This window comes from Rhodococcus yunnanensis NBRC 103083 (assembly GCF_001895005.1).
GTDB lineage: Bacteria > Actinomycetota > Actinomycetes > Mycobacteriales > Mycobacteriaceae > Rhodococcoides > Rhodococcoides yunnanense.
In genome coordinates, this window is the sequence record NZ_BCXH01000012.1 from 112,788 (window position 1) to 170,458 (window position 57,671).

Annotated in this window: 54 protein-coding genes (2 of these 54 cut by a window edge); 18 read left to right on the top strand and 36 right to left on the bottom strand. The window is 64.5% G+C overall.

What is annotated here, in order from left to right:
* Positions 1–47: the final stretch of an exodeoxyribonuclease VII large subunit gene (gene xseA, locus RY1_RS18910; RefSeq protein ID WP_072805657.1), read on the top strand. Its footprint begins 1,174 nt before the window's first position; only the last 47 of its 1,221 coding nucleotides appear in the window; the start codon falls outside the window, past its left edge; the stop codon is at positions 45–47.
* 10 nt (positions 48–57) lie between these two features.
* A complete protein-coding gene (locus tag RY1_RS18915) occupies positions 58–273 on the top strand; it encodes an exodeoxyribonuclease VII small subunit (RefSeq protein WP_072805571.1) in 216 nt (71 codons plus the stop codon).
* Between the two features lie 96 nt (positions 274–369).
* On the opposite strand, the gene RY1_RS18920 is transcribed toward RY1_RS18915, so the two are convergent.
* Both RY1_RS18920 and RY1_RS18925 read right to left on the bottom strand, forming a co-directional pair.
* The gene (locus RY1_RS18920; protein ID WP_072805572.1) at positions 370–1,665 is read right to left on the bottom strand and encodes a homoserine dehydrogenase; all 1,296 of its coding nucleotides are present in this window, start codon (positions 1,663–1,665) and stop codon (positions 370–372) included.
* 81 nt (positions 1,666–1,746) lie between these two features.
* Positions 1,747–2,316 (bottom strand): DUF4245 domain-containing protein, encoded by a 570-nt coding sequence (locus RY1_RS18925; protein WP_072805573.1) that lies wholly within the window; start codon positions 2,314–2,316, stop codon positions 1,747–1,749.
* Between the two features lie 124 nt (positions 2,317–2,440).
* Here RY1_RS18925 and glpX point away from each other — a divergent pair, with 124 nt between their 5' ends.
* Together glpX and RY1_RS18935 are read left to right on the top strand one after the other, a co-directional pair.
* Positions 2,441–3,481 (top strand): class II fructose-bisphosphatase, encoded by a 1,041-nt coding sequence (gene glpX / locus RY1_RS18930; protein WP_072805574.1) that lies wholly within the window; start codon positions 2,441–2,443, stop codon positions 3,479–3,481.
* Between the two features lie 78 nt (positions 3,482–3,559).
* Positions 3,560–4,963 (top strand): class II fumarate hydratase, encoded by a 1,404-nt coding sequence (locus RY1_RS18935; RefSeq protein WP_072805575.1) that lies wholly within the window; start codon positions 3,560–3,562, stop codon positions 4,961–4,963.
* A 160-nt stretch (positions 4,964–5,123) separates the two neighbouring features.
* On the opposite strand, the gene RY1_RS18940 is transcribed toward RY1_RS18935, so the two are convergent.
* Positions 5,124–5,981: an acyl-ACP desaturase gene (locus RY1_RS18940; protein ID WP_072805576.1), complete on the bottom strand. Its 858-nt coding sequence runs from the start codon at positions 5,979–5,981 to the stop codon at positions 5,124–5,126.
* Positions 5,982–6,098: 117 nt separating this feature from the next.
* Here RY1_RS18940 and RY1_RS18945 point away from each other — a divergent pair, with 117 nt between their 5' ends.
* Both RY1_RS18945 and RY1_RS18950 read left to right on the top strand, forming a co-directional pair.
* The gene (locus tag RY1_RS18945; RefSeq protein ID WP_072805577.1) at positions 6,099–7,697 is read left to right on the top strand and encodes a serine hydrolase; all 1,599 of its coding nucleotides are present in this window, start codon (positions 6,099–6,101) and stop codon (positions 7,695–7,697) included.
* Positions 7,694–8,098 carry a limonene-1,2-epoxide hydrolase family protein gene (locus RY1_RS18950; RefSeq protein WP_084727559.1) on the top strand — a complete coding sequence of 135 codons (405 nt, stop codon included), beginning with the start codon at positions 7,694–7,696 and terminating at the stop codon, positions 8,096–8,098. The genes RY1_RS18945 and RY1_RS18950 overlap by 4 nt, the downstream gene beginning before the upstream one ends.
* A 41-nt stretch (positions 8,099–8,139) precedes the next feature.
* Here the strand turns inward: RY1_RS18950 and phoH2 are convergent, their stop codons facing one another.
* From phoH2 to RY1_RS18965, 3 genes are all read right to left on the bottom strand, one after another.
* Positions 8,140–9,465 (bottom strand): RNA 5'-3' helicase PhoH2, encoded by a 1,326-nt coding sequence (phoH2, locus tag RY1_RS18955; protein WP_174565421.1) that lies wholly within the window; start codon positions 9,463–9,465, stop codon positions 8,140–8,142.
* 365 nt (positions 9,466–9,830) lie between these two features.
* Entirely contained in the window at positions 9,831–11,114 is a 1,284-nt protein-coding gene (glyA, locus tag RY1_RS18960) for a serine hydroxymethyltransferase (RefSeq protein ID WP_072805580.1), read from the bottom strand.
* Between the two features lie 175 nt (positions 11,115–11,289).
* Positions 11,290–12,480: a DUF885 domain-containing protein gene (locus RY1_RS18965; RefSeq protein WP_072805658.1), complete on the bottom strand. Its 1,191-nt coding sequence runs from the start codon at positions 12,478–12,480 to the stop codon at positions 11,290–11,292.
* Positions 12,481–12,635: 155 nt separating this feature from the next.
* Here RY1_RS18965 and coaA point away from each other — a divergent pair, with 155 nt between their 5' ends.
* The gene (coaA, locus tag RY1_RS18970) at positions 12,636–13,568 is read left to right on the top strand and encodes a type I pantothenate kinase (RefSeq protein ID WP_139279921.1); all 933 of its coding nucleotides are present in this window, start codon (positions 12,636–12,638) and stop codon (positions 13,566–13,568) included.
* A gap of 4 nt (positions 13,569–13,572) precedes the next feature.
* On the opposite strand, the gene RY1_RS18975 is transcribed toward coaA, so the two are convergent.
* Positions 13,573–14,355, bottom strand: a complete 783-nt coding sequence (locus RY1_RS18975; protein ID WP_072805581.1) for an isoprenyl transferase — start codon at positions 14,353–14,355, stop codon at positions 13,573–13,575.
* A 115-nt stretch (positions 14,356–14,470) separates the two neighbouring features.
* On the opposite strand from RY1_RS18975, the gene trhA reads away from it, so the two are divergent.
* Positions 14,471–15,136, top strand: a complete 666-nt coding sequence (gene trhA / locus RY1_RS18980) for a PAQR family membrane homeostasis protein TrhA (protein WP_072805582.1) — start codon at positions 14,471–14,473, stop codon at positions 15,134–15,136.
* A gap of 14 nt (positions 15,137–15,150) precedes the next feature.
* On the opposite strand, the gene RY1_RS18985 is transcribed toward trhA, so the two are convergent.
* The 4 genes from RY1_RS18985 to mca all read right to left on the bottom strand — a co-directional run bounded on the left by RY1_RS18985 (position 15,151) and on the right by mca (position 19,303).
* The gene (locus RY1_RS18985; RefSeq protein ID WP_072805583.1) at positions 15,151–16,035 is read right to left on the bottom strand and encodes a sensor domain-containing diguanylate cyclase; all 885 of its coding nucleotides are present in this window, start codon (positions 16,033–16,035) and stop codon (positions 15,151–15,153) included.
* Positions 16,036–16,148: 113 nt separating this feature from the next.
* Positions 16,149–18,173, bottom strand: a complete 2,025-nt coding sequence (locus RY1_RS18990) for a thioredoxin domain-containing protein (RefSeq protein WP_072805584.1) — start codon at positions 18,171–18,173, stop codon at positions 16,149–16,151.
* A complete protein-coding gene (locus RY1_RS18995; RefSeq protein ID WP_072805585.1) occupies positions 18,173–18,427 on the bottom strand; it encodes a hypothetical protein in 255 nt (84 codons plus the stop codon). The genes RY1_RS18990 and RY1_RS18995 overlap by 1 nt, the downstream gene beginning before the upstream one ends.
* Complete coding sequence (mca, locus tag RY1_RS19000) at positions 18,428–19,303, bottom strand: mycothiol conjugate amidase Mca (protein WP_174565422.1); 876 nt, start codon at positions 19,301–19,303, stop codon at positions 18,428–18,430.
* Between the two features lie 120 nt (positions 19,304–19,423).
* Here mca and RY1_RS19005 point away from each other — a divergent pair, with 120 nt between their 5' ends.
* The 3 genes from RY1_RS19005 (at position 19,424) to RY1_RS19015 (ending at position 21,934) form a co-directional block, all read left to right on the top strand.
* On the top strand, positions 19,424–19,846 hold the full coding sequence (locus RY1_RS19005) for a DUF4307 domain-containing protein (protein WP_072805586.1): 423 nt from the start codon (positions 19,424–19,426) through the stop codon (positions 19,844–19,846).
* Between the two features lie 236 nt (positions 19,847–20,082).
* A complete protein-coding gene (gene greA, locus RY1_RS19010) occupies positions 20,083–20,577 on the top strand; it encodes a transcription elongation factor GreA (protein ID WP_072805661.1) in 495 nt (164 codons plus the stop codon).
* Between the two features lie 103 nt (positions 20,578–20,680).
* Positions 20,681–21,934 (top strand): alpha/beta hydrolase, encoded by a 1,254-nt coding sequence (locus tag RY1_RS19015; protein ID WP_072805587.1) that lies wholly within the window; start codon positions 20,681–20,683, stop codon positions 21,932–21,934.
* An 8-nt stretch (positions 21,935–21,942) separates the two neighbouring features.
* Here the strand turns inward: RY1_RS19015 and RY1_RS19020 are convergent, their stop codons facing one another.
* The 5 genes from RY1_RS19020 to RY1_RS19040 form a co-directional block, all read right to left on the bottom strand.
* Positions 21,943–22,734: an ABC transporter permease gene (locus tag RY1_RS19020; RefSeq protein ID WP_072805588.1), complete on the bottom strand. Its 792-nt coding sequence runs from the start codon at positions 22,732–22,734 to the stop codon at positions 21,943–21,945.
* Positions 22,731–23,699 (bottom strand): ATP-binding cassette domain-containing protein, encoded by a 969-nt coding sequence (locus tag RY1_RS19025; RefSeq protein ID WP_072805589.1) that lies wholly within the window; start codon positions 23,697–23,699, stop codon positions 22,731–22,733. Before RY1_RS19025 ends, RY1_RS19020 begins: the two co-directional genes overlap by 4 nt.
* A gap of 99 nt (positions 23,700–23,798) precedes the next feature.
* Positions 23,799–25,100, bottom strand: a complete 1,302-nt coding sequence (locus RY1_RS19030) for an outer membrane protein assembly factor BamB family protein (RefSeq protein ID WP_072805590.1) — start codon at positions 25,098–25,100, stop codon at positions 23,799–23,801.
* 5 nt (positions 25,101–25,105) lie between these two features.
* Positions 25,106–26,263, bottom strand: a complete 1,158-nt coding sequence (gene ilvA, locus RY1_RS19035; protein WP_218019823.1) for a threonine ammonia-lyase — start codon at positions 26,261–26,263, stop codon at positions 25,106–25,108.
* Positions 26,264–26,318: 55 nt separating this feature from the next.
* Entirely contained in the window at positions 26,319–27,464 is a 1,146-nt protein-coding gene (locus RY1_RS19040) for an NAD(P)/FAD-dependent oxidoreductase (protein WP_072805591.1), read from the bottom strand.
* A gap of 74 nt (positions 27,465–27,538) precedes the next feature.
* Between RY1_RS19040 and RY1_RS19045 the strand changes: the two genes are divergently transcribed.
* The 5 genes from RY1_RS19045 to RY1_RS19065 are packed head-to-tail and all read left to right on the top strand — an operon-like array spanning position 27,539 to position 30,005.
* Positions 27,539–27,982 (top strand): Asp23/Gls24 family envelope stress response protein, encoded by a 444-nt coding sequence (locus RY1_RS19045; RefSeq protein WP_072805592.1) that lies wholly within the window; start codon positions 27,539–27,541, stop codon positions 27,980–27,982.
* Positions 27,979–28,272 (top strand): hypothetical protein, encoded by a 294-nt coding sequence (locus RY1_RS19050; protein WP_072805593.1) that lies wholly within the window; start codon positions 27,979–27,981, stop codon positions 28,270–28,272. The genes RY1_RS19045 and RY1_RS19050 overlap by 4 nt, the downstream gene beginning before the upstream one ends.
* Positions 28,269–28,448, top strand: a complete 180-nt coding sequence (locus tag RY1_RS19055; protein WP_072805594.1) for a DUF2273 domain-containing protein — start codon at positions 28,269–28,271, stop codon at positions 28,446–28,448. The genes RY1_RS19050 and RY1_RS19055 overlap by 4 nt, the downstream gene beginning before the upstream one ends.
* Positions 28,441–29,400 (top strand): DUF6286 domain-containing Asp23/Gls24 family envelope stress response protein, encoded by a 960-nt coding sequence (locus RY1_RS19060; protein WP_245819752.1) that lies wholly within the window; start codon positions 28,441–28,443, stop codon positions 29,398–29,400. Before RY1_RS19055 ends, RY1_RS19060 begins: the two co-directional genes overlap by 8 nt.
* Positions 29,397–30,005 carry an Asp23/Gls24 family envelope stress response protein gene (locus tag RY1_RS19065; RefSeq protein WP_245819753.1) on the top strand — a complete coding sequence of 203 codons (609 nt, stop codon included), beginning with the start codon at positions 29,397–29,399 and terminating at the stop codon, positions 30,003–30,005. Before RY1_RS19060 ends, RY1_RS19065 begins: the two co-directional genes overlap by 4 nt.
* 80 nt (positions 30,006–30,085) lie before the next feature.
* Here RY1_RS19065 and tuf read toward each other — a convergent pair whose 3' ends face one another.
* The 16 genes from tuf to RY1_RS19145 all read right to left on the bottom strand — a co-directional run bounded on the left by tuf (position 30,086) and on the right by RY1_RS19145 (position 48,385).
* The gene (gene tuf / locus RY1_RS19070; RefSeq protein ID WP_072805597.1) at positions 30,086–31,276 is read right to left on the bottom strand and encodes an elongation factor Tu; all 1,191 of its coding nucleotides are present in this window, start codon (positions 31,274–31,276) and stop codon (positions 30,086–30,088) included.
* Positions 31,277–31,396: 120 nt separating this feature from the next.
* Positions 31,397–33,499: an elongation factor G gene (fusA, locus tag RY1_RS19075; RefSeq protein ID WP_072805663.1), complete on the bottom strand. Its 2,103-nt coding sequence runs from the start codon at positions 33,497–33,499 to the stop codon at positions 31,397–31,399.
* A gap of 130 nt (positions 33,500–33,629) precedes the next feature.
* Positions 33,630–34,100, bottom strand: a complete 471-nt coding sequence (rpsG, locus tag RY1_RS19080; RefSeq protein ID WP_072805598.1) for a 30S ribosomal protein S7 — start codon at positions 34,098–34,100, stop codon at positions 33,630–33,632.
* Position 34,101: 1 nt separating this feature from the next.
* Positions 34,102–34,476, bottom strand: a complete 375-nt coding sequence (gene rpsL / locus RY1_RS19085; RefSeq protein WP_072805599.1) for a 30S ribosomal protein S12 — start codon at positions 34,474–34,476, stop codon at positions 34,102–34,104.
* Positions 34,477–34,795: 319 nt separating this feature from the next.
* Complete coding sequence (locus RY1_RS19090; protein ID WP_072805600.1) at positions 34,796–35,314, bottom strand: DUF3558 domain-containing protein; 519 nt, start codon at positions 35,312–35,314, stop codon at positions 34,796–34,798.
* A complete protein-coding gene (locus RY1_RS19095) occupies positions 35,311–35,832 on the bottom strand; it encodes a DUF3558 domain-containing protein (protein ID WP_072805601.1) in 522 nt (173 codons plus the stop codon). Before RY1_RS19095 ends, RY1_RS19090 begins: the two co-directional genes overlap by 4 nt.
* A 298-nt stretch (positions 35,833–36,130) precedes the next feature.
* Positions 36,131–37,114, bottom strand: a complete 984-nt coding sequence (locus RY1_RS19100) for a putative antibiotic biosynthesis monooxygenase (protein WP_072805602.1) — start codon at positions 37,112–37,114, stop codon at positions 36,131–36,133.
* Entirely contained in the window at positions 37,114–38,517 is a 1,404-nt protein-coding gene (locus tag RY1_RS19105; RefSeq protein ID WP_072805603.1) for a guanine deaminase, read from the bottom strand. The genes RY1_RS19100 and RY1_RS19105 overlap by 1 nt, the downstream gene beginning before the upstream one ends.
* 51 nt (positions 38,518–38,568) lie before the next feature.
* A complete protein-coding gene (locus tag RY1_RS19110; protein WP_072805664.1) occupies positions 38,569–39,192 on the bottom strand; it encodes a TetR/AcrR family transcriptional regulator in 624 nt (207 codons plus the stop codon).
* An 11-nt stretch (positions 39,193–39,203) separates the two neighbouring features.
* Positions 39,204–39,980 carry an enoyl-CoA hydratase family protein gene (locus RY1_RS19115; protein ID WP_072805604.1) on the bottom strand — a complete coding sequence of 259 codons (777 nt, stop codon included), beginning with the start codon at positions 39,978–39,980 and terminating at the stop codon, positions 39,204–39,206.
* Complete coding sequence (locus RY1_RS19120; RefSeq protein WP_072805605.1) at positions 39,980–41,140, bottom strand: acyl-CoA dehydrogenase family protein; 1,161 nt, start codon at positions 41,138–41,140, stop codon at positions 39,980–39,982. Before RY1_RS19120 ends, RY1_RS19115 begins: the two co-directional genes overlap by 1 nt.
* The gene (locus tag RY1_RS19125) at positions 41,140–43,155 is read right to left on the bottom strand and encodes an acetyl/propionyl/methylcrotonyl-CoA carboxylase subunit alpha (RefSeq protein WP_072805606.1); all 2,016 of its coding nucleotides are present in this window, start codon (positions 43,153–43,155) and stop codon (positions 41,140–41,142) included. The genes RY1_RS19120 and RY1_RS19125 overlap by 1 nt, the downstream gene beginning before the upstream one ends.
* A 4-nt stretch (positions 43,156–43,159) precedes the next feature.
* Positions 43,160–44,758: an acyl-CoA carboxylase subunit beta gene (locus RY1_RS19130; RefSeq protein ID WP_072805607.1), complete on the bottom strand. Its 1,599-nt coding sequence runs from the start codon at positions 44,756–44,758 to the stop codon at positions 43,160–43,162.
* Positions 44,755–45,903, bottom strand: a complete 1,149-nt coding sequence (locus RY1_RS19135; protein WP_072805608.1) for an acyl-CoA dehydrogenase family protein — start codon at positions 45,901–45,903, stop codon at positions 44,755–44,757. The genes RY1_RS19130 and RY1_RS19135 overlap by 4 nt, the downstream gene beginning before the upstream one ends.
* The gene (locus tag RY1_RS19140; RefSeq protein ID WP_072805609.1) at positions 45,900–47,591 is read right to left on the bottom strand and encodes an acyclic terpene utilization AtuA family protein; all 1,692 of its coding nucleotides are present in this window, start codon (positions 47,589–47,591) and stop codon (positions 45,900–45,902) included. The genes RY1_RS19135 and RY1_RS19140 overlap by 4 nt, the downstream gene beginning before the upstream one ends.
* Positions 47,588–48,385 (bottom strand): TIGR03084 family metal-binding protein, encoded by a 798-nt coding sequence (locus RY1_RS19145; protein ID WP_072805610.1) that lies wholly within the window; start codon positions 48,383–48,385, stop codon positions 47,588–47,590. Before RY1_RS19145 ends, RY1_RS19140 begins: the two co-directional genes overlap by 4 nt.
* 98 nt (positions 48,386–48,483) lie before the next feature.
* Here RY1_RS19145 and RY1_RS19150 point away from each other — a divergent pair, with 98 nt between their 5' ends.
* The gene (locus RY1_RS19150) at positions 48,484–50,019 is read left to right on the top strand and encodes an alkaline phosphatase family protein (protein WP_072805611.1); all 1,536 of its coding nucleotides are present in this window, start codon (positions 48,484–48,486) and stop codon (positions 50,017–50,019) included.
* A 353-nt stretch (positions 50,020–50,372) separates the two neighbouring features.
* Positions 50,373–52,562 (top strand): HNH endonuclease signature motif containing protein, encoded by a 2,190-nt coding sequence (locus RY1_RS30670; RefSeq protein WP_072805612.1) that lies wholly within the window; start codon positions 50,373–50,375, stop codon positions 52,560–52,562.
* A 156-nt stretch (positions 52,563–52,718) separates the two neighbouring features.
* On the opposite strand, the gene RY1_RS19160 is transcribed toward RY1_RS30670, so the two are convergent.
* The 4 genes from RY1_RS19160 to RY1_RS19175 all read right to left on the bottom strand — a co-directional run.
* Entirely contained in the window at positions 52,719–54,761 is a 2,043-nt protein-coding gene (locus RY1_RS19160; RefSeq protein ID WP_174565423.1) for an ArnT family glycosyltransferase, read from the bottom strand.
* Positions 54,762–54,852: 91 nt separating this feature from the next.
* Positions 54,853–55,233 carry a DUF6841 family protein gene (locus RY1_RS19165; protein ID WP_072805613.1) on the bottom strand — a complete coding sequence of 127 codons (381 nt, stop codon included), beginning with the start codon at positions 55,231–55,233 and terminating at the stop codon, positions 54,853–54,855.
* Between the two features lie 27 nt (positions 55,234–55,260).
* Positions 55,261–56,964 carry an MDR family MFS transporter gene (locus RY1_RS19170; protein WP_072805614.1) on the bottom strand — a complete coding sequence of 568 codons (1,704 nt, stop codon included), beginning with the start codon at positions 56,962–56,964 and terminating at the stop codon, positions 55,261–55,263.
* Positions 56,965–57,077: 113 nt separating this feature from the next.
* Positions 57,078–57,671, bottom strand: partial view of an MFS transporter gene (locus tag RY1_RS19175; RefSeq protein WP_072805615.1) — the end only. Its footprint extends 693 nt past the window's final position; 594 of the gene's 1,287 nt are visible here — the last part of the coding sequence; its start codon lies off the right edge, out of view; it ends in the stop codon at positions 57,078–57,080.

Genomic DNA, 57,671 nt, shown 5'->3' on the forward strand with positions numbered 1-57,671 from the left:
TTGCCGACGGCGCCATCACCGCCGCGGTCATGGGCAGAGTCAAATGAGAGGACCACGATGAGCGAAACACCCGTCACAGATCTCGGTTACGAAGCCGCCCGCGACGAGTTGGTCGACGTGGTGAAGCTGCTCGAGCAGGGCGGTCTCGACCTCGACGCGTCCCTCGCGCTCTGGGAGCGCGGCGAGTTGCTCGCCACCCGCTGCGAAGAACACCTCGCGGGCGCACGCCAGCGCGTCGAGAACGCCCTCGCGCACGTCGCCGAAGAGGAATAAGACCTGCCGCACTGTCCGACGAGGACCGTCCGGTTCCTGTGTGGGCTCCGGCACCGACACAGTTCGATGGATGTTCGCGTTCCGCTTTCTCACGGACTACGGTGCAATCTCCGCGTCCAGGATCGGATGCACCACTACCGAATGGCCTGGCCCCGCAACGTTCCGCAACAGCGGAAGTACCTGGCCCAATTGCTCAGTGGAGATCGTATGGGTGGCGATGATCAAGTCCGTCACGCCGTCTCTGCTGCGATCCTGGTGCAGCACGCTCACCGAGACACCCGCGCCCGCAAGGACTGCACCGACCTCGGCGAGGCTACCGGTTCGATCGTCCAGCTGCACACGGATGTAGAACGCTCGTGTCCGGTCGAGGGCGGGGACATACTCGGGCAACGTGGTCTTGCCTCGTTGGAATCCCAGATCGGCTGGACCGCCGCCTGATCCGCGGTTCGCCAACTCCAAGACATCGGCGAGAACAGCGCTTGCCGTCTGCACCCCGCCCGCGCCCGAACCGTACAGGAACGCCGATCCTAGAAGATCCCCGTGGAGGGCTATACCGTTCATCGAACCGCGAACCTGAGCCAGCATCGACCTGTTCTCGACCAACGTCGGCTCGACGCCTACATCGAGTCGACCTTCGACAAGGCGCGCGTGCGCAATCAACTTCATCTGATATCCGAACCTTTGTGCGAACTCGATGTCGATCAGCTCGACGTCGCTGATCCCACTGAATTCGACTGCATCGAAGTCGATCGGAAAACCGAATGCCAGTGCCGCAAGAAGACTGATCTTGTGGGCAGCATCTTCGCCGTCGACATCGAGGGTGGGGTCGGCCTCGGCGTAACCCTTGCCCTGAGCATCCCTTACGGCATCGGCGAAATCGACACCCTGCTCGCTCATTTGAGAGAGAACGTAGTTCGACGTGCCGTTCAGGATTCCGACGATGGACGACACCCGATTTGCTGCAGCAGATTCCTTCAAGGTCTTGATGATCGGAATGGATACAGCAACAGCACCCTCGAACAGCACACTACGAGCCGCCTTTTCTGCATGCGCCAGAATCTCGTCCCCATGCCGGGCGAGTAGCGCCTTGTTCGCGGTGATCACGTGTTTACCCGAGGAGAGTGCTCCGAGGATCAATTCTTTTCCGAACGCCACATCGCCCGTCAACTCGATCACGACATCGATCGAGTCGTCGTTCACGACGTCCCAGCAATCGTCCGATATCTCGCATCCGGCAGGAACACGACCTTCGGCGCGCGCTGGAGTGCGGGTTGCAACGCGCACCACGTCGATGTTCGTACTCGTCTTGCTCCGGATGAGATCCCGGTTCGACACGAAACTGTCCACCGTCGCCGAAGCCACAGTGCCGAAGCCCAGAACGCCGATTCTCATTGACAACCCCCCCAGTCGACGACCATCATGCCGCAATTGCTGGCCGACACAATTTCGCTTGAAGGATGGACAAGAGAGAAACTAGGGCGTCAACGGCGCCGCGTTCGTCGTCGCGACGGCGAGCTGGGTGAACTCCTCGCTCGTTCCGCTGCCGGTGATGAGCAGACGGACGTCGCCGAGGTCGGTGACCCACACGGGTTCGGCCCCCTGCTGGTCGTAGACGACCCATTCCTGACCGTCGAGAGACTCGGATCCCGACGCGTAGCGCGTTTCCCCGACGGTGAAGGGAACGAGCACTTCCTCGACCGCACTCGACTGCGTGAGCTTGATGTAGCGCCCGGCACCGGAGATGTAACCGACGTTGCTGACGTCCCCACCCTGATCGCCTGCGATGGACTGACGGCTGCCGGAATTGGGCGTCCAGTCCTCGGGGACCACCGGATTACGCACGGGGAAGCTCAGCTCCGAGGCGTCGTACTGCAATGCGGCGTCGACGTCGAAATTGGGGATCGGCCCCTGCTTGGGTCCACCCGGACTGAGCGTGCACTGGCTGGCGATACCGGCGATCAACAGACACGCGATGACGAGCGGAATGAGTGACCACACGATGTCACGGTTGTTGTTCAAGATCCGGGGTTTGCTGTTCGCCACATCCCCAGTATCCCTGCAATGCCGGATCCCGACGTCGGCGCATGCCCTCTGTCCTATGCCGGAGCCGCAGGGTGAGATAATCGCGCCTGGGTAAGACCCCCATCTACCAGGAGGCTACAAACCGATGACGGCCAGCACCGAGTCCACTCGCGCCATGGCGCCAGATCGCAACCTCGCCCTCGAGCTCGTACGTGTCACGGAGGCCGGTGCGCTCGCTTCGGGTCGCTGGGTGGGACGCGGCGACAAGGAAGGTGGCGACGGAGCAGCCGTGGACGCGATGCGTCAGCTGGTCAGCTCGGTCTCCATGCGCGGCGTCGTCGTCATCGGTGAAGGCGAGAAGGACGAAGCCCCGATGCTCTACAACGGTGAGCAGGTGGGCAACGGCAACGGCCCCGACGTCGACTTCGCCGTCGACCCCGTCGACGGAACGACTCTGATGGCCAAGGGCATGCCCAACGCGATCTCGGTACTCGCTGTCGCCGAGCGCGGCGCGATGTTCGACCCTTCTGCCGTGTTCTACATGGAGAAGATCGCCGTCGGACCCGACTACGCCGACGTCATCGACATCACCGCTCCGGTCAAGGAGAACATCGCACGCATCGCGAAGATCAAGAAGGGGTCCGCGTCCGACGTCACGGTGTGCATCCTGGACCGTCCCCGTCACGCCGAACTGATCCAATCGGTGCGCGACGCCGGATCCCGCATCCGCCTCATCTCCGACGGTGACGTCGCGGGAGCCATCGCCGCAGCGCGTCCCGACTCGGGCACCGACCTGCTCATCGGCATCGGCGGAACCCCCGAGGGCATCATCGCGGCCGCCGCGATGCGCTGTATGGACGGTGCCATCCAGGGTCGTCTCGCTCCGACCGACGACGCCGAGCGCCAGAAAGCCATCGACGCGGGCCACGATCTGGACCGCGTCCTCGACACCAAGGACCTCGTCTCCGGCGAGAACGTCTTCTTCACCGCCACCGGCGTCACCGACGGCGACCTGCTGCGCGGCGTGCGCTACGCAGGGGGCGGTGCGCACACCCAGTCCATCGTCATGCGATCCAAGTCCGGCACCGTGCGCATGATCGACGCCTACCACCGCCTCGAGAAGCTGCGCGAGTACAGCTCCGTCGACTTCGACGGTGACGAATCAGGGCAAGCTCCTTCGTTCTGATCGGGTCGTTCCTGCAGGCTCCACTCCTGCCCTGACCTACCTCCCAATTCCTGAAACCCGACTGGCAAAGTAAGGCTCATGACGCAGACAGACGAACAGCAGTACCGGATCGAGCACGACACCATGGGAGAGGTTCGCGTCCCCATCGACGCACTCTGGCGTGCACAGACGCAGCGTGCGGTGGAGAACTTCCCCATCTCGGGCCGCCCGCTCGAGCGCACCCAGATCCGCGCGATGGGCCTGCTCAAGGCAGCCTGCGCGCAGGTCAACAAGGACCTCGGACTACTCGACGGCGCTCTCGCCGATGCGATCATCTCCGCTGCCACCGAGATCGCCGACGGCAAGCACGACGACCAGTTCCCGATCGACGTCTTCCAGACCGGCTCGGGCACCAGCTCCAACATGAACGCCAACGAGGTGATCGCGTCGATCGCCAAGGCCAACGGCGTCGAGGTTCACCCCAACGACCACGTCAACATGTCGCAGAGCTCCAACGACACCTTCCCGACGGCTACGCACGTCGCCGCCACCGAAGCTGCCGTCACCTCCCTCGTGCCCGCGTTGAAGCACCTGCACGAGGCACTGGCAGCCAAGGCCGTCGAGTGGAAGACCGTCGTCAAGTCCGGTCGCACGCACCTCATGGATGCCGTGCCGGTCACTCTCGGCCAGGAATTCGGCGGGTACGCCCGTCAGATCGAAGCGGGCATCGAACGCGTCGAGGCAACGTTGCCGCGTCTGGGTGAGCTGCCCATCGGCGGCACCGCCGTCGGCACCGGCCTCAACGCACCCGACGGCTTCGGCCCGAAAGTTGTTGCGGAACTGGTCAAGTCGACCGGCATCGACGCACTGACCGCCGCGAAGGATTCCTTCGAGGCACAGGCTGCACGTGACGGACTCGTCGAGGCATCGGGCGCACTGCGCACCATTGCCGTCTCGCTCACCAAGATCGCCAACGACATCCGCTGGATGGGATCGGGACCGCTCACCGGCCTCGGCGAAATCGCGCTCCCCGACCTGCAGCCAGGTAGCTCCATCATGCCCGGCAAGGTCAATCCTGTTCTGCCCGAGGCAGTCACACAGGTCGCCGCGCAGGTCATCGGCAACGACGCAGCCGTCGCATTCGGCGGAGCGTCGGGTGCATTCGAGCTCAACGTCTACATCCCGCTGATGGCACGCAACGTGCTCGAATCGTTCAAGTTGCTCGCCAACGTCTCGGTGCTGTTCGCCGACAAGTGCGTCAGCGGCCTGGTCGCCAACGTCGATCACCTCAAGACCCTCGCCGAGTCCTCGCCGTCGATCGTGACGCCGCTGAACTCCGCAATCGGGTACGAGGAGGCCGCAGCAGTCGCCAAGCAGGCGCTGAAGGAGAAGAAGACCATCCGTCAGACCGTCATCGACCGCGGCCTCATCGGCGACAAGCTGAGCATCGAGGAGCTCGACAAGCGTCTCGACGTCCTGGCCATGGCGAAGGTCAAGGACTAGTTTTCTGCGCTCACCCTCATCGCTTGAATGGTCCATTCATACGAATGGATAGCTACGGAGCGACATTCAAGCGGTGAAGGTACACGGACCGGCATCGCAAGAAGGGTCCATTCATACGATCTGATCGTATGAATGGACCCTTCGAGCGTTCCAGAACCGGTCAGGCCAGATGCGCCAACTCGTCGCGCGCGGCTTTGCCTTCGTCGCCGAGGTCGTCGCGGCCGAATACGTTCCACGTGGCCAGGAGCGGCTTGAACACCTTCTCGCGCTGCTGGTCCTCGTCGTAGATGCCTGCTTCTTTCAACGCCTCGGTGCTATTGGCCTTGCTCGGCAGGTCGACGACGGGAATGGCGAAGCCGTTGATCCGGTCGGCGATCGCTCGGACCGTCTGGTCCGGCACGACCCCGAAGGCCTCGTTGACGATGTTCGCGTAGAACGTCGACTGCAGGGCGTCATCCGCGGCGATCTTCGACAGAATGGTCGCGAGCACTTCGTCGCCGCCGAGCGCGATGGTGTTGGTGTTTCGGAGTGATGCGGCGGCCTCGTCGATCGCGAAGTGCGCCACGATGTCGAGTACGTGCAGGCTCGGGGCGTCGTAGCCCTTGGTCATCTCTTCCATGCGGACGCGTTCGAGTGCAACCGGGTCGACGGCGCGGGTCAGGACCAGGTAGTCGCGCAACACGATGGCCTGGCGATTCTCTTCCGACGTCCACCGGCCGGTCCACTTCCACCACGCGCCGAGTCCGGTGAGGGCCCGGGCGAGCTCGCGGTGGTACGCGGGTAGGTTGTCGGCCACGAGGACACCGACGGTCGCCGACAGGATCTCGACGTCGCTGAGGTGCGACTGCTCGGGAGACCAGTCCTCGCCGCCGAGGAACGCGAAGTTCCTGCCCTCGTCCCACGGCGCGAAATCGTGGGGGTGCCAGTCCTCCGCTTCCTCGATGTGGCGACGCAGGTTCTCTTCCACGGCGGGCTCCAAGCGGAGCAACAGGTCACCGTCCGACATGTTCGTAGGCATCCGAATACCGTAGCGCCTCCCGATGGACGACAGATTGCGCGCCCCTGACCTCTGTGAATTCTCCCAAATCCCTGGCCGCGCGGGTCTACGCTTTGTCTTCATCCGCTGCGGGAGGGGATGAAGATGGGTCGGAATCGGCGAGCTCTGTGCCTGACGCTGATATCGGCGCTTGTCCTGGTGGGATGCTCCGGCGGAGCACCCAACTCCGCTCCCCCGACGACGTCAGCTCCCCCGTCCGCCGATTCCTCCCTCTCACCCGGGCAGGTCGCCGGCGTCGACGTTCCGGACGGCCGGATCGACGACGCCATCGGCAAGCTCGACGGCATCGCCCGGGAGCTGATGGAGTCGTCGCACATTCCCGGTATGGCCGTGGCGGTCGTACACGGAGGAAACGTCGTGTATTCGAAAGGGTTCGGCGTGCGCGAGATCGGCAAGGACGATCCGATCGACGGCGACACCGTCTTCCAGTTGGCGTCGCTGTCCAAACCGGTGGGGGCCACAGTCGTCGCGTCACAGGTCGGCGCCGGTGTTGTCGACTGGACGACGCCGGTGGTGTCGAAGCTGCCGTGGTTCGCGCTGTCGGACCCGTACGTCACCCAGAACGTCACGATCGGCGACTTCTACGCCCACCGAAGCGGACTCCCGGACCACGCAGGCGATCTGCTCGAAGACCTCGGTTACGACCGACGTCAAGTGCTGGAGAGGCTGCGAGAAGTCCCGCTCGACCCTTTCCGTTCCACGTACAACTACACCAACTTCGGCGTCACGGCAGGCGCCGAGGCCGTGGCACAGGCGTCGGGCAAGGATTGGGAAACGCTCAGCCAGGACGCCGTCTACGGCCCGCTGGGGATGACGTCGACGAGTTCGACGTTCTCCGACTACATCTCGCGAGCCGACCGCGCCGTCCCCCACGTGCTCGTCGACGGCGAATACCAGGCCAAGTACCAGCGCGACCCCGATGCACAGACCCCTGCGGGCGGGGTGAGCTCCTCGGTGAACGACATGGCCAAGTGGCTGACGATGCTCAGCGCCGACGGCAAGTACAACGGGCAGCAAGTGGTCGACGCCGATGCGCTCCTACCTGCGGTGACCGCCGAGATCGTGTCGAGCCCATCGCAGACACCCGATGCACGAGCGGGCTTCTACGGCTACGGATTCAACGTCTCCTCCAGCGCCGCGGGCCGCGCGACCGTGAGCCATTCAGGAGCATTCGCGCTCGGTGCGGGCACGAACTTCGTGTGGATACCGTCGCTCGATGTCGCGATCGTCGCGTTGACCAATGCCGCGCCGATCGGCATCGCGGAGACACTGACGGCCGAATTCGCGGACCTCGTCCAGTTCGGCGAGGTCAGGGAAGACTGGCGGACCCTCTACAAGAACGCGTTCGCCGGAATGAGCGAACCCGAAGGCGAACTGGCAGGCACACCGCCTCCCGCGAATCCCGCGCCACCACAGCCGCTGTCGTCGTACGCGGGTGTGTATCAGAATGCATACTGGGGTCCGGCCACGGTCGCCGAGAACAACGGGAAACTGATTCTGACGATCGGCCCCAAAGGCAGTTCGTACGAGCTGACGCACTGGGACGGCGACAGGTTCACCTTCGATGTGACCGGTGAGAACGCACCCGACGGCACCGTGTCCGAGGCTACGTTCAGCGGCAACACCGTCACACTGGAGTACTACGACGAGAACGGATTGGGGCGATTCACGAAGTGACCGAACAACTGCAGGCAACGGCCGTCGTCGAGAAGATGCTGTGGGCGATGCGCGACGGCGACATCGACACCGCGCTCGAGTACATCGACGACGCAATCGTCTGGCACAACGTCGGGATGCCGAAGGTCAGGGGCATCGCACGGTTCACCAAGTTCATGAGGGCGCTCGCCAAGCCGGGCCACGGCTTCGACGTCATGATCCACAACATCGCCGCGGACGGAGACATCGTGCTCACCGAGCGAACGGATGTGCTCGTGTGGCGTCGGTTACGCGTGCAATTCTGGGTCTGCGGCACGTTCGAACTGCGCGATGGCAAGATCCTCGTGTGGCGTGACTACTTCGACAACGTCGACTTCTTCAAAGGTGTTGTCCGCGGAGCGTTCCGCGCGCTGGCACGGTGAGCGAGGCGCTCACCGTGCCAGCGACGAGGCATCTGCGGGGATCAGGCGCCTGCAGGACCGAATTCCTCCAGCATCTCCGTCACCAGAGCGGCAATAGGTGAACGCTCACTGCGCGTGAGCGTGATGTGCGCGAAAAGCGGGTGACCCTTGAGCTTTTCGATGACGGCTGCGACGCCGTCGTGACGACCTACCCGCAGGTTGTCACGCTGCGCGACGTCGTGGGTGAGCACGACGCGTGAGCCGCTGCCCAGCCTGGACAGCACCGTCAGCAGGACATTGCGTTCGAGGGACTGCGCCTCGTCTACGATCACGAACGAATCGTGCAGCGATCGGCCACGAATGTGCGTGAGCGGCAACACCTCCAACATTCCTCGCGCGATGACTTCCTCCATGACCTCCGGGCTGGCCAGGCCGTCGAGCGTGTCGAAGACCGCCTGCGCCCACGGGCCCATCTTCTCGCTCTCACTACCGGGAAGGTAGCCGAGCTCCTGACCGCCGACCGCGTAGAGCGGCCGGAACACAACAACTTTCCGGTGCGTACGGCGCTCGAGCACCGCTTCGAGGCCCGCGGTCAATGCAAGCGCCGACTTGCCGGTACCCGCCTTGCCTCCGAGCGAGACGATGCCGATGCTCTCGTCGAGCAGAAGGTCGAGCGCCACACGCTGTTCCGCTGATCGACCGTGCAGACCGAAGGCCTCGCGTTCACCGCGAACCAGCTGCACCTGCTTGTCCGGCGTGACGCGTCCCAGCGCGCTGGAACGCCCACCGAGAAGCCGAACTCCCGTGTGGCACGGCATCTCCCGCGCGCCGTCGAGGTCGATGACTCCCTCGGCGAACAACTGATCGATGTCGCTGGCCTGCACCTCGAGCTCTGCCATTCCGGTCCATCCCGAGGGCACGACGTCGTGTGCGTGGTACTCGTCGGCGGGGAGTCCGACGGCACCCGCCTTGACGCGGAGCGGGATGTCCTTGCTGACCAGTACGACGTCCTTGCCCTCGGCCGCGAGGTTGAGTGCGCAGGCAAGGATTCGGGAGTCGTTGGAGTCGGTCCGGAAACCGACCGGCAGGACCGAAGGGTCGGTGTGATTCAGCTCGACTTGTAGTGTGCCACCGTCGGTTCCGATGGGAACCGGCTGGTCGAGACGCCCGAACTCGACCCGCAGATCGTCGAGCATGCGCAAGGATTCCCGCGCGAACCATCCCAATTCGTGGTGATGGCGTTTCCCCTCCAACTCGCTGATGACTACCAGCGGGAGAACCACATTGTGCTCGGCGAACCGGATGACTGCCCAGGGATCCGACAACAGAACCGAGGTGTCCAGCACGAATGTCCGAAGGGGGGCGGAAACGGAGCGTGAAGTGGTCACGTGGGGCTCCTATGTCCGACGCGGCACCGCGCAGACTTTTGTCGCTCGGCCGGTCGGTCCTGACGTGTCAGACGACACGAGGGCCGGGTGCCGGCCCTCTCGCGCTCACTAGCTCAGTCACGTATCAGAACCTCCCGCACAGAAAGCTTCCCCGCTTCCTGTTACTGCCGACGGTACAGCCGAAACCGGCAGTTGGCTCACCGAGTGAGGGGTGTGTCGGTGAACAACGCGTTACGCGCTGTGGCCGGTGCACGGAGCGACCGCGTGATGGCCGCCGTCGCCCTCGCTTGAATGGCACTCCGAAGCGATCAGATCGTATGAATGGGCCATTCAAGCGATGAGAGGGGGCAGCCGAGAAAACAGACTCAGCCCAGCAGGCCCCAGTCCTCGAGCCCCTCGTACAGAGGTGTGCTCTGCGCGAGCTTCACGACGCGCTCCTTCAGCGAATCGGTGGCTTCACCGGTTGCCAGTGCGGTGCCGATGATATCGGCGACCTCGGTGAACTCGGCTTCGCCGAAGCCGCGCGTCGCAAGTGCAGCGGTGCCGATGCGCAGGCCGGAGGTGACCATGGGCGGACGCGGGTCGAACGGCACGGCGTTGCGGTTGACGGTGATGCCGACCTCGTGCAGCAGATCCTCTGCCTGCTGGCCGTCGAGCTGGCTGCTGCGCAGGTCGACCAGTGCGAGGTGGACGTCGGTGCCGCCGGTGAGTACCGAGATGCCCTGGTCGGCGACGTCCTTGGCGTTGAGGCGATCAGCCAGCAACGACGCGCCCAGCAGCGTGCGTTCCTGACGTTCCTTGAACTCGGGCGTCGCAGCGATCTTGAATGCCACGGCCTTGGCGGCGATGGCGTGCATCAGTGGCCCACCCTGCTGGCCGGGGAACACGGCGGAGTTGATCTTCTTGGCCCATTCCTTCTTGGCGAGGATCAGACCGGAGCGAGGTCCACCGAGCGTCTTGTGCACGGTCGAGGACACGACGTCCGCGTACGGCACGGGCGAGGGGTGCAGACCGGCGGCGACCAGACCGGCGAAGTGCGCCATGTCGACCCACAGCAGGGCTCCGACCTCGTCGGCGATGGAACGGAACGCTTCGAAATCCTGGTGCCGCGGGTACGCCGACCAGCCGGCGATGACGACCTGAGGCTTGGACTGGATGGCAAGCTTGCGCACCTCGTCCATGTCGACGCGGTCGTCTTCCTTGCTGACGCCGTAGGACTCGACCTCGTACAGCTTGCCGGAGAAGTTGAGCTTCATGCCGTGTGTGAGGTGGCCACCGTGGGCGAGATCGAGGCCGAGGATCTTGTCACCGGGGTTGATGAGCGCCATCAACACTGCGGCGTTGGCCTGCGCGCCTGCGTGCGGCTGGACGTTGGCGAACTCGGCGCCGAACAGCTCCTTGGCGCGGTTGCGGGCGAGGTCCTCGACGACGTCGACGTACTCGCAGCCACCGTAGTACCGGCGACCCGGGTATCCCTCGGCGTACTTGTTGGTGAGCACGCTGCCCTGTGCCTGCAGCACTGCGCGGGGCACGAAGTTCTCCGAAGCGATCATCTCCAGGGTGTCCCGCTGACGACCGAGTTCACCTGCCATGGCTTCGGCGACCTCGGGGTCGAGCTCGGCCAGCGACAGGTTGTTGACGTCCGTCATTTCAAGAATCTCCAAGGGACGAAGCGAAGTGGGCGTATACAGCTTAGGATATCCGCCTTCGGCGCCCGTGCGTGCATGGTGACCGGCCGAGGGAATCAGGCCGGGAGCGGAGCCTGCGGAGTGACCCGGTCAAGCCGAGAGCGGAGCCTGCGGAGTGACCCGACAACCCGGCGCGTCAGCGAAGGGCACTGGGGATCAGCGGTTCGTCGAGCAACCGGCCGAACAACGCCGACCTCTCCGACACCGTTGTTCCCTGGTCCAGCCAGCTCCCGAGCAGTCTGTAGCCCTCGACGTAGGTGCTGATGTATGCCCGCCACAGCGGCGAGGACAGGAACTTGAGCGATTGCCGCGCCCGCTTCGGGGACGCCAGTGACCACTTCTCGAGGTAGGCGGCGACGTCGTCCTGGGATCTGTGCTGATCGTGCAGCAGCAGCGCTGCGTCCTGCCGTACCCCGAGTAGCTGGCCCGATGCCTGCGACAGTCGTTCGGCCTTGACGCCGTCGAACCGAAGACCGAGATCGGCGTAGATCTCCTGCGCCCACAGACCCCAGCCGGGACCGACGATCGAGTTCAGCGCCAGATCGGCGAGGCCCTCGGCCATCAAGCACTGCGGTGTGTTGACGAGGAACAGTGTCTGTTCGAGTTGGCCTGCCGAGACGAGTCCTGCCTCCTTGCGGCAATGCTCGGTGTGGTGGCCCGGGTACGCCTCGTGCGCGATCAGGTGCGGAAGGTGCGACATCTGCTGCTCGAGGTCGGAGTTGATCGCGACCGTCGAGGTGTAGTTGCCGAGGTAGTAGTTGAAGCCCGACCACGGCTTGTCGCCGACGACCTCGTAGTTGACCTGCTCGGTCTCGGGCAACGTGTACTCCGCGCGCACCCGGTCACGGAGCGCGCTGGAGAACGCGTCGACGCAGTCCTGCAACCTATCTGCAGGCACGACGTCGCTCGAGCGGTGCGCGGCAAGGCGTTCGACGAGCGAACCCGGACCGGAGAGAACCTCGTCCATCTTCTGGTGTGCCTGTTGGTACTCGTCCTGGTCGCCGAGCTCGATGTCGACGTCGAAGTACGCGGACACCTCGTCGACGAACCCGATGTCGTCGCCGGCGAACTTACGACCGGAACATTCCAACGCTCGCAGGTGGACGTCGATGAACTCGGCGCGCTGGCGAGGCAGATCGGTGCTCGCGAGTTCGCCGCGTAGTTCCGCGGCCCGCCGCGCCAGGATCCGAGGCTCGGGTGCGGGCGCGTTCTGGATCTGTCGTCGCAACTCGGGATCACCGGTGTACGCGTCGACGAAGCCTTCTTCCAGACGGTCGAAACTCAGACCGAGGAGAAGGTATTCACGGACGAAGGAATCGGCATGCATGACAACGAACACTAGTGCCGGTGTCACGATGATCGCGCAGTGAACCACCCCCGCCCGAGTCGGACATCGTGGCACCGAGCACAATCTGAATTCATGCGACCCGCGCTCCACCGGAGCTCACGCCTGCGAAGTGACTGTGTACTGCGCGCGTGGCGGTGCCGTCGATGAGTGAATCCAGCCCGTACGTCGAGTTCGACCGTAAGCAGTGGCGCACGCTGCGCCAGTCGACACCCCTCGTGCTGACGGAGGAGGAACTCGTCGGGCTGCGCGGTCTCGGTGAGCAGATCGATCTGGAGGAAGTCGCCGAGGTCTATCTGCCGCTGGCGAGGCTCATTCATCTCCAAGTCGCTGCACGCCAACGACTCTTCGCCGCGACGGCCACCTTCCTCGGCGAGAAGCACCCCGACCGTCAGGTGCCGTTCGTCATCGGTGTGGCAGGAAGTGTCGCCGTCGGGAAGTCGACGACGGCTCGTGTCCTGCAGGCACTCCTGGCACGATGGGATCATCATCCGCGCGTCGACCTGGTCACCACCGACGGATTCCTCTATTCGACAGCGGAACTGATGCGTCGCGGAATCCTGCATCGCAAAGGTTTCCCGGAGAGCTACGACCGACGCAAGCTGCTGCGCTTCGTCACCGAGGTCAAGTCCGGCGCCGAAGAGGTTGCCGCTCCGGTCTATTCGCACGTGTCGTACGACATCGTCAAGGGCCAGTTCCACATGGTGCGGCAACCGGACATCCTCATCGTCGAAGGTCTGAACGTGCTGCAGACCGGCCCGCGGCTGATGGTCTCCGACTTGTTCGACTTCTCGATCTACGTCGACGCGCGCATCGAGGACATCGAGGCGTGGTACGTCAAACGCTTTCTCGCACTACGCGAGACGTCCTTCGCCGACCCGAACGCGCACTTCCACCACTACGCCAGCCTGTCCGACGAGCATGCCCGCATCGCAGCCGAGGACCTGTGGCATTCGATCAACCTGCCGAACCTCGTCGACAACATTCTGCCGACACGTCCCCGCGCGACGATGGTGCTCCGCAAGGACAACGACCACACCATCAACAGGCTCAGGTTGCGCAAGCTCTGACGCGCTAGATTCCGAACCTGCGGTGCCGCGCGGCGTAGTCGCGCAGCGCCCGCAGGAAATCGACGCGTCGGAACTCCGGCCAGTAGGCCTCGGTGAACCAGATTTCGGAGTATGCGCTCTGCCACAGCAGGAAGCCGGAGAGCCGCTGCTCCCCCGACGTGCGGATGACGAGGTCCGGATCCGGCTGGCCCGAGGTGTAGAGGTGATTGTCGATGCCGCCGACGTCGATGGAGTGCACCAATTCGTCACCGGAGAGTCCCTCGGAGATCTTCTCGCTGAGCAACGACTGCACGGCGTCGGCGATCTCCTGACGCCCTCCGTAGCCGACGGCCACGTTGACGTGTGTGCCGGTACGCCCGGACGTCAGATCGGCCGCTTCCTTGAGTCTGCGTGCAGTTGCGGCCGGCAGCAGATCGAGAGTGCCGACGATCTTGACGCCCCAGTTCTGTTCGGTTCCGCAGATTTCTTCGACGACGTCGGTGATGATCTCGAGAAGCGAATCGAGCTCGTCGGGATCGCGTCGTAGATTCTCGGTGGACAGCAGGTAGATGGTGGCCATCTCGATGCCTGCTGCGTCACACCAGCCCAGCATCTCGGCGATCTTCAGCGCCCCCATGCGGTGACCGTGTGCGACGTCGGTGAATCCGTTCTCACGCGCCCAGCGCCGGTTCCCGTCGCACATCACAGCGACGTGGCGCGGGTGCGCCACACCGTCGAGCTGCGTCAGCAGACGTCGCTCGTACACGTTGTAGAGGACGCTGCGCACCTTGGTCGGGAGAATCTTCACCGAGACATCACCACGAGGGTTCACCTTACGCCGACCCGCTGGTAACTCTCGCCGGTACAGTGATGCACCGAACCTACGGTTGCGTAGGTTCGGTCTCGTACAGGAGGTAACGCCGATGACGATTTTCGGTATCGACGAACTACCGGTCAAACCGCGATTGCGAGGTTGGATCCACCTCTACGCGTTCGCGTTCGCCGTCGTCTCCGGCATCGTGCTGGTCGCCATGGCGTTCAGCGTGGTCTCGGTGAGCGCGGGTATCGCGACCGTCGTCTACGCCACCACCGTGTGCGGCGTCTTCGGTGTGAGTGCCACCTATCATCGAATCCACTGGCGGACGCCCGAGAGTCGGACATGGATGAAGCGGGCCGATCACTCGATGATCTTCCTGTTCATCGCGGGCAGTTACACACCCTTCGCCGTGCTGGGGTTGCCCACCACCTCCGGTCGCACCTTGCTGATCGTCGTCTGGGCCGGGGCGCTCGCCGGTGTCGCACTGAAGATGCTGTGGCCGCAGGCTCCGCGATGGGTCGGCGTGCCTCTGTACTTACTGCTCGGGTGGGCCATCGTGCCTGCCGCTCCGACGCTCATCGATCAGGTCGGCTACGCACCGTTCGTGCTGTTGCTCGTCGGCGGAATCCTCTACAGCGTCGGCGCGATCCTGTACGCGACCAAATGGCCCGATCCGTGGCCCAGCACGTTCGGCCATCACGAGTTCTTCCACGCCGCGACCGTGCTCGCCGCCATCTGCCATCTGGTCGCGGTCTGGCTGGTGCTGTTCTAGCCGAACGACCCCCTCTAGCCGAACGACTCGATGCGGCGGATGGCCTTGTCGCGGTACATCAACGCGTCGGCCCTCGCGATCAGATCGCGACTCGCTTCCCCCTGCCCGCGTTCGACTGCGCCGATGCTGACCGAGACCACGAGCAACTCCGACGCCCACGGCACCGGTTCGCTGCAGACCGCGCGTCGGAGATCGACGACGAACTGTTCGGCGCCGCCTTCACCGTCCCGTAGCGCGACCACGAACTCGTCGCCCGCGAACCGACCGACCACCGCGGACGGCGACGACCACCGATGAAGCCGCCGCGCTGCGGCCTCTAGTACGACGTCGCCGGCATTGTGTCCGTATGTGTCGTTGATCGACTTCAGCCGGTCGACGTCGACGAACGCGAGGGTGACCGGCCGATCCTGTGCCACCCATTCGTCGACGCGGTCGAGGAAGGGACCGCGCCTGAGCAGTCCGGTCAAGTCGTCGCGTTCGGCGCGCTCACGCCAGCGGACCGAATCGTTGACGGGGTTGACCAGATCCATACACGCGACGATGACCCGCTCGTCGGCGATCGTGGCGAGGCCGACCTGCATCCAACAGGAGAGCACCGAGCCATCGCTGCGCCGGATGCGCCGAAGCGAGCTGATCGGGCGACCCGAGCCGGAGACGTCACCGTACGTCTTGGCGAGTTCGGCGGCCATGGCTCTACCCGATTCGTGGTCCTGAACCGGGACGAACTCGGCCACCTTGCGGCCGATCATCTGCGCCACCTCGCACCCGAGTACGTCCTCGCACAACCGGTTGGCCGCAACAATCGTGTAGTCCATCGTGTGCACCATCACAGCCAGCGGCATTGCATCGACGAACGATTCGAAGGGTGTCCGGCCTGCGTCGGACAGCGAGGTCGTCACTGCACGATCAACCGTTGCTGCTCGTCCCGCACAGACTCTCCCCATCCCCGCAATGTTCTTTTCTCAGGCAGTGACCATGCCACAAGACGAGCGTTCGAGGGTGCCGAACGCGTTCAACTACGTAGCGCGGCGAGCAGATCCTCTGCCGTCGTCACCGGGCGATCGCAGACGAATCCGCGGCAGACGTACGCCGCCTCCCGACCGTCCACTGTCGGTCGGTCGGCGAGCAGCGGACTCGAATCGACAACTCCGCCAACAATGGTAGTGCCGCCAGGTGCATGCGCGCGGGCAACATCGAGCAGTGCTCCGCCTCCCTGCGTCGACACCTCGGTCGAGACCGCTACCTGCAGCGGCCCGCGCACCGACGCCTCTGCCACCGCCAGCCAGTGCCCGCCGGATCGCGGTGCTCGCTCGAACACGAGCGCTGCACCTGCAAGTCCCGCCGCGGCCAACTCGCTGTAGCGGGCCGAATCTCCCGGGGCGACGAGTGCCTCGGCCGTCAGTAGCGCCTCGGTGATCATCGACGCCCCGGACGGGGTCGCGTTGTCGAGCGGATCCCGCGGGCGAGTGACCAAGGACTCGGCGTCGTCGGCAGTGTCGAACCAACTGCCGAGATTCTCCGTGTCGGCGAAGTGCTCGATCGCCGCATCCAGAACGGTCTGCGCCCTGGCGCACCACACCACCTCGCCCGTCGCCTGGAACAGCGACAACGACGCCACCGCGAGCGCCGCGTAGTCCTCGAGAACTCCCGTCGCGTCTCCGACGTGTGTACCGAGCGATGCGCGCCTGAGCCGGCCGTTCTCCTCGTGCGTGGCGAAGATCTGCTCACCGCACTCGACGGCGGCGTCGACCCATTCCGGATGCCCGAGCCCGGCCCCGACCTCGGCGAGCGCAGTGATCGCCAACCCGTTCCACGCGGTGACCACTTTGTCGTCGCGGCCCGGTTGCGGCCGCGACTGCCGCACGGACATCAGAGCGGCGCAGACACGGTGGTAACGCTCTACGTCGTCCGGGTCCTCGGGCAGCTGCAGTACCGACATGCCTGCCTCGAAGGTGCCCGTGCTGTTCACCGCGAACAGTCCCGCGGCCCACACCCCGTCCTCGAAGCCGAGAGTCTCGACGAGCTGTTCCGGTGTCCACGCATACGTCAGGCCTTCGACGCCCTCGGTGTCCGCGTCGAGAGCGGACGCGAAACAGCCGTTGCTCGTTCGTAGCTCACGCAGCAGGAATCCCGCTGTCGCGGTGGTCACCCGGAGGGCCGTCGCGTCGCCGGTGACGCGGGCGAGGTGGCCGTAGAAGCGCAGAAGCAGGGCGTTGTCGTAGAGCATCTTCTCGAAGTGCGGCACGATCCACTCGTCGTCGACCGAATAACGTGCGAAACCGCCACCGATCTGGTCGTACACACCGCCACGCGCCATCGCCGACGCCGTCCGATGCACGGCCGCCAGCGCCGCCGCCGATCCGGTGCGCTCGTGGTGCCGAAGCAACCCTTCGAGCAGCGGCCCCGGTGGGAATTTCGGGGCTCCCCCGAAACCTCCTCGCTCGACGTCCTCGTCGCGCAGCACCGACGCCACCGCATCGGCGAGCAGCGCGGCATCGACCTGGCGATCGGATGTGGGTATCTGTCCCGAGTTCGCCCGCAACTCGCCGACGACGACCGCGGCCGCGTCGAACACTTCGGCGCGACTTCTCGCCCAGGTGTCGGCAATGGCCTCCAGCAACTGAGGGAACGACGGGATGCCACCACGTGGTTTCGGTGGGTAGTACGTGCCGCAGTAGAACGGCTCCGTATCGGGGGTCAGGAAGCACGTCATCGGCCAACCGCCCTGCCCGGTCATCGCGACGGTCGCATTCATGTACACGGCGTCGAGGTCGGGTCGTTCCTCGCGGTCGACCTTGATGCACACGAAGTGCTCGTTCATGAGAGCCGCGGTGGCCTCGTCCTCGAAGGACTCGTGGGCCATCACGTGGCACCAGTGGCACGCCGAGTATCCGATCGACAGCAGAATCGGCACGTCGCGCTCACGAGCCGAATTCAAGGCCTCGTCCGTCCACTGCTGCCAGTGAACCGGGTTGTCGGCATGTTGCCGCAGGTACGGGCTGGTCGACTCGCCGAGCGCGTTGGCTCCGAGCACCATCAGTTCTCGTCGGACTTGGTTCTCGGGGCTTCCGGCTCACGAACGGCTCCACGATCGGTTCCCTCGTCGAGCTCCTGATCGGGCCCCGGATCTTCCTTTTCGAAGGTCTCCGGGAGCTTCTTGATCTGCTTGTTCATCGACCAGATCAACAGAGCGGTGCCCACGAGGAGCGCGACGATGATCACCAGTCCGACCGGAGACGATTTACCGAACTCCGGTCCTGTGGGCTGCTGCGCCAGAATCGAGATGATCACTCAGGCATCCTCGGGCTCGATTCCGGCGAACAGCTCGGTCTCGGGAATCGAGGTCTTGACGCGAGTGCGCGCCAACTCGTACTCCTCGGTCGGCCAGAGCTTGCGCTGCACGTCGACCGGCACGGCGAAGAAGGATCCGTTCGGATCGATCTGCGTCGCATGCGCGCGCAGGGCGTCGTCGCGCTGTTCGAAATAGTCGCCGACGTTCACCTGCGTGGTGATGCGTTCCATGATCTCGTCGCGATCGGTGGTCCACCGCTTCAACCAGTCGACGAACGGGCTTTCCTCGCCTCGATCGATGAACCAGTCGTGGAAGAGCTGCATCCGCTTACGAAGGAATCCGTGGGAGTAGTAGAGCTTGAGCGGCGTCCACGGCTCACCTGCATCCGGGAACTTCTCGGGATCTCCCGCAGCCTCGAACGCTGCGATCGAGACCTCGTGGCACCGGATGTGATCGGGGTGCGGGTAGCCACCCTTTTCGTCGTACGTCGTGATCACGTGCGGCTTGAACTGCCGAATCACCTTCACCAGCGCCTCGGTGGACTCCTCGAGCGGAACCAGCGCGAAGCATCCTTCCGGCAGCGGGGGCAACGGGTCGCCCTCGGGCAATCCCGAGTCGACGTACCCCAGCCACGTCTGGGAGACGCCGAGAATGCGTGCAGCTTCGGCCATCTCCTCGCGGCGAACTTCCTGAATGCGCTCGTGCACACCCGGGATGTCCATCGCCGGATTGAGAATGTCTCCTCGTTCACCCCCGGTGAGAGTCACGACCAGAACGTCGTTTCCCTCCGCGGCGTACCGAGCCGTCGTCGCTGCGCCTTTACTCGACTCGTCGTCGGGATGGGCGTGCACAGCCATGAGCCGTAGTCCGGACACGTTCTTTCCTCACCTCAGCTTCGCCTGTCGTAGGCCTGCCCCTTATAGTTCCACTCGACGCCGACAATGCTTGCACCGGCTGCCGAAGATCCACCGTGTGATCCACCGACGAAAGCTCGTATGACTGCCACGCTCCCCGAAGGCCGGTACCCCGCGTCGACGAACCGCGGCATCGGCCGCAGGTCGAAGAACATCGCACTCGTCGTCGTGCTGCTGGTCGGTCTCGGCGTCGCGTACCTCGGCTACCAGCGATTCTCCGTCAAGGACGTCGAGGGATCAGCCCTGGCGTTCGACATTCTCGACGACTCGACGGTGTCCATCCGCTTCAGCGTGACGCGCGCGGATCCGTCCGAGGACGCCGTCTGCATCATCCGCGCCCGCTCGCGTGACGGATCCGAGACAGGCAGGCGCGAGGTACTGGTTCCGGGCTCCGCCGAGCGCGAGGTCGACGTGGTCTCGGACGTCCGTACCTCCCAGCCGCCGGCCATGGGCGACGTGTACGGCTGCAGCCTGAATGTTCCGGAGTATTTACACGCGGGCTGATCCAGCGCCTGCTCGTGGTAATATTCCGATGTACACGGTTCCGAATTGGAGCCGTGTATTGCTGCATTGACGGCCAGAGCGCCGCACGACGGACGCAGTTCGAGTTCGCGTCCGTATCGGCTCAGGAAACGGGCCTACCAGGGGGATTCCGGAGCGGAAACCTTCCATGCGCTCGCGAGTCCGTCCGCAACAGACCGGGAGTCCACCGCGACTTCGACTACAAGGGAGTGATCGAGATGACCGAGACCCAGGTGACCTGGCTTACCCAGGAATCACATGACAGGCTCAAGAGCGAACTCGACCAACTCATTTCCAATCGCCCGGTCATCGCCGCCGAAATCAACGAGCGACGCGAAGAGGGCGATCTGAAAGAGAACGGTGGTTACCACGCCGCGCGCGAGGAGCAGGGCCAGCAGGAAGCCCGCATCCGCCAGCTGCAGGAGCTGTTGAACTCCGCCAAGGTCGGCGAAGCACCCACGCAGTCCGGCGTAGCACTGCCCGGATCAGTCGTGAAGGTGTACTACGACGGCGACGAGTCCGACACCGAGACATTCCTCATCGCCACCCGCGAAGAGGGCGCACGTGATGCCAAGCTGGAGGTGTACTCCCCCAGCTCACCGCTCGGCGGCGCGCTCATCGACGCCAAGGTCGGCGACACCCGCGAGTACACGTTGCCCAACGGCAAGACCATGAAGGTCACACTGCTCAGTGCCGAGCCGTACCACACCTAGAACAACGGTACTGCTCGCGTAAGCCCCCGTCCGAAGTCATTCGGTCGGGGGCTTTTCCGTTATACAGCCGACACCATCGGCCACCGCAGCGCACACTTGACCGATGGAACCAGTATCCCTGCAGGTGGACCCGGTTTCAGGACCCATCGACAGCCCGACGGTCTTTCGTGTTCACGGCGTTGCGCCCGGCTTGCCGGTGCACCTCGACATTGCGACCGTCGACGCGAACGGGCATCACTGGGTTTCTCACCAGGACTACGACATCGACGCCACCGGGCGGTTGAAGATCGCCGACCCGGACCGGCCGTGGTGGAACATGACCTTCGTCGACGAGTCCGTCGCTCCGGTCACCTTCGCCGGGTCCGAGGCAGGCCTCGACTACCGGGTGTCCGTTCATGCACTCGAAGGCTCCTCGAGCACCACCGTCCGTCGTTCGTGGGGCGAGAACGTCGTCCGCGAGGATCTCATGGGCGAAGGCTGGCACCTGCGGATCTTCGTGCCGGACACCGGCGAGAGCCTGCTGCCGGGAGTGCTGCTGATGCCGGGAACGACCGGGGCTCAGCCTGCCGTGCCGACCGCGGCGCTGCTCGCATCGCACGGCTACGTCACGGCTGTTCTCGCCTACATGGACGAGCCCGGCCTGCCGGACAGCTTCGACAAGATTCCCGTCGAAGCGATCGCGGCCGGGATGGCGTCGTTCGCTGCTCACGAACGGGTCGACGCCGACCGAATAGTGCTCTATGCCGCGTCGGTCGGTGTGTCCGTTGCCCTGACGACTCTGGTCCACACCCCCGAATTCTCGGTGCGAGGGGTCATCACGGTCGCCCCGACCCACGTCGTCCTCCAGGCCCTGTCCGACGGCGGGCCGCCGCCGAAGACGTCGTCTCTGACGGTCGGCGGCGAGCCGTTGCCGTACATGCCCATTCGAGCCGAACGACTGATCGGACAGATGATCTTCGGAGCAGTCGGGCGAATGTTCTCCACGACCCCCAGGTCCCGTGCGCTCTCGCTCAGACCTGCCTACGCAGCAGGCCTTCGCGACACCGACGCAGTCGAAGCGGCGACCATTCCGGTCGAGAAGATCGACGCGCCACTGCTCGCGATCGCGGGCGTCGCCGACGCGTCGTATCCGGCGGACCGGATGGCGCGAGCGCTGATCGCCCGACGCCGACGCGACACCGACCGGCTGCTCGTACTGCCCAACGCCGGCCACTTCCTCCGCCCACCTGCCACACCGACGACGGTGGACCGTAACGACAGCATCGTCTCCGGTGGCACACCCGCGGGGACGGCGAAGGGCCAGCGTCGAGCATGGACCGAGATACTCGACTTTCTCGCAGTCACCCTCGACGCCTAGAACGCCTGCTAGGCGGTGAGCGTTCTCTCGTACTTGCGCACCGACAGCGGCACGAACACCACGAGCAAGATGACCACCCAGATCAGCGTGTAGAGCACCGGATTCTGCAGCGGCCACACATCCGGCGCGGGCGCCGCGGGGTTGGTGTTGCCGAACAACTCGCGCACGGCCTGTGTGACCGCGGAAATCGGGTTCCATTCGGCGATGGTCTTGAGGACCGTCGGGAAGCCGTCGATGGGAACGAACGTGTTGGCGATGAACGTGAGCGGGAAGATCACGATGAACGACGCGTTGTTGAAGATCTCGGGTGAGCGAACCGTCAGTCCGACGAATGCCATGACCCACGAGATCGAATACGCGAACAGCAGAAGCAGAACGTAGCCCGCGACCGCCTCGAAGAACGACGACGTGATGCGCCATCCGACGATGAGTCCGGTGATCGACATGATCGTGATGGTCACGATGTTGTTGCCGACGTCGGCTGCGGTGCGTCCGATGACGACGGCCGAACGCGCCATCGGCAGCGACCGGAACCGGTCCATGACGCCCTTCTGCAGATCCTCCGCGAGCGAGGATCCGGTGATGGACGCACCGAAGATCATGGTCTGCACGAAGATGCCGCCCATGAGGAAGCTCTTGTAGTCCACACCGGGAACGTCGATGGCACTGCCGAAGACGTACGCGAACAGCAGCACGAACATGATCGGCGACAGCGTGGCGAAGAACAGCAGATCGGGAACTCGCTTGAGCTTGATCAGGTTTCGCTTGGTGATGATCAGAGAATCGTGAAAGACACTCATTTGGCTTCCTCCACTGCAGCGTCGGCCTCGGTCGCATGTCCGGTGAGGCTGAGAAACACGTCGTCGAGATTCGGTCGACGCAGTCCGACGTCCACCACACCGATGTTCGCCTGTTTCATCTGAACGAGAGCCTCGGTCAGGTCGTCGGCCCCCTCCCCGACGGACACGGTGATACGACGCGTCTGCGCGTCGTACGCCGGTGCATCGACTCCGATCGGCGTCAGGATCTTCTCGGCCCGCTCGCGATCGGATGCGTCGATCAGCACGAACTCGAGACGTTCGCCGCCGACCTGCGCCTTGAGGTGATCGGCGGTGCCCTCGGCAATGATGGATCCTTTGTCCAGCACGATGATCGAGTCGGCGAGCCGGTCCGCTTCTTCGAGATACTGCGTCGTCAACAGAATGGTCGTTCCGTCCTTGACCAGATCGGAGATGAACTCCCACATACCGATTCGACTGCGCGGATCGAGACCCGTCGTCGGCTCGTCGAGGAACACCACCCTTGGCCGACCGATGAGACTCGCCGCGATGTCGAGTCTGCGCCGCATACCGCCGGAGTACTGCTTGGCCGTCCGATCACGCGCGTACTCGAGATCGAACCGGGCGAGCAGTTCGTCGGCACGCCGACGGGCCTCTGCCTTCTTCAGCCCGAACAGCCTGCCCACCATCTCGAGATTCTCGTAACCCGTCAGATATTCGTCGACGGCGGCGAACTGGCCGGTGAGTCCGATCATGGACCGAACTTCGTTGGCCTTCTTCGCCACATCCAGGCCGAACACTTCGGCTCGCCCCGACGTCGCTTGCAACAGGGTCGCGAGAATGCGAACCGCTGTGGTCTTTCCTGCCCCGTTGGGCCCGAGCACTCCGAGCACCGTGCCCTCGGGTACTCCGAAACTGATTCCGTTCAGCGCGACGTTCTTGCCGTACCGCAGGACCAGGTTCTCGACTTCGATGGCGTTCGCCATTGTGTACTCCCCATTCCATTTCTGTGCACTCTGCGAAAGCAGACTCGGAACGCGTGGAACATTAATCGCTCCCTAGGACACAGCCTGTCCTCGAACAGTTCAGCGTGACGGCGCCCACACCGTCGACCCGAATCGGCTCGACACCGTCAGTACACCCGCGGTCTCGGACACCGACATTTCCCGTGGATCGACGCCCTCGGGCCACAGCACCGACCACATCATCGCACCGTCGGACGCGCGAATCGCGTGCATTCCGGTGTAGTCGCCGAACACGTAGTGTTCACCGTCGATCGCCCCGGCACGCGCCCAATAGGCGTCCTGCCACGGCGTCGTCCATCTCGTGAGACCGGTTCGAAGATCGATACCGGAGAAGGTGCGAGTCTCCGACGACCGGACGATCACCGTATCCCCCACCGCCGCCAGCACTGCCGAGTCGAGTCCGCCGGTGCCTTCGACCGTCGCCGGATTTCGCCACAGCTCGGCTCCCGAGATCGGATCGTATGCACCGTCACCGAGGAACAACGGGACGTCGTCGTCGCCGAGGTTCGCCCACGGCCTCGGCGACAGCCCGAGCGTGGCGACCGGGACGACGGTCACCACCTTTCCCGTCCCGTCGAGGATGACCTCGACGAGTGCGCCGTCACCGGCCCTGCTGACGTTGACGTACAGATCGTTTCGCAGCGGCAGCGGATTCTCGCCGAAGAACGCGAATCGCGGCGCACCGGTGTCGATGTCGATGATGTGGTGGGCACCGGACGAGTAGACGTCGACGATGTTCTTGTCCGGAAAGACTGCGGGTGAGGCGGGTCGGCCGGGCACAGGGGAATCGAAGGTCGCCGACCAGTGAGTGTCGAGTTCGGTGTACGTGCCGGAGCGAATCCTCGACACGAGCATGTCCTCGCTCCTCGTCGATACGTATCCGACCCCGTTCGCAGCTCGCACGTGGTAGACGTTCTCGTCGGTCGAGATGTCACCGAGAATTCGGCCGTCCGTCACGTCGAGATACACCACCCGGTGGTCGCCGTAGCACGCAAGAACGGTGTCGTCGATCTCCTCGGCGCACTGCCGTACCGGGCCGACGTCGCGCAGCCACAACCGCTCTCCGCTGCTGGGATCGAGCGCGAGAACGCGCAGACCCTTCGGATTCTTCGAGTAGTCGCCGTCGGCCAGCCCGGCGAGCATCGGCATGTCCTCGCCGGGAATCTCGGGCAGCGCGAACGCGCGCGAGTGCGTGGCCGTGCCGAGGACGGCGGTATCGAGAGTCCACACCGGAGTGGGCGCAACGGCGAAATCGCCTGCGGCGAAACGCGCGTCGACCTCGGGGTGCGGCGGCGGCACGCTGCACCCGGCGCCCAGCAGCGCCAGCACGACAAGTCCTGCGACACCACGTCCGTTTCTCACCGCGGTCAGCTCTCGACCGTGACGGTGTACCCGCTTGCACCGAGTGCCGCGAGCACGTCCTCGCGATGCGATGGTCCCCGTGTCTCGACGGTCAGCATCACGTCCACTTCCTCGAGCCCCAGTTGCCCACCCGTCCTCGAGTGCACCACATCGACGACGCTCGCCCCGAGCGTCTTGACCACACCCAACAGACTGAGCAGACCGCCCGGTCGATCCGAAACCGTCACGCGCACAGCCAAGTAGCGGCCCGCCGCACGCAGTCCGTGCGTGATGACATGCGTCAGGAGGAGCGGATCGATGTTGCCACCGGAGAGCACCGCGCATACCGAACCCTGCAGGTGCAGGTCGTCGCGGGTCATCAGCGCCGCGACCGCCGCAGCGCCGGCAGGCTCGACGATGAGCTTGGCTCGTTCGATACACAGCAGCAGCGCCCGGGAGAGAGCATCCTCGCTGACGGTGACGACGTCGTCGACCCAGCTCTCGACGTGCTCGAACGGCACACTGCCCGGCAGGCCGACAGCGATACCGTCGGCCATCGTCGACATCGAACTCATCGCAAGCGGGCGTCCCGCAGCCAGCGACGGCGGCCATGCTGCCGCGCCTTCGGCCTGCACACCGATCACGCGCACGTCGGGCTTTTGCAGATGTACCGCAGCAGCGACGCCGGCGAGCAGTCCGCCGCCGCCGGTCGGGACCAGCACGGTACCGACGTCCGGCATCTGACCGAGGAGCTCGGTTCCCAAAGTCGCCTGTCCGGCAACGATATCCGCATGGTCGAACGGATGAATCAGAACGGCGCCGGTACGCTCGGCGAACTCACGCGCATGACCGAGTGCTTCGTCGACGGTCTGACCGACGAGATTCACCGTCGCCCCGTACGCCTTGGTCGCGACGAGCTTCGGCAGCGACACGCCCGTCGGCATGAAGACGGTCGAATTGATTCCCAATTGTGTTGCAGCCCAAGCGACACCTTGGGCATGGTTCCCCGCGCTCGCCGCGACGACACCGCCTGCGCGCTGCTCCTTCGACAACTTCGAAATCCGGTTGTATGCACCACGAGGCTTGAAAGACCCTGTGCGCTGCAAGTTTTCACACTTGAGCCGCACTTCGTGGCCGGTCAGATCCGACAGGATCCGCGACGCGACGACAGGAGTGCGGCGCATGACCGGCTCGAGCGTCACCTCCGCGTCGGCGATATCTCGAGCGGTGAGGAGATTCTCACTCAAGAGGTCGCCCGATCCCGGCACGCATCTTCATCACCGCACCCGCCTTACCAGCGCCGACAACAGCCGTAAGAATTCCGTCACGGACGTAGTATGCCAGGAATTTTCTGCCGTCGTCCTCGACGATCCGAACAGTATCTTCGGGAGAAGGAGCGCCGAGGGCTTGGATCTTCAGGTCGTACTGGTCGCTCCAGAAATACGGAACCTGCGGGCGGGACGGACCCGGCTCGACGCCGAGCAACACGGGCGCCATGACGCGGACCTGGTCACCGACGTTGCTCCAATGTTCGACGCGTCTCCTACCGTCGCCCACCGTCCACGCAGCGACATCCCCGACGGTCCACACGTGCGGATCGCTCGTGCGGCCCGACACGTCCGCATGGATACCGTTGCCGGTCTCGATGCCCGATCCCGCCAGCCATTCGGTGGCAGGCGTCGACCCGATACCGAGCACGACGAGGTCGGCCTCGAGTTGGGTGCCGTCGTCGAGCACGGCATGCGTGACCCGTTCCGTTCCGCGCAGCGTGTCCAGCCCGACCCCGGTGCGAACCTCGACCCCTTCCCCGGTGTGCAGCCTGCCGACGAGGGCGCCGACCTCGCGGCCGAGCACCGATGCGAGCGGCGTCGCCTGCGGCTCGACGACGGTCACCTCGACTCCCAGGTGCCGCAGGCCCGAGGCCGTTTCGCACCCGATGAAGCCCGCCCCGATCACGACCGCTCTCGACGCCGTCGATGCATCCCGGTGCAGCGCCTCGGCGTCGTCGCGGGACCTGAGCACGTGCACACCCTCCAGCTCGGGCAGCGACGACGGCCTGCGCGGCCGAAGACCCGTTGCGACGACGAGGTCCTCGTACTCGAGGGCCGAACCGTCCGCGAGTGTCACGGCGCGTCGACCTGGATCGACCGATACCGCAGCCGAGCCGAGGCGCAGTTCGATGCGATGCTCGGCGAAGTACTCGGCGGGCTCGAACGTCGTGTCCTCGCGCTCGCCTCGAATGACATCCTTCGACAACGGGGGCCTGTCGTACGGCAGATGTGTCTCGTCACCGACGAGAACCACCGGTCCGTCGTACCCCAGTTTGCGCACTTCCTGTGCGGTCCGCAGCCCCGCCAGCCCTGCTCCTACGATCACTATTGCCATGGGAGATCTCTACCAGAAGAGAAACACGTTCCACTGGCCTACCGCTGACGGTGTGCGCGTCTACGATCGACATCATGACTACAGACCCCAGCTACGCAGCCGCAGGCTCGGCAGCGTTGACCACAACGCAGGGGCGCACGATCATCGCGGACGCGGTGGTCGCGAAGATCGCCGGCATCGCCACCCGCGAGATCAACGGCGTGTACGACGTCGGCGGCGGAACAGCGCGTGCGGTCGGCGCACTCCGTGACCGCATCCCCGGTGCCCGCGTTAACCACAGTCAGGGTGTCGCCGTCGAGGTCGGTGAGAAGCAGGCCGCCATCGACATCGGAATCGTCGCGGAATACGGCGTCGCGTTGCACGAGCTGGCGGCAGGAATTCGACGCAACGTCATCACGGCCGTCGAACGAATGACCGGCCTCGAGGTCACCGAAGTGAACATCACCGTCTACGACGTCATGCTGTTCGACGACTCCGAGACGGGCCTCGACAACGACACTCGCCCCCGCGTGCAGTGACCGACGTCGAGATCGCCGATACCGTCGCCGCCATCACGTTGAGCGTGGCCGGGGTCGCAGGGTTGCACGGCGGTGAGTTCGGCGAGGTGGCGACCTATCTTCCCGGCCGAAAGGTCGTCGGAGTTCGCATCGACTCCCAGTACTGCGACATCCATATCAGCGCCGACTATCCGAGCGACGTCAACGGAGTCGCCCGTGGAGTCCTCGCCGCAGTCGCACCCCACGTCCCGGTGCCCGTCTCGGTCACCGTCGAAGACGTGATCGCCCACTCGCGAGGAGCGTCGTCATGACCTACACACTCGCCGGATTGCTCACCGGCCTCCTGCTTGCACTCGCCGGGATCATCGGCGGCTTCAGCGGATTCGTTCTCGCCTTGTTCCTCGGAGCCGTCGGCGTCGCCATCGGAGCCCACTTCGACGGACGGCTCGACCTGACATCGTTGCTGCGCAGCCGTGGCCGTGGTTGATTCCGAAGGACCCGACACTCTCCTGGTCGACGAGACGGCGGTCGACACCGGCGGGCCCGGCACGCTCGTCATCAAGGATCGGGCGATCGAGAAAGTTGCCGTCGCGGCCGCGCTGTCGGTACCGACGGTTGTCCGGCAGATCGGCGGGCTGTCCCGCCTGACCGGGCGAGAACTGCCACGCGCCGACGTATCCGTCGGCGAGCATTCCGTGTCGGTGAACCTCTTCATCGCCGTGGCGTGGCCGTGCCGAATCTCCGAGGTGTCCACTGCCGTACACGACGCAGTCGCGCGCGCCCTGGACAGCATCGTCGGCTTACCGTTGCACCGATCGAACGTCGTCGTCGCCGCTACCTCGTGCACAGACGATGCAGAACAACCTGTTTCGAGCGAACCCGCCGCCGCTGCGCCGAGACCGCGCCCCCCGACGGCGAACCCTGCCGCGTTGCCGGTGGCTCTCGTGTCGGCGGTGGCGTTGCTCGGCCTCGCGTTCGTTGCAGGCCGTGAGTTCCTCATCGTGCACGGCACCATCGACGGCGCACGCTGGGTGCAGAACGCGGTCGACTGGGCCGCGGGGGTTCACTGGGCACCGTGGATGATCACCGCCGCCGTCGCGGCTGCCGTGGCAGGCCTCGTTCTGGTCGTCATCGGACTCGAACCACGGACCAGGACACACACCGGTGCGACCTCGCCGACGTCGGCGTCACCGATGGTGTGGCTTCGCCCCACCGACGTCGCCCGTATGTGCAGCGATCACGCCGGCACCGTGCCGGGATGCGAATCCGCACGCACGACGGTCACGAAGAGGCTGGTCACCATCGACGTCCATCGATCGGGCAGTGTCACCGACGACGACACCCTCACCCGTTCAGTGCGTGACGCGGTCGCTCCGACACTCGCCGTGCTGGCCGACACCAGACGAGTTCGAGTTCGCGTCAAGCAGGGGCACTCGTGAAAAGGGTGACGGCAGCCGTCGATCGCCTACTCGTCGTCGTCGCCGGGTTGGCGCTGATTCTCGGCGGGGCATTCGCGCTCGCGTGGTACTTCGAAGTTCCGTTCGCACGAACCATGCTCGCGCGCTTCGACCGCGACGCCCTCGCGGACTTCCCGAACCAGAGTTGGTGGCAGGGCGTCCTGGCCGCAACCGCCGTCGTCGGGACCGTCGTCGCCATCGCCCTGCTGATCGGCAACCTGTCACCCCGGCGCACAGGAACACTGCAGATCGCCTCCGACGAGTTCCTCGCAGTACGCGTCGACCTGTCCGCACTGGCCCGCGGAGTTGCATCGGAACTCACGACGTTCCCCGAAGTGCTCTCCGCACGCGGTCGGGCCATCGACGACCGAGGAACCGCAACGTTGGCCGTCACCGTCCGGACGACGCCGCACATAGACATCGACACCTTCACCCGCATCGTCGAGCGGAGGGCCGAGTTCGTCGCCCAGACCGTGGAAGGCCACCCCGTCGCCCTGCGCGTGCAGGTCCACGTCGACGGTCAGGGCCGCGGATCGACCGGTTCCGCCTCCGTCGCCAGCGCAGCCGTCACCGCGAACACCGGTTAGTACGCCGCGCCACCCAGACACAGCACAGCGGCACCCACCCGAAGGTGAGTGCCGCTGTGGTGGAGCTGGGTGAAGCTAGATCACTTGATGATCTTCGTGACGCGACCGGCGCCGACGGTACGACCGCCCTCGCGGATTGCGAAACGCAGGCCCTCGTCCATGGCGACCGGCTGGATCAGCGTGACAGTCATCTCGGTGTTGTCACCAGGCATGACCATCTCGGTGCCCTCGGGGAGGGTCACGACGCCCGTAACGTCCGTGGTACGGAAGTAGAACTGCGGGCGGTAGTTGTTGAAGAACGGCGTGTGGCGGCCGCCTTCGTCCTTGGACAGGATGTAAGCGTTGCCCTCGAACTCCGTGTGGGGAGTCGTGGTGCCCGGCTTGATGATGACCTGTCCACGCTCGACGTCTTCGCGCTTGATGCCACGAACGAGGAGGCCGACGTTGTCGCCTGCCTGGCCCGAGTCGAGCAGCTTGCGGAACATCTCGATGCCGGTGACCGTGGTCTTGGTCGAGCCGGGACGGATGCCGACGATCTCGACCTCTTCGTTGACGTTGACCGAGCCGCGCTCGATACGTCCGGTGACGACGGTGCCACGACCGGTGATGGTGAAGACGTCCTCGACGGGCATGAGGAACGGCTTCTCCGTCTCGCGGACCGGGTCCGGGATGGAATCGTCGACGGCCTGCATGAGCTCGACAACGCTCTCGGCCCACTTCTCGTCGCCTTCGAGGGCCTTGAGTGCGGACACCTTGATGACCGGTGCGTCCTCGTCGAAGTCCTGCGCAGCGAGAAGCTCGCGGACCTCCATCTCGACGAGCTCGATGATCTCGTCGTCGTCGACCATGTCGGCCTTGTTGAGTGCTACGAGGATGTACGGCACGCCGACCTGCTTGGCGAGCAGCACGTGCTCACGCGTCTGCGGCATCGGGCCATCGGTTGCTGCAACGACCAGGATCGCGCCGTCCATCTGAGCCGCGCCGGTAATCATGTTCTTGATGTAGTCGGCGTGACCGGGAGCATCGACGTGAGCGTAGTGACGCTTCTCCGTCTGGTACTCGACGTGCGAGATGTTGATCGTGATACCACGAGCCTTCTCTTCGGGAGCCTTGTCGATCTGATCGAACGCAAAGCTCTCGTTGAGGTCCGGGTACTTGTCGTGCAGAACCTTGGTGATAGCTGCCGTCAGCGTCGTCTTGCCGTGGTCAACGTGACCAATGGTCCCGATGTTGACGTGCGGCTTCGTCCGCTCGAACTTCGCCTTCGCCACTGTGTGTCCTCCTGGACTGATAAGTGCTTGCGGTATGCAGCAATACGGTTGTCTTACAGCTCTTTTGAACTGCATGGTCGTGCGGTCTAACAGATACAGCGTGTCCAGCCAGGGAGAAAATTATTCTCCGGTGGCCTTCGCGATGATTTCCTTCGCGACGTTCGCGGGAACCTCGGCGTAGGAATCGAACACCATGGAGTAGTTAGCTCGGCCCTGAGTCTTCGACCGAAGGTCTCCGATGTAGCCGAACATCTCCGACAGCGGAACCAGTGCCTTGACGATACGGGCACCGCTGCGTTCCTCCATGGCCTGTATCTGACCACGGCGGGAGTTCAGGTCGCCGATGACCTCACCCATGTAATCCTCGGGCGTGATGACCTCGACGGCCATGACGGGCTCCAGGATGACAGGGCCGGCCTTCTTTGCGGCTTCCTTGAACGCTTGTGAGCCGGCGACCTTGAAGGCCATTTCCGACGAGTCGACGTCGTGGTACGCACCGTCGAGGAGCGTGAGCTTGACGTTGACGAGCGGGTATCCGGCGAGGACGCCGTACTGCATGGCATCCTGCGCTCCGGCGTCGACCGAAGGGATGTACTCCCTCGGCACACGACCACCACTGACCTTGTTCTCGAACTCGTACGTCGCGCCGTCTTCGCCTTCGAAAGGCTCGAGCTTGATGACGACCTTCGCGAACTGGCCGGAGCCACCGGTCTGCTTCTTGTGGGTGTAGTCGTGCTTCTCGACCGTCTTGCGGATGGTCTCGCGGTAAGCAACCTGCGGCTTGCCGACGTTTGCCTCGACCTTGAACTCGCGACGCATGCGGTCCACGAGGATGTCGAGGTGGAGCTCGCCCATCCCGCCGATGACGGTCTGGCCGGTGTCCTCGTCCAGCTTGACCGAGAAGGTGGGATCCTCTTCGGCGAGCTTCTGGATAGCTGTTCCTAGCTTCTCCTGGTCGGACTTGGTCTTGGGCTCGATCGAGACCTGGATGACCGGGTCCGGGAAGCTCATGGACTCGAGAATGATCTGGTTCTGCGGATCGCAGAGCGTGTCACCCGTCGTCGTGTCCTTGAGACCGATGACGGCGTAGATGTGACCGGCCGAAGCCGTCGCGATTGCGTTCTCCTTGTTGGAGTGCATCTGGAACAGCTTGCCCAGACGCTCCTTCTTGCCCTTGGTCGAGTTGATGACCTGAGCGCCGGAGTCGACCTTGCCCGAGTACACCCGGACGTAGGTCAGCTTGCCGAAGAAGGGGTGCGTCGCAATCTTGAACGCGAGAGCTGCGAACGGCTCGTCAGCAGAAGGCAGACGCTTGATCTCCTTCTCCTCGTCGCCGACGGCGTGTCCGATGGTCTCGGCAACGTCGAGGGGAGACGGGAGGTAGTCGATGACCGCGTCGAGCATGGGCTGAACGCCCTTGTTCTTGAACGCGGATCCACACAGGATCGGGTACAGCTCGCTGTTGACCGTCATCTTGCGGATGGCGCCCTTGATCTCGTCGATCGTGAGCTCTTCGCCGCCGAAGTGCTTCTCCAGAAGCGCCTCGTCGGACTCGGCCACGGTCTCGAGCAGCTGCGTGCGGTACTCGTCTGCGCGCTCCTTGAGGTTTTCCGGGATCTCCTGGATCTCGTACTTCTCACCGAGCTTGGTCTCGCCGCTCCACACGAGAGCCTTCATCTGCACGAGGTCGATAACGCCCTCGAAGTCGTTCTCTGCGCCGATCGGCAGCTGGATGACCAGCGGCTTGGCACCGAGACGATCGATGATGGTCTGCACGGTGTAGTAGAAGTCCGCGCCCAGCTTGTCCATCTTGTTGACGAAGCAGATACGCGGAACGTCGTACTTGTCGGCCTGACGCCACACCTGCTCCGACTGCGGCTCGACACCCTCTTTGCCGTCGAACACCGCGACAGCGCCGTCGAGGACGCGAAGCGAACGCTCGACCTCGACGGTGAAGTCGACGTGGCCGGGGGTATCGATGATGTTGATCTGGTTGTCGTTCCAGAAGCAAGTCGTGGCAGCAGAGGTGATCGTGATGCCACGCTCCTGCTCCTGCTCCATCCAGTCCATGGTGGCTGCGCCGTCGTGGACCTCACCGATCTTGTACGAGATACCGGTGTAGAAGAGGATGCGCTCGGTAGTGGTGGTTTTACCAGCATCGATGTGGGCCATGATGCCGATGTTGCGGACCTTGTTGAGGTCGGTCAGCACGTCCTGTGCCACGGAATTCATCCCGCCTTGTAAGTCGAAGAAGTGGGACTGGTCCAGCGATGAAAAGAATCAGGCCGGTCCAGGTACTAGGTACAACGCCGGAAGGATATGGAAAGTTTCGCCACATCCCTCCGACAGGAAGTCACCAGCGGTAGTGCGCGAACGCCTTGTTGGCTTCTGCCATCTTGTGGGTGTCCTCACGACGCTTCACAGCGGCACCGAGGCCGTTGCTGGCGTCGAGCAACTCATTGGCCAGACGCTCGACCATGGTCTTCTCACGACGAGCGCGAGAGAACGTGACCAACCAGCGCAGTGCCAGTGTGGTGGAGCGGCCGGGGCGAACCTCGACGGGCACCTGGTAGGTGGCGCCACCGACGCGACGGCTGCGAACCTCGAGGGCCGGCTTGACGTTGTCGAGTGCACGCTTGAGCGTGACGACGGGGTCGGTGCCGGTCTTCTCGCGAGCCTGCTCGAGCGCCTGGTAGACGATGCGCTCTGCGGTCGACTTCTTGCCGTCGATCAGGATCTTGTTGACGAGCTGCGTGACCAACGGAGACCCGTAGACCGGGTCGTTGATCAGCGGCCGCTTGGGTGCTGGGCCCTTGCGTGGCATATCAGCTCTTCTCCTTCTTGGCGCCGTAGCGGCTGCGAGCCTGCTTGCGGTTCTTGACACCCTGGGTGTCGAGCGAGCCGCGAATGATCTTGTAGCGCACACCCGGGAGGTCCTTCACACGACCACCGCGAACGAGCACCATGGAGTGCTCCTGCAGGTTGTGGCCTTCACCGGGGATGTAGGCAGTGACCTCTACCGCACTGGTCAAGCGCACGCGCGCGACCTTACGGAGAGCAGAGTTGGGCTTCTTCGGCGTGGTGGTGTAGACGCGAGTGCATACACCGCGACGCTGAGGACTGCCCTTGAGTGCAGCGGTCTTCAGCTTCCGCACCTTGTCGGTGCGACCCTTGCGGACCAGCTGGTTGATAGTTGGCATGAACCGGCTTTCTTCGTGTCGCGAGTCTCATCTGGATCGAGACTCAGGGATCTAGCAGTTGGAGCAAGAGAACACTGCTCCTCACCCGGTAGTACATCCACTGCGGTACTGCAGGTGCTCCAGTACTGCCACCGCGGGTCTCTTGCACCCCGCGGTCGGGTGTGTCGCATACCCCCACACGGCAGCCGCATCGCACGCTCGTAGACGAACGTGAGCACGGCTGTACCTCGCATAGGCACACAGACGGTCCGGTCAGCCCGGACACGACCCATAACGATACCCGGCGGCGCGGCCTCGGGTCAAAACGCCCCCGGTCGTGCTATCTACTCAGGTTGATGGTCAGGTCCATCAGCGTCGATGCCGCCGCGCACGGATCGGGGTATCCGGACCCGGGCAGGTACTGCACCCACCATCCGACGACGCCTGTGTCCGGCGACCCGGCAGTGACGCCGCACGACGCGGGATCGTTGGGTGGTCGGCTGCGAATTGCCTTGCGGCCCTGCACCGTTACGTCTTCCACCGAGTACATCATCTTCTCGTTCGTCGCACGTTCGACATCGAGCGACCCGTTCTCGAACCAGTTGAACGTCACCTTCACGATGCCGTTCGGCCCCGCCACGTCCCACCGGCAGATCGCACCGAAGAAACCGCGCGCGATCGCGTCGCCGCCGACCGTCTCGGCGATCTGATCGTCGGCGACCGCATCGCATTCGGTCAGCAGATTTCGCAGATTCGGATCACCCGAGCCGTCGAAAGTCGCCGCCGTCGGGGTGCCCTGCACGGCGGTGCTGCACCCCGCTACGAGCGCGACGCTCACCGCGGCCAGAACTCGCCTCATTGCGCCCGCTCCACGGTCAGTTCGGCGAGTTGTTTCGCGACGACGCACGGATCCGCCGTCGGAGGTTGATCACCGTATGTGACGGACCAGTGCATGAAATCCTTCCCGAACTCGACGCCGACCTCGCACAGGTAGTTGTCGGTCGCTGCGGCGAATCCCGGGTGGCCGTCGATCTCGATGTCCTCGGCGGGACGTCCGATCAATTCGGAGCCGGCTCGTTCCCGCGCGATCGGACTGCCTCGATACCAGGAGAAGCTGACCGACGGGCCGGTGAAACCGCCGACCTCCCATTCGCATCCCACCGAGTTGCGGGTGATCATCGTGAACGCCGGAACCGCGAAAGCCCCGAGGACTTCCTCGTCCGCGACCGATCCACACTGGCCGAAGAACGGACCGGACGCCCCGGGGTCGGTGGTCGTGGTGGTCGTCTCCTGCGGGCCGGACGCGCCGTCGTCCCCGGATCCACAGCCCGCCACGAGTGCGGCGAGTGCCACCCCGAGAATCACAGTCGCCCGCATGCACAGGGACCTTACCCACGCGGCCCGACATGCTCCTCCCGGTCCGCCCGCCCCCAGCCCACACCCGGACCCCAGCCCACCCGATCCCGCCCATCCCAGCCCACCCGATCCCGCAAACGCACGTGCATTTGCGCCACACCCGGGGATCCGCCCACGTCAGCCCACCCACCCACGCAAACGCACATGCATTTGCGTCACACCCGGGATTCCGCCCACGTCAGCCCACCCACCCACGCAAACGCACGTGCATTTGCGGAAGAGGAGGAGGGAGGGTGGACGGGAGGGGTGGGAGAAGCAGCTAGTCGAAGTAGTCCCAGAACTGCAACCACTTGACGGTCGCGAACAGGGTCAGGGTGACGGCGTAGACGACCACGACGGCGAGGGCCCCGACCATCGAGACCTTTCGGGAGGCGCCGTCGATCGGGTCGAGCCAGCGGCGGAACCAGCCTGTCACCGCGGGCATGAAGAAGTAGGTCATCAGTCCGACGCTGAGGATCTGGCTGAGCCACATCGACAGCCAGGGCGGTGCCCCGACGTCGTCGAGCACGGGTCCGACGAATCGGGACAGCGTCATCACCGTCGGGTACAGGACGAGAAGGACGAGCATTGCCGTCTTCCAGTCCGGGGTCACCTGAGCTTTGCCGTCTTCGATGCGCACGATCGAGCCGAACGGCGTGTTGTGCGTGATGACCGAGAAGTCTCCGGTCAGCTGCTTGCGTAGCTCGGGCAGTGCCGCCGCTCGGGTGCCGGACTGCATCCAGGCCGACAGCTGCCGGTCGGTCCTGAATCGCAGCACGGACATCCATTGCGATGCCGTCCCGTCGAGCACGGGGTCCGCGCTCTTGCCTGGGCCGAGCAGGACTGCGCCCTCGAAACCCGAGAACCCGGAACTCAGTGCGACGAGCTCCTCCTGGGACTTTCGGAACTCGTCCTGACGTCCGTCGACGACGTCGTGCGCGATGATGCCGACGCCGGTGGACGGTGCGCTGCCGTGCACGACCAGAAGGTCGGTGCTGATCCTGGTGTGGCCCTTCGCGTCGCCGTCGTGCAGTACTGCGGCCCGTTGGGGGCTGTCGAGCCAACTGTGCAGGTGATCCTCCGAGTCGAAGGACACTGCGGCGGCCCAGTCGAACCCGTTCGTGTCGGGGGTGGAGACGAGGGCGCTGTCGAAACCGGGCGCCGTGGCGGCGGCAGCGTGCAGCCGTTCGATCCACGCCGTGAACCCCTCGCCTGCACCCTCGCGCCGGAAGATGCTGACCGCCGTCGCAGGAGCAGACAGCATCACGCCACGTCGATCCGGCGGCCCTGGACGTACACCTCGGTGATCGCCGGTTCGCGCATCGCCATCAGCAGCGCGAACAGGGTCTGATCTCGGGCCAGGTCGGGATCCGGCGATCGGACACCCTTCTCGATCAACCCGTGCAGCGGCGGCCAGGCCTGAGGATCGACGACGACGAAATCCGCTTCCTTGCCGTCGTCGAAGTTGCCGATTCGGTTTTCCATGTCGAGTGCGCGAGCGCCGGCCAGCGTGCCGGTGAACAGCAGCTCCGCAGGATGCAGCGAGATGCCGTCGTCCCCCGCCTCCGAGATGTGCACCTTGAAGGCGTCGCCGAGTACGCGCGTCAGCAGGAACTCGTCGCCGCCGCCGTAATCGGAGCCGATCGCGACGGTGACGCCGGACGCGACGGTCCGCTTCCACGGCATCGTTCCCGAGCCGAGGAATTGTTGCGACGTCGGGCAATGGGAGATCGACGTGCCTGTCTCGGCCATGCGGGCCAGTTCGACGTCCTGGCAGTGCACGGCATGAGCGAGGATGCTGCGCTTGCCGAGGAAACTCTTGCCACCGACCTTCGATCCCGGCAGGAACTTGCCGTCGTAGGTGTCGAGGTACGAGTCGACCTGATACATCTCCTTGGTCGTCGCGACCTCGCCGGTTCCCGGCCTGTCGTTCTCGTTCAGGTGACTGTGGAAGTAGACACCGCGGTCGCGGACCGAGTCGTACAGTTCGCCGAGGTTCTTCAGGGTCTCGGTCGTGACGGCCAACGAGAACCGCGGTACGACGGCCACATGCAGGAGCGCGGTGTCGACGTCGCCGGTGTCGGCGCCGTGCCACTTCTCGATCTCCTCCGAGACGAGTCGGACGGCGTCCTCTTCGCTGGTGATCAGTCGCGCCGCCGACTCGGGTCCCGTCGTCTGGACCCCTCGGCCACTGACGACGCGCAATCCCCGCCTGCGGGTTTCCTCGAACAGGGCATCCTGGGCCTGCGGAAACGCCGAACCGAACACCATCGCCTGCGTCGTCCCCGCCGCTATCCGTCGATCGCAGAAGGCGACAGCCGCTGCGGCCGCGAACTCCGGGTCCTCGAACTGGGACTCCGACGGGAAAATGCACGCGTTGAGCCATTCGAGAAGCTGGCCGCCGCCGTAGGCGTCGCCGATGAAGGTCTGCGGAAAATGGACGTGGGTATCGATGAAGCCGGGAAAAATGTACCCCGGTCGGTGGTCGACGACCGTCCAACTCTCGTGATCTTCGGGCAACTCGTCGAATGCACCGCAGAACACGATGCGGCCGCTGCCGTCGACGACCAGTGCGCCGTCGTCGATGGAGACGAGCGCATCGGCGGCCCCGTCCACGGTCGGCGCTCCGGCGATATGAAAAATATGACCTCTGTGGACCTGGTTCACGAGCAGAAGCGAATCACGACCGGAGTCTGCGCGCTCGGCGAATTCTGAATTTCATCCGTTCAGTACAACGATTTCACCCTCGTCGATCTTCAACGACGCATCGAGAACTCCGGCCCACGCGCGCACGATCTCGGCGCGTCGTCGTGAGTCGTCGCTCAGCACGTCGGCAAGACCGAGTCCACGTGCGAGATCGAGAGTGGCCTGGACGAGTCGGTGAGTCTGCGGATCCGAGTCGTCGGCGCCGAGGTGCGCCACGGCGGTCCGGTGCGCGACCCGGCCGAATTTCTCCTCCAAAGGCAGTACCCGCGAACGCATCTCGGGATCGGCAGCCGCCGCCGTCCATACCTGAAGCGCCGCCTTGAACAGGGGTCCGGTGTAGTACTCGACGAGCCGCTCGACGACGGCTTCGGTGCGCGCAGGGCCAGGCGGAACCGCGACGGCCTCGGCGCGCGCGTGCTCCATACGGGTATCGAACATGTACTCGAGCGCCGCCGTGATCAGATCTTCACGAGTGGGGAAATGGTGTTGCGTCGCGCCGCGGGACACACCGGCCCGCTCCGCGACGACTCCCACCGTCGTGGCGCCCCAGCCGTGTTCCGACAGGGACTCGATGGTCGCCTCGAGCAGCCGCTGGCGCGTGGCTCTACTTCGGTCCTGTTTGGGTTCACGCGCCATCACCATCTTTGCTACTTCTCCCCTGGTTGTTCCGCAGGCTTCACTCCTGCCCATTCGGGTGGACGTTTCTGCAGAAAGGACATCATCCCTTCTCGGGCTTGCTCGGATGCAAACAGCCTCGCAGACTGCTCCGACAACTGCCGGCCACGGGCGTCGAACCCGGCGAGCACCGATGCCGTGGTGAGGCCTTTCGACGCCGCCAGACCCTGCGGCGACCCCTGCCGCAGAGAATCGAGAATCTCCACCAGGGTGGCGTCTGGATCCTGCGTGGCCTCGCTGATCAACCCGATCGCCTCGGCCTCGTGCGCACCGAACTTCTCGCCCGTGAGGAAGTAGCGGCTCGCCGCGCGTGAGTCCAGACGCGGCAACACCGTCAGCGAGATGATCGAGGGCGCGAGACCGAGCCGCGCCTCGGTCAGTGCAAAGGTGCTGCCAGGTCCGGCGACGACGATGTCGCATGCGCCGACGAGGCCCACTCCGCCGGCCCGAACGTGGCCGTCGATCTTCCCGACGACGGGTTTCGGGGTCTCGACGATCAGGCGGAGCAGTCCGAGCATCTGGGCGGTGCGACTCTCGACGGATCCTCCTGCTTCGGACAGGTCCGCACCGGCGCAGAACGTCCCGCCGGTATGGGTGAGGACGACGGCGCGGACGTCGGGATTTTCGCTTGCGTGCCGAAGTCCTGCCGTGAGTTCCTCGACGAGGACCGTCGACAGCGCATTTCGGTTGTGCGGGGAATCGAGGGTGAGGGTCGTGATCGCGCCGACGGTCGCGCTGGTGACCGCCATCAGTAGCTCTTCGGCAGGCCGAGACTGTGCTGCGACACGAAGTTGAGGATCATCTCTCGGCTCACCGGTGCGACGCGGGCGATCCGAGCCGCGCCGAGCATCGCGGCGAGTCCGTACTCCTCGGTCAGACCGGCACCGCCGTGCGTCTGGATCGCCTGGTCGAGTGCCTTGATACTCGCCTCGGCGGCAGCGTACTTGGCCATGTTGGCTGCCTCGGCAGCACCGAAGTCGTCGCCGCTGTCATAGAGGACCGCAGCTTTCTGCATCATGAGCCGGGCGAGTTCGAGTTCGATCTTCACCTGAGCCAGAGGATGCGAAATACCCTGGTGCGCCCCGATCGGCGTTTTCCAGACCGTTCGCTCCTTCGCGTACTTCACGGCCGCGTCGATGGCGTACCTACCCATCCCGACGGCCATCGCCGCACCGAGAATGCGCTCGGGATTCAGTCCGGCGAACAACTGCATCAGTGCGGCGTCCGCCTCACCGACGAGCGCCTCGGCAGGGAGCCTGACGTCGTCGAGAAACAGTGTGAACTGGTGATCCGGTTCGATGATGTCCATCTCCATCCGAGTCTTCTCGAAGCCCTCGGAATCGGTCGGAACGATGAACAGCGCAGGCTTCAGCTTCCCTGTCCTGCTGTCTTCCGTTCTCGCGACGATCAGGACGGCATCGGCCTGGTCGACGCCGGAGATGTAGATCTTGCTGCCCTTCAGCACCCACTCGTCGCCGTCTCGACGAGCCGTTGTGGTGATCTGATGCGAATTGGACCCCGCGTCGGGTTCGGTGATACCGAACGCCATGATCTTCGACCCGTCGGCGAGCGCGGTCAGCCATGTCTGCTTCTGGTCCTCGGTGCCGTACTTACCGATGATGGTGCCGCAGATCGCCGGGCTCACGACGACGAGCAGGAGGCCCGCGCCATGGGCGGCCAACTCTTCCTGAACCAGCGCGAGTTCGTAGATGCCCGCGCCCCCGCCGCCGTACTCCTCGGGCAGGTTGACCCCGAGGAAGCCGAGTTTGCCTGCCTCGTTCCACAATTCGGTCAACGGCTCGCCCCGGCGCGCCTTGGGCAGGACGTAGTCGATGTAGTTGTATCGCTTGCCGAGTGCGGACACCGAGGTCCGCAGACCCTTCTGCTCCTCGGTTTCGATGAAGCTCATCATTCTCCTTCGTTCTCGAACACGGTGACAACTGCCAGGACTGCGCCGACCTCGACTTGCTGGCCTTCGGTGACGTTCAGTTCGCTGAGCACCCCCGAGGTCGGCGCGGTGACGGTGTGCTCCATCTTCATCGCCTCTAGCCACAGGATCGGTTGCCCCGCGGTGACACTGTCGCCCTGTGCTGCAGCAACTCTGACGACGCTACCCGGCATCGGCGCGAGCAGCGATCCCGCCGCGATCTCCTCGGTGGGATCGACGAACCTCGGTGTGCGTTCGAGACGGACCGGCCCGAGAGCGGAGTCGACGAACACCTGCGAGCCGTACACGCTGACCTCGAAGCTGCGCCGAATCCCGTTGTCGTCGAGCACTACCCGTTCCGGTGTGTTCGACACGAGCGAAACACCGCCTCGATCGGTGACGAGCCCATACCGCCCCAGGGTGTATTCGACGGTGATGTCGCCGCGGGAATGGATTCCGCGGATCGATCCATCCGAGTACGTCTTCCGTTGGGGCTGAGAAGGCAAGTTCCGCCACCCGCTCGGAAGACCTCTGCCGACCACCGCACTGTCCCGGTTCGCTGCTGCATCGGCAAGGGCGGCCGCAAGAGCAGACAATTCGACGGCCCGCTCATCGGCACTCGGTTGCGACAGTGCCTCCAGACCGTGCGTGTCGAAAAATGCCGTGTCGGTATCGCCAGCGAGGAACGCCGGATGCTGCAGAATGTTCACGAGCAGATCCCTGTTGGTCTTCGGACCGTGAATCTTCGCCTTCTGCAATGACTTCGCCAATACGGTGGCGGCCTGGTCACGAGTCGGTGCGAACGAAATGACCTTGGCGAGCATCGGGTCGTAGTACGTTCCGACGACCGATCCACTGACGACGCCGGAGTCCACCCGGCAGAAACCTCCGGTCGTTCCGCTCCCGTCCGATCTGTTCGGGACTTCGAAAGCCGCCCCGGGGATCTCGAACCGATGCACGGGCCCGCTCTGAGGCTGCCAGTCCCGCGACGGATCCTCCGCATAGAGCCTGACCTCGATGGAATGGCCCCGTGTGTCGGGCTGCTCGGACGGAAGCGGGTCCCCCGCCGCCACGCTGATCTGCAGGGCGACCAGGTCCAGACCCGTCGTACATTCGGTGACGGGATGCTCGACCTGCAGGCGAGTGTTCATCTCCAGGAAGAAGAAGTTGCCCTCCTCGTCCGCGAGAAACTCGACAGTGCCTGCACCCTCGTATCCGATCGCCTCGGTTGCGAGCCTGGCGGCGTCGAACAGCCTCTCGCGCATACCGTCGATGCGCTGCACGAGCGGCGACGGCGCTTCCTCGACCACCTTCTGGTGCCGACGCTGGATGGAACATTCGCGTTCGCCCACCGTCCACACCGTGCCGTGACGGTCGGCCATGACCTGGACTTCGATGTGGCGCCCGGTTTCGACGTACCGCTCGACGAACACCGTGGAATCACCGAAAGCAGAGAGCGACTCGCGCTTGGCAGCCTCGATTTCCGAGTGCAGGTCGGCGAGCTCACGGACGATGCGCATGCCACGGCCACCCCCGCCTGCCGACGCTTTGATCAGCACCGGCAGTTGGCTCTCGGTGATGTCCGCGGGCTCGAGCTGCGTCAGGACGGGCACCCCGGCGTCGGCCATCATCGCCTTGGACTCGACCTTGGAGCCCATCAGTTCGATGGCTTTGACCGGGGGGCCGATCCATGTCAATCCGGCATTCAGTACCTGCTGCGCGAACTCGGCATTCTCCGACAGGAATCCGTAGCCCGGATGAAGTGCGTCGGCGCCCGTTCGGATTGCTGCGGCGATGACACGCTCGCCGCGAAGGTACGTCTCCGCGGAGGTGTTGCCGGGCAGGTGAACTGCGACATCCGCGTCGCGGACGTGCGGAGAGTCCGCGTCGGCATCGGAGAAGACAGCGACGGTGTCGATGCCCTGCTGACGACAGGTGGAGAACACACGTCGGGCGATTTCGCCCCGGTTGGCGACCAGAATCGAAGAGATAGTCATGGCATCACATCCGGAAGACGCCGAAGGTATCGGTGCCTTCGATCGGGGCAGAGGCGATGGCCGACAGGCACATTCCCACTACCGTACGGGAGTCGCGGGGGTCGATGACGCCGTCGTCGTACAGGCGCCCGGAGAGGAACATCGGCAACGACTCGGCTTCGATCTGATTCTCGATCATCGCGCGGAGACCGGCGTCGGCGTCCTCGTCGAAGGCTTGTCCGCGGGCTTCGGCGGCGGCACGGCCGACGATGGAGATGACTCCGGCGAGCTGCGCGCCGCCCATGACTGCGGATTTGCTACTGGGCCAGGCGAACAGGAACCGGGGATCGAAGGCACGTCCGCACATGCCGTAGTGCCCCGCGCCGTAGGACGCTCCGAGCAGGATCGAGATGTGCGGGACCTTCGAATTGGCGACAGCGTTGATCATCATCGATCCGTGCTTGATCATGCCGCCCTCCTCGTACTCCTTGCCCACCATGTAGCCGGTGGTGTTGTGCAGAAACAACAACGGGGTGTTCGAGCGGTTCGCGAGCTGAATGAACTGTGTCGCCTTCTGCGACTCCTCGCTGAAGAGGACACCGCGCGCGTTCGCCAGAATGCCGATCGGATACCCGTGCAGATCCGCCCACCCGGTGACGAGCGAGGAACCGTACATCGGCTTGAACTCGTCGAAATCGGATCCGTCGACGATGCGTGCGATGACCTCGCGCGGATCGAACGGAATCTTCAGATCGGTGGGTACGATGCCGAGTAGATCCTCCGGATCGGCGAGCGGCTCGATGACGTCGGCCCTGGGTTCGGGTCCCTTCTTCTTCCAGTTGAGCCGTTTCACGATGCTGCGGCCGATGCGGATCGCATCCTGCTCGTCGACGGCGAAATAGTCTGCAAGACCTGACTTTCGGGCATGCATCTCGGCGCCACCGAGCGATTCGTCGTCGGAATCCTCACCGGTGGCCATCTTGACCAGCGGCGGACCGGCGAGGAAGACCTTGGATCGCTCCTTGATCATGACGACGTGGTCGGACATCCCTGGGATGTAGGCACCGCCTGCGGTGGAGTTACCGAACACCAGCGCGATAGTCGGAATCCCCTTGGCGGACAGTTGCGTCAGATCGCGGAACATGCGGCCACCGGGGATGAACACTTCCTTCTGCGTCGGCAGATCGGCGCCACCGGACTCGACGAGCGAGATGACCGGTAGACGGTTCTGCGTCGCGATGTCGTTGGCACGGAAGCCCTTCTTCAGGGTCCAGGGGTTGCTGGCCCCACCACGAACGGTCGGATCGTTGGCGACGATCAGACATTCGACGCCGCTGACGATTCCGATGCCCATGACTGTGCTGGCGCCGACGGGAAACTCGCTCCCCCACGCGGCCAGGGGGCACAGCTCGAGGAACGCCGAATCCTCGTCGACGAGAAGCTCGATGCGTTCGCGGGCGAGGAGCTTGCCGCGCTTCTTGTGGCGTTCGACGTATTTCTCACCGCCGCCGAGAAGAGCCTTGGAATGCTCCGCGTCGATCTCGGCAAGTTTGATGTTCATGGCCTCGGTCGCGCCGGTGAACTGCTCCGACGCGGTGTCGAGGGTCGACTTCAGCACGCTCATGCCTGATACCCCAATCGTTTTGCTGCGAGACCGGTCAGAATTTCGGTGGTGCCGCCGCCGATACCGAGGATGCGCATGTCGCGGTACTGCCTTTCGACTTCGCTTTCACGCATGTAGCCGAGTCCGCCGAAGAGCTGGACGGCCTGGTTGGCCACCCATTCCCCGGATTCGACGGCGGTGTTCTTGGCGAAGCAGACTTCGGCGATGAAGTCGTTGTCCTCGTCGAGAGAACGCTCGACGAGGTTTCGGGTGTAGACGCGCGCGATGTCGATCTTCCTGGCCATCTCGGTGACGGTATTCTGCACGGATTGCCGTGCGATGAGCGGTTTTCCGAACGTCTCGCGATCGCGAACCCACCGCAGCGTGAGGTCGAGACAGCGCTGAGCGCTGGAATATGCCTGCGCCGCAAGGGCGATCCGCTCGGTGAGGAAGGCGTGGGCGATCTGCGCGAACCCCGAGTTCTCCGCGCCGACGAGGCCGGTGGCTGGCACGCGGGCGTCGGTGAAGGTCAGCTCCGCGGTGTCCGACGCCCTCCACCCCATTTTGTCGAGCTTGCTCGTCACCTCGAAGCCCGGGGTGCCCGTCTCGACGACGAGGAGCGAGACCCCTGCTGCGCCGTCGCCTCCGGTGCGGACAGCGGTGACGACGAAGTCCGCACGGCAACCGGAGGTGATGTACGTTTTCGCGCCGTTGACGACGTAGTGATCGCCGTCTTTCACGGCCTTGGTACGCAGATGTCCGACGTCGGATCCACCGCCCGGCTCGGTGATGGCGAGAGATCCGATCTTCTCTCCTGCCAGGGTCGGCCTGACCCACTTGTCGATCTGTTCGGTATCACCGGCTGCCACCAGGTGAGGCAACGCGATTCCACTGGTGAAGAGCGATGCAAACACCCCACCGGACGCGCCCGCTTGGTGCATTTCCTCGCAGATGACGACGGCGTCGGCGAGATCTCCCCCGTCGCCGCCCACGTCCTCGGGGAACCCTGCGCCGATGAGTCCGAGAGCTGCTGCCTTCTTGTGCAGATCACGCGGCAGTTCACCGTCGGTCTCCCACTGATTCAAGTTCGGCAGAATCTCCTGTTCTACGAAGCTACGTACGGTCTTTCGCAGTTGCTTACGTTCAGGGGTATTCCAGATGGTCATATCTGTCCTTTGAAAACCAGCGTTTCGGGAATGTCGATGTGACGCGACCGCAGCCACTCGCCGAGCCCCTTGGCCTGTGGATCGAATCGTGCCTGCGAGGCGACGCCGTCGCCGAGGATGCCCTCGATGACGAAATTGACGGCACGTAGGTGTGGCAGGACGTGCCTGGTGACGGCGAGGTTCTCCGCTTCCGGGAGGAGAGTCTTCATGCGCTCGACGGTCAGAGCATGTGCCAACCAGGAGAATTCGTCGTCTGTACGGACCCAGACACCCACGTTGGCGCTTCCGCCCTTGTCGCCGCTGCGGGCGGCGGCGATGGTGCCGAGTGGAACCCTGATAGTGGGTTCCTCGGGTCGTCGCGTCGGGAGTTCAGGCGGGTCGACTGGTTCGAGCGCCTGCGTCTCGGTGGCCTGAGCGATGTCGATTCGGGTTCCATCGGGCAGCACAGCCACGTGAGGGACCTGTTCTGCTGGAACATATCCCGCGGTGAACACACCGTACGGTGCACCGTTGCCGGGAGGGGCAGTCAGCGAGAAACCGGGGTAGCTAGCGAGGGCGAGTTCGACTGCAACCGAGGAGAACTGACGGCCGACGAGGTTCGGATCGCTGTCCCGAGCGACGCACCTGAGCAGTGCACTCGCGGTTTCCTCGGTCTCGGCGTCGGGCTTGTCGGTCCGGACGAGCGTCCACTCGAGTTCTTCGGGCCTCGCCGGCAACCACGCCTCGAACTGTCTCTGTGCAAGTTCGGCTTTGGCAGCGATATCGAGTCCGGTGAGAATCAGCGTGAATTCGTTGCGGAACCCACCGAGCGTGTTGAGCGAGACCTTCAGTGTGGGGGGCGGCGCCTCACCCTTCACCTGGGAGATTCGCACGCGGTCGCTCGACTGCTGCGTCAGGACCGCGGTGTCGATTCGGGCCGTGACATCGGGATTGGCATAGCGACCACCGGTGATCTCGTACAGCAGCTGCGCGGTGACGGTCCCGATGCTGACCGCCCCGCCGGTGCCCGAATGCTTGGTGATGACGGAGGAACCGTCGGCGTCGATCTCGGCGATGGGGAATCCGGGGCGTCCCATGTCGGCGATCTCGGTGAAGAACGAGTAGTTGCCTCCAGTGGCCTGAGTGCCACATTCGATGACGTGACCGGCCACCACGGCCCCGGCCAGGGCGTCGTACTCCGTTGTTGCCCAACCGAAATGGTGAGCGGCAGGCCCGACGATGACGGAGGCGTCGGTGACGCGCCCGGTGACGACGACGTCGGCGCCCTGCTTCAGGCATTCGGCGATGCCCCACGCGCCGAGATAGGCGTTCGCGGTGAGCGGGCTGCCGAGGCCCAGTTCCTCGGCCCGTGGAAGCAGGTCGTCGCCTTCGACGTAGGCGATCTTCGCCCCCGAGTCCAGCTTGGTCAGCGCCTCGGCAAGACCGCGAGGATTCAGACCTCCCGCGTTGGCCACGATCTTGACGCCTGCGTCCAGCGCGAGCCCGAGGCAGTCCTCTGCCTGACGCAGAAAGGTTTTCGCGTATCCGCGGGAGGCGTCCTTCATGCGATCGCGACCGAGAATGAGCATGGTCAGTTCCGCGAGGTAATCGCCGGTGAGGTAGTCGAGGTCGCCGCCTTCGAGCATCTCGCGCATCGCCGACAGTCGATCGCCGTAGAAACCGGAGCAGTTGCCGATCCTGACAGTCATCGTTTTTCTCGTCCGGTTCCAGGAAGGCCCGCGAAGGCTTGGGCGATGGTGAGCCAGTGCTGCGCGTCGTCGCCGACGGCATGGACGTCGAGGTCGTCGCGGTGAGCCCGTTGGGTCACCAGCAGGCAGAAGTCCGCCGCCGACCCGGTGACACGCTGCGACGCGTCACCGGGGCCCCAGATCCAGAGCTCACCCAAGGGGGAGGTCAGCTCAACCCGGAACTGCTCGGTCGGCGGGGCCTGTTGGTGCAGCGAGTACGCGAAATCCCGTGTACGCACCCCGATGTGGGCGACACCTTTGATCCGTTCGGTCGGTTCGCGGGTGATCCCGAGCGCGTCGGCGACGTCCTGACCGTGCGCCCACGTCTCCATCAAACGGGCGGTCGCCATCGACGCTGCGCTCATCGGCGGACCGAACCACGGGATCTTGACGCCCCGGCCGACTCGGCCGAGCGCGTCGGCCATGGTGTGGCGCCGGGTTCGCCACGTGGCGAGGAGGTTCGATCGGCGCGATTCCACCTCGGCGGCCGCATCGACGAATCCCGTCGGATCCGACCACGCCTGCTTCAGGACGACGTCGAATTCGGCGGCCGCGTCGGCGTCCCCTGCTGCACCCGAGGTGGTGCGTTCGGCGACGTTGTCGGTCCAGGAAAGATGTGCAATCTGATGGGCGACGGTCCAGCCCGGTGCGGGAGTAGGCGTCGACCATTGTTGTTCGGTGAGTTCTGCGACCAGTGCGTCGAGGGCATCCCCCTCGGCGCGGAGGTCATCGACGATCGAGTCGAGGTCGGCCATGGGAACAGCCTCACATCACCTCGACAAAAAAGCAAGCATGCCTGCTTGTTAATTCCGTATCCGCCGCACCGCGCGCTGCCGCGTGCGACGATTCCCGCATGGTGCACGGGAACCCGTTCGCGGGATTGACCAGGCGCGAGTTCCTCGCCAAAGCCACCGCGGCAGGCTCGGTAGCGCTGCTCGGCTCGTGGGCGAGTCCCGTCATCGCGCGAGCGCACGCGCTGTCCGACGGCGGAAGCGGGTCACTGAACGACATCGAGCATTTCGTGCTGTTGATGCAGGAGAACCGCTCGTACGACCACTACTTCGGCACCCTGTCCGGTGGGCGCGGTTTCGACGATCCGTCTCAGGCCTGGAATCAGTTCGGCTACTCCCCCGGTGTGGGCGCGACACCCGACGGCTACATCAACCCGTTCCGGCTCGACACCAACCAGGGTGCATCGCTCGACGGCGAATGCATCAACGACCCGGATCACTCGTGGGCAGGCATGCACGAGTCGTGGAACGGCGGCGCCAACGATCGGTGGATGCCGATGTCGATCGAGTCGGTCGGTGTCGGCAACGGCCCCGCGGCGATGGGTTACTACACCCGAGCCGACATCCCAATTCACTACGAACTCGCCGACGCCTTCACACTGTGCGACAACTACCACTGTTCGGTGCTCGGACCGACGGATCCGAATCGTCTGTACTGGATGAGCGCCAACATCGACCCCGACGGAGTCGCCGGAGGCCCGCTCGTCGAAACTCCTACGCTGATCCCCAAGTTCCGATACTCGTGGAAGACCTATCCGGAGAGCCTCGAAGAGGCAGGCGTCAGCTGGAAGATCTACAACAACAAGGACTTCGGCCCAGCATCGTCGGTAGCGCTCGACGGAATGATGGGGTGCTTCGTCCAGGCCCGGGATCCGCTGTCCGCACTCGCGCGCAAGGGAATCGACCCGACCTACCCCAACGACTTCCGCACCGACGTCGCGAACGGGACCCTCCCAGCAGTGTCGTGGGTCGTGCCGTCACTTCTCAACTGCGAACATCCAGCGCTACCACCGGCATTCGGTGCGGCCGGCTTCGTCGAACTGCTCGACATACTCACCTCGAACCCGGACGTGTGGTCGAAAACAGCACTGATCATCTCGTACGACGAGAACGGCGGATTCTTCGACCACGTGACGCCGCCGACGCCACCGCCGGGTACTCCTGGTGAATTCCTCACCGTTCCACTGGATTCGGTGTCCTCAGCCAATGGCATCGCCGGACCCATCGGGCTCGGATACCGCGTCCCGGCGCTCGTCGTGTCGCCCTTCAGCCGCGGCGGCCTGATCGCCTCCGAGGTATTCGACCACACGTCACAACTGCTGCTGCTGCTGGAGAAACGGTTCGGTGCGCCAGTTCCCAATCTCACGCCATGGCGACGTTCGACGGTTGGCGATATGACCTCGGCTTTCGACTTCGCTTCTCCTCCCGACGCCGCCCGACCCCTCCTGTCCGATCCAGCGCCGCGTGTTCAGAACGCGACCGCGCAGTGCGGCCCGAACATCGCGGCCGGCACCCTCGACAACGGCGTGCCCTACCCGGTTCCCCCGAACTCCATGCCCACCCAGGAGCCCGGCACCCGCGGTACGCCTTCGGGCTAGTTCGTGGGGCGGGGCGGCTTTGGGCACAGGGCGGGGCGGCTTTGGGCACGGCGTGCGAAACATGCGATCCACCTTCTTCGATTCTGTCGGTGGCGTGGTGTATGGCGTCACGTGATCTCTAATTTGTTGCAGTGCAGCACTTTTCCGTTGACATTACTCCAGGAGTTCGATAAACTCGAACATACATTCGACTGAGATGTAGCCGGGGGGCACGAATGGCGGAGACCAGCACTATTAGACGCAGCACCACTAAACGCAGCACCACTAAACGCAGCACCAGGAATCGCAGGACCGCGAGGAGCCCATTCGCGATCTATGCCGGTCCGCAGAAGAAGCCTGTCATCGATCAGTCGGTGCTTCAGGAACTTTCCGAGGTCGCGGTTCTCGAGAATCAGGCGTGTGCGCGCAAAGTAGAACTGGCGGCACAGATCTGGGACTCCTGCATTCATCAGAACGTGCAAGTGGGCGACGTCATCATGGACGCTGGAAACTATGCGGCATCGGAGACCGCGAAGGCGCTGTGCTGCTCCAAGAAAGTCGCCGACACGCTTGCCGAGGTGGGGATGGATTTGCGACTCCGACTTCCTGCGGTCAGGTCGGCCTTCGCCGCAGGTGAACTCGACTACGCCCGAGTTCGTGCCATCTACCGGACGACGGGTGCGCTGTCGGTCGACGCCGCCAACCGCGTCGAAACCGAGGTTCTCCATGCTGCTCGGCGGCTGTCTCCCGGCCCACTCGCCACCGAAGTCGCCGCGATAATTCAGCGAACGGCACCAGAGGAGGCAGCTGAGCTCCGCAAAGATCTCGCCAGTCTCACACGGGTTCGGTACCACGACAGAGACATGATTGCGACGATAGAGGCTGACCTGGAGCCCGCTGACGCTGCGGCATCCTGGCAGCTCATCACCGAGATGGCTGCCACCCTGTGCCGTCGAGACCCACGTACACGCGGCCAGCGTCTCGCCGCTGCGTACTCGGCCATCATGAGGCGTGAGGATTACGTGGCGTGCACCTGCGAGGTGGACGAGGACCATCCGTGCACAGCACAGCGCGAATTGCCCGACCGGCGTGCACCACTGACCACGGTGACCCTGGATCTCGCCACTCTTGTGGGCATGTCCGATCTACCCGGTTACCTCGCGGGGCATGGTCTGATCGATGCCGAGTATGCCCGTGAACTCGCAGCCAACGGAGATCTGCAGCTACTTCTCACAGAGGCCAGAAACATTGCGGAGAAACTCGGCATCGTGTTGGTCGACCCTGCGAGTGTGAGCGACGAGCCAGGCGAGGACGCTGAGGACGCTGAGGACGCTGAGACGAGCGAGAGCACTACGAGCAACGAGGGGCCCAACGCGAGGGCCGGTGAGTCAAACGCCGCCAACGAGGGTCGCGGCAGCGAGGCTTCGGAGACCGAGACTTCGGAGACTGAAAGCTCGGCGACAGGGCTTTCGGAGGCCGCAAGCTCAGAGGCCGGAGCTTCGGAGGCCGCAAGCTCAGAGGCCGGAGCTTCGGAGGCCGAAAGCTCGGCGACAGGGGATTCGGAGGCCGAAAGCTCGGAGGCCGGAGCTTCGGGCAGCCAAGGCTCCGCTGCCGGCAGCGGAGCGCATCTGACATTCCATCCGCTGGGCCGGGGACGACGCAGGCGTGGAATGACGCTTCCGAGGCGCACTGAGACGAAAAAGCCAACGCAGCAGACACATACAGCGGGTGCTCAGGCGAACGAGGGCCAGTATCGGGGGTCGTACACGTTGATCGCTGCGCTCGAGCAGGCAATCAGCGCCAATCCCGGACTGGGCGTCGCACTGTATCCCGATGGCCATGGAGGTTTCGTCGAACCACCAGCGGGCGCACTGCAGTATCGGCCCGGTACAGAACTCGCGGAGTGCGTACGTCATCGCGATCGGACGTGCCGTCACCCCGGGTGCGATGTTCCAGCGGCCAGCTGCGAGATCGACCATGTAGTGCCCTTCCTCCATCGTGATCCGGTGCGAGGGGGTTGGACCGTGCTCACCAATCTTCACTGCCTGTGCAAATACCACCACATGCTGAAAACGATGGGAGTGTGGACGCCGAGCATGTTGGCCGGTGGAGTCGACTACTGGAAGTCCAGCTCGGGCACTACTGCCGTCACGCTACCTGGAGGCACTGTGGGGTCGATCGATTTCGCCGAAGCATCACTGCTCCCGCACATTCCACGCAAACGTAGACCGCAGAGCGGCACCGAAACGGACGCCACAGAAAAGGCCGATACTGTGCTAACCGGCAACCAGGGCCCGACCGGTAGCGCGCCGACCAGTAGCGGCACGGACGCTACTGCACCGACCGATGACGCGCCGACCGGTAGCGGCACGGACGCTACTGCGCCGACCGATGACGCGCCGACCAGTAGCGGCAAGGACGCTACTGCGCCGACCGATGGCGGCACGGACGCTGCTGCGACAACCGATACTGCGCCGACCGCTACCGCTCCGGAGGATGGTGCGGCCGACATCCCAGGCGGGCGAAGCGAGCACGAGGATGCCGATGACCCAGCGCCCTTCTGACATGACCCCGAACTCGTACCCGACGGCAACAGCGACAGGAGTCTGCGTGCACCAACCGTGCCCTGTGGCCGAGGCAGGCGTGAGACGCAGCACGAGGCACGAAGCGAGCCACGAAGCGAGACACGGGTGGACTCATCGGGTGTGCAGCCGGTGAGTTCAGCCTGTGTAGCCGCTCATGTCGTAGACCGTGACACCGTCGACGGTCGTGGCCGTGAAGTTCGCTGCCACCCAGGAAGCGATCTCCGAAGAAGTACTGTCGGACTCGCCTCCCATACTGCCGCCCTGGCCACCGGACATACCGCCCTGGCCGCCGGAGATGTAGTACTTGACCTGGTGATTGCTGACGTAGGAGATGAACTGATCCAACGTCGGGGCAGGGTCACTGCTCCACCCGCCGATCGCTATGACAGCGGTGTCCGTGTCCAATTCGTAGGTCGCGGCGGTCTGCGAACCGTTGACCGCCGCCGACCACGTCGTCCCGGCAGACTCGAGCAGGGCATTGACCTCGTCACTGGATTCGGACCCGCCGCCGCCCATGCCGGTCCCCGCGCCGCCCATCGGCGCCTGGCCATCAGTGGGCGCCTGGCCGTCAGTGGGCGCCTGGCCGTCAGTGGGCGCCTGGCCGGTCGGCATGCCGCCGCCCATATTTCCGCCGCCCATGCCGGTGTCCGTAACGGCACCGGTCGGTCCGGCAGTGGGGATGGATCCGCCGTGCGCGCTCGCCGAGGTCGCGATGGAATACGAGACCGCGCCGCCCAGCCCTGCCAAGGATCCGACTATGGCTGCTACGGCTGCGAGCTTTCGGTAGCGACCGGCCGCGAGAATCAGAACCGCAGCGATGACCGTGCCCGCCAACAGAATCCACTTCAGAGCGGGCAGCCAGTCGGCGTTGCGATGCAAAAGGACCCAGCTCCAGGAACCGGCCGCAACCATCATCGATGCCAATCCGATTCTGCCCCAAATGGATCCGCGCTCCTTCCAGAGCGCGTAACCGCCGGTGCCGACGAGACCTGCGATGGCGGGTGCAAGTGCGACGGTGTAGTACGGGTGGATCGTCCCGGACATGTAACTGAAGATGAGGGCTGTGACCAGGAACCATCCGCCCCACAGGATCAGCGATGCACGCAGCAGGTCGGTGCGCGGGGCACGCCTGCGTGCAACGATGCCGAACACGAGAGCAACGAGCGCGGCCGGGATGAGCCACGAGATCTGGATGCCCATCTCACTGCCGAACAACCGGTCAAGCCCGGTACTTCCACCGAAGCTGGAACCCGCAGCGCCGCCGCTCATCCCGCCGCCACCGCCAGTACCACCACTACCGCCACCACTGCCGTTGCCGTCGGATCCGAAGATGCGACCCAGTCCGTTGTAACCGAGCACCAGATCCATCACCGTGTTGTCGGTGGAACCACCGATGTACGGGCGGGCATCGGCAGGCCACAGTGCGACGGTCAGCACCCACCAACCTGCACCCGTGATCAGCGCGGCGAACGCGCCGACGAGGTGCAGCAGGCGAGCACGCAGCCGCGCCTGCCCCGCTACGAGGTACGTCAGACCGAATGCAGGCAACACCAGCAGACCCTGGAGCATCTTGGTGAGAAACGCGAAACCCAGTGCAACACCGGCGAATGCGAGCCACATCGCGGCCCGTCGGCCTGCCTTGGTCTGCAACGACCGAACCACGAAGTATCCACCGATCGACATCAGCAGAACCAGGAGCGCATCGGGATTGTCGAACTTGAACATCAGTGCGGCTGCAGGCGTGGCGGCGAGGGCTGCACCTGCCAGCAGGCCCGCGGCAGGAGAGGCGACGCGCTTGACGGCGCCGTACACCGTCGCGACGGCACCGACACCCATCAGGGCTTGCGGCAACAGCAGACTGAAACTGGAGAAGCCGAATATCCGTGCGGACAGTCCCATCATCCATAGCGAGGCCGGCGGCTTGTCGACGGTGATGAAGTTCGCCGAGTCGAGAGAACCGAAGAACCACGCCGTCCAATCCTTCGAACCCGCCTGCGCTGCAGCGGCATAGAAGGTGTTCGCGTAGCCACTGGCAGTGAGGTCCCACAGGTAGAGGACCGCGGTGGCGGCGAGAAGAGCAACGAGCCAGGCTGTGTGGCGATCGAACCCGAAGCGACGAATACGCCGATGCTTCGGCTGCGGGTCGGCCTGCCGCGGGGGCAGAAGTGTTGTGGTCACGGTGGTCCTCCATCGAAGATGTCGAGTACCACGGTGACCCCGCGAGCCGCGCCTACCCTGGGAGCACGCTCGAGACTTCCTGTGAACGGATCTAGATGCCGTCCAGCGGTGTCGTCACGGCGATGCGGCGTCGACCCTCCATATCGACGACCACCTGGTAGGCGTTCCGCTCGGTTCCGACGGGCTCACCTGCGTCGTCGAGATTCTCGAGCACCAGATGACCCACCCAGATACCGCCGACCTCGATCTCGGTCACGATGTCCTTCGCACGAACACTCTCGATACCGCGAGACCGATAGAAATCCTGCCCCTGCGTGAAGAAATCACGCGTCTGGTGAGGATCGGTGACGGCCATGCAGCCTCGCGGCGACACCGCCAGCGCAGGATAGTTGTAGATTTCGGCCAGTCCGTCGATGTCGCCGTCGGACAGGTAGCCGGTGTACCTGGCAAAGAAACCCTCGATTGTTTCCATGCCAGGCACACTACGACGCCAGGCAGGCTACTGCTTGTCGCCCGGCGTGCTGTCCGACTCGGCTGCCGTCGCTGCGGCCGCAGCTTCCTCCTCGCGCTCCTGCTGCGCCGCCGCAAGTCCGGACATCGTCCGCAGCGGGACCTCCTTGACGAACAGAACCAACACGAATCCGATGACCAGCAGTATCGCCACGGCAAGGAACACGTAGTCCATCGCGTCGGAGAATCCGATTCGGAACGGCTCCGCCAGAGCGGATTCGAGCTTCTGGATGAACGACGTGTCGACGAGTGCGCTTCCCGCGATGGACGGATCTCCCGCGACGATCGCGTTCGCGAAGCCACTCTCGAGCGGATCCGCACTGCCGGCGGCGGTCTTGACCGCCTCCTGGAACGCCGGATCGGTACTGGCCTCTACCAGTGCGTCCCCCGTTTTGGGCGCGAGCTGGGTGAACAGCATCGACACGAACACCGCAACTCCGAGCGTTGCACCGATCTGCCGGAAGAACGTTGCCGCGGACGTCGAGACACCCATGTCCTTCGGCGGCATCGCGTTCTGAATCGCCAGGGTCAGGGGCTGCATCATCGAGCCGACACCCAAGCCGAACAACGCCATCACGAGCATCGTCTGCCACAGCGGGGTATCCGCGTGCACGTAGTGGAACAGGAACATCGCCAGCGCCATGGCCGCTGTTCCGCACACCGGGAAGATCTTGTAGCGGCCGGTCTTCGAGATGATGCGCCCGGACACGATCGAGCTGATCATCAACGACCCGACGAGGGGAAGCGTCTGATAACCGGCAAGCGTGGGCGACGACCCCTTCACGACCTGCAAGTACTGCGGCAGAAGTGAGATGCCGCCGAACATCGCCGCACCCGAGATGACGCTGACCGCGATGCAGAGAGAGAACAACGAGTTGCGGAAGAACCGCATCGGGATCAAGGCGTCGTCGCCCATCTTGATCTCGGCCAACACGAAGGCCACGAGCCCGAGAATGCCGATCGCGAAGAACGTCAGCGCCCGCGGCGAAGACCAACCCCAGACTCGACCCTGCTCGGCGACGATGAGCAGCGGAACCAGCCCCACCGTCAGCAATGCCGCACCCCACCAGTCGATGCGGGCTTCCCGGCGATTGACCGGCAGATTGAGCACCCGCCACACCACCACCAGCGCGATGATTCCCAGGGGGACGTTGATGTAGAACACCCAGCGCCAGCCGGTGACACCCAGGATCGACGACTGCCCGGCGAGCAGTCCGCCGATGACCGGCCCCAACACGCTGGACGTACCGAAGACGGCGAGGAAGTAGCTCTGGTACTTGGCACGCTCACGCGGGGGCACGATGTCACCGATGATCGCCAACGCCATCGACATCAGTCCGCCTGCCCCGAGGCCCTGCACGGCGCGATAGGCGGCGAGCTCGTACATCGACGTCGCGATGCCGCACAGCATCGACCCGATCACGAAGATGGAGATCGCGGCCATGAAGAAGGGTTTGCGTCCGTACAGGTCGGACAGCTTCCCGTACAGCGGAGTCGAGATCGTCGAGGTGATCAGGTAGGCCGTGGTGACCCACGCGAGAATCGAGAACCCGTCGAGGTCGTCCGCAATCGTGCGTACCGACGTCGCCACGATCGTCTGATCGAGAGCCGCGAGAAACATGCCGACCATCAGGCCGGAGAGAATCGTCAGAATCTCCCGATGGGAGTACTCACCCGGAGTGGGCTGTGTCACTTCTTCTTTGCTTACCACCGCTTGGTCACACCTTTACGATATGTTTGCTTGCAACACACAACTAATTTGGGACCACCAGCATGCACTGGCCCCACACAGAATGCAAAGCAGCGTCAGCGGTCGCGGAATCGTTGAAGGATCTCACGCATCGTGTGCGGATAGATGCCCTCGGCGGCGAGCTGCTTGCGGGTCGAACGCCGGGTCAGCAACACCCCGGTGATCGCGACGGCCCAGACCGGATACTGCGCAAGGAATGCCACCCGGAACGCGTCGAACGTGTATCCACCGAGCGCCTGGAGAATCCAACCGATCGACGCGATCACGAGCAACGACGCCAGGAACCCGCCGATATTGACCATTCCCTGGGCGGTGCCGAGATTGGCGCTCGGATTGAACGTGCGCGCGTAGTCGAACCCGATGACTGAGCCCGGACCACCGACCGAGATCACGACGACGAGCATCACCAGCAGCCACAGCGGGGCCGGGCCGGGAAGCGCGAGCACGATCGCCCACATGACGGCATTGCTGATCATGATCGCCAGCACCATCCACGACCGGCGCATCGGATAACGGCCGGTCAGCACTCCGAGACCGATCCCCGAGACCACCGCCGACACCACCGAAATGGACAGCAATGCACCCGCCGTCGACGCGGACAGGCCCTGGCCGGAGGTCAGGTACGGGATTCCCCACAGCAGCGCGAACAC

Excerpts from the sequence above, each read along its gene's own strand:
- RY1_RS18940 (WP_072805576.1), bottom strand. The coding sequence starts at position 5,981 with ATGCCTACGAACATGTCGGACGGTGACCTGTTGCTCCGCTTGGAGCCC.
- RY1_RS18915 (WP_072805571.1), top strand. The coding sequence starts at position 58 with ATGAGCGAAACACCCGTCACAGATCTCGGTTACGAAGCCGCCCGCGAC.
- RY1_RS19145 (WP_072805610.1), bottom strand. The coding sequence starts at position 48,385 with ATGGCCGACCTCGACTCGATCGTCGATGACCTCCGCGCCGAGGGGGAT.
- RY1_RS19125 (WP_072805606.1), bottom strand. The coding sequence starts at position 43,155 with ATGACTATCTCTTCGATTCTGGTCGCCAACCGGGGCGAAATCGCCCGA.
- RY1_RS18920 (WP_072805572.1), bottom strand. The coding sequence starts at position 1,665 with ATGAGAATCGGCGTTCTGGGCTTCGGCACTGTGGCTTCGGCGACGGTG.
- RY1_RS18965 (WP_072805658.1), bottom strand. The coding sequence starts at position 12,480 with ATGCATGCCGATTCCTTCGTCCGTGAATACCTTCTCCTCGGTCTGAGT.
- ilvA (WP_218019823.1), bottom strand. The coding sequence starts at position 26,263 with ATGCGCCGCACTCCTGTCGTCGCGTCGCGGATCCTGTCGGATCTGACC.
- RY1_RS18935 (WP_072805575.1), top strand. The coding sequence starts at position 3,560 with ATGACGCAGACAGACGAACAGCAGTACCGGATCGAGCACGACACCATG.
- RY1_RS19090 (WP_072805600.1), bottom strand. The coding sequence starts at position 35,314 with ATGAGGCGAGTTCTGGCCGCGGTGAGCGTCGCGCTCGTAGCGGGGTGC.
- RY1_RS19015 (WP_072805587.1), top strand. The coding sequence starts at position 20,681 with ATGGAACCAGTATCCCTGCAGGTGGACCCGGTTTCAGGACCCATCGAC.
- RY1_RS18990 (WP_072805584.1), bottom strand. The coding sequence starts at position 18,173 with ATGGTGCTCGGAGCCAACGCGCTCGGCGAGTCGACCAGCCCGTACCTG.
- RY1_RS19115 (WP_072805604.1), bottom strand. The coding sequence starts at position 39,980 with ATGGCGGTCACCAGCGCGACCGTCGGCGCGATCACGACCCTCACCCTC.
- RY1_RS19130 (WP_072805607.1), bottom strand. The coding sequence starts at position 44,758 with ATGAGCGTGCTGAAGTCGACCCTCGACACCGCGTCGGAGCAGTTCACC.
- RY1_RS19025 (WP_072805589.1), bottom strand. The coding sequence starts at position 23,699 with ATGGCGAACGCCATCGAAGTCGAGAACCTGGTCCTGCGGTACGGCAAG.
- RY1_RS19120 (WP_072805605.1), bottom strand. The coding sequence starts at position 41,140 with ATGAGCTTCATCGAAACCGAGGAGCAGAAGGGTCTGCGGACCTCGGTG.
- glyA (WP_072805580.1), bottom strand. The coding sequence starts at position 11,114 with ATGACGGACGTCAACAACCTGTCGCTGGCCGAGCTCGACCCCGAGGTC.
- RY1_RS19040 (WP_072805591.1), bottom strand. The coding sequence starts at position 27,464 with ATGGCAATAGTGATCGTAGGAGCAGGGCTGGCGGGGCTGCGGACCGCA.
- RY1_RS19110 (WP_072805664.1), bottom strand. The coding sequence starts at position 39,192 with ATGGCGCGTGAACCCAAACAGGACCGAAGTAGAGCCACGCGCCAGCGG.
- RY1_RS19150 (WP_072805611.1), top strand. The coding sequence starts at position 48,484 with ATGGTGCACGGGAACCCGTTCGCGGGATTGACCAGGCGCGAGTTCCTC.
- rpsG (WP_072805598.1), bottom strand. The coding sequence starts at position 34,100 with ATGCCACGCAAGGGCCCAGCACCCAAGCGGCCGCTGATCAACGACCCG.
- greA (WP_072805661.1), top strand. The coding sequence starts at position 20,083 with ATGACCGAGACCCAGGTGACCTGGCTTACCCAGGAATCACATGACAGG.
- RY1_RS19020 (WP_072805588.1), bottom strand. The coding sequence starts at position 22,734 with ATGAGTGTCTTTCACGATTCTCTGATCATCACCAAGCGAAACCTGATC.
- RY1_RS19005 (WP_072805586.1), top strand. The coding sequence starts at position 19,424 with ATGACTGCCACGCTCCCCGAAGGCCGGTACCCCGCGTCGACGAACCGC.
- RY1_RS19100 (WP_072805602.1), bottom strand. The coding sequence starts at position 37,114 with ATGCTGTCTGCTCCTGCGACGGCGGTCAGCATCTTCCGGCGCGAGGGT.
- RY1_RS19045 (WP_072805592.1), top strand. The coding sequence starts at position 27,539 with ATGACTACAGACCCCAGCTACGCAGCCGCAGGCTCGGCAGCGTTGACC.
- rpsL (WP_072805599.1), bottom strand. The coding sequence starts at position 34,476 with ATGCCAACTATCAACCAGCTGGTCCGCAAGGGTCGCACCGACAAGGTG.
- trhA (WP_072805582.1), top strand. The coding sequence starts at position 14,471 with ATGACGATTTTCGGTATCGACGAACTACCGGTCAAACCGCGATTGCGA.
- RY1_RS19135 (WP_072805608.1), bottom strand. The coding sequence starts at position 45,903 with ATGACCATCTGGAATACCCCTGAACGTAAGCAACTGCGAAAGACCGTA.
- RY1_RS19165 (WP_072805613.1), bottom strand. The coding sequence starts at position 55,233 with ATGGAAACAATCGAGGGTTTCTTTGCCAGGTACACCGGCTACCTGTCC.
- RY1_RS19095 (WP_072805601.1), bottom strand. The coding sequence starts at position 35,832 with ATGCGGGCGACTGTGATTCTCGGGGTGGCACTCGCCGCACTCGTGGCG.
- RY1_RS19055 (WP_072805594.1), top strand. The coding sequence starts at position 28,269 with ATGACCTACACACTCGCCGGATTGCTCACCGGCCTCCTGCTTGCACTC.
- RY1_RS18945 (WP_072805577.1), top strand. The coding sequence starts at position 6,099 with ATGAAGATGGGTCGGAATCGGCGAGCTCTGTGCCTGACGCTGATATCG.
- RY1_RS19140 (WP_072805609.1), bottom strand. The coding sequence starts at position 47,591 with ATGACTGTCAGGATCGGCAACTGCTCCGGTTTCTACGGCGATCGACTG.
- glpX (WP_072805574.1), top strand. The coding sequence starts at position 2,441 with ATGACGGCCAGCACCGAGTCCACTCGCGCCATGGCGCCAGATCGCAAC.